The sequence below is a fragment of the Acidobacteriota bacterium genome (assembly GCA_040754075.1).
Classification (GTDB): Bacteria; Acidobacteriota; Blastocatellia; order UBA7656; family UBA7656; genus JBFMDH01.
The window spans coordinates 1-55,823 of sequence record JBFMDH010000043.1; the positions used below are offsets into that span (position 1 = coordinate 1).

Consider the following 55,823-nt stretch of genomic DNA (forward strand, 5'->3'; position numbering starts at 1 on the left):
AGTCCTTGAGGAGTTGGTCAATCAGGTCAATATTAATAGAAGAAGATTCTTTAGTCATAGTCCCTCCAATCGTAGAATAAAAACTCTACGGGTCTATGACCGTTTACACAAAATTTTTTACACCCTCGCGCGTTCACTTGCCTATGTCATTTATTCGGAGAACCGCCTTCTCAAAGGTTGGGACTCTTAATCAAAATTGCAATCAGCTGGATGGTAAGGAAAATTCCTGATTCTCTGCACATGGCTGCGGTTGAGTTGGTTATCGTGCTTACGAGAGTTAATGCTGGCGACTTTTTATTTTTTCATCAGGCTCATTATTGAGCTACCTTGGTTTCGTATTTCTCCTAATATCCTGAGTCCCCCTGCTTGGCGGCAAAGGACGATAAGGGAAAGCGCATCGTCAGCGAAGGCAGAGTAACCCGAGTGTTTGAGAATGGCACGGAATATGGTTTCTTATTAAATGTTCCGGCTGATGCAAAGGCGCTTGATTTGAATTTCGCCCTGCATAAAAGTCGTTGTGTGGAGTTTGTTGTAAAGCCTTTCAAACCATCGGTCAACTAACCCACTATGTAAAGTGACTTGATGTCTGTACAGTGGATTGACACACAACGCAATCGTTTATCCTCTCATCGCCTGCTTGCCGGTCTGATCCCGCATCATAAAAATGTCAATGCGCTTTATACCTCTCGCGTTACCCACGTCAAGATAAGGATAGATTTCTGAAACCGAACAGGGTAAAAAAAACTTTCCCGGATTTTATTGCGCTATGGCGAGTAACTTTGTCGGAAGCTTCATCGAATGGTTGAAGGTTTTGTTCAGAAAGCGCCGGACGGAATCAATTTTTATCGGAATTCGATTTTACAGTGACCGATTAAAATGCCTCTGAGAATTTACATAAGCGTTTTAATTGCAATTTATAGTCTTACGCCAACGCCAAGAGCCAATAGACAACTGTGAGGAGCAAAGTAAAAAATTTCCCCGATATTGCATCGCTCCAAACGCAGTTTCCGTCTATCCTAATGACATTCAAATTCAGTAGCGCAGTGAATCTCCATTCGCCGAACCCGATACTAAAATTACCTGATAAGGAGAAAATTACAGTGGAAAACCATTGCTTGCCCACCAACTTTGCAAACGGTAGCTCTGCTCAAAATAGTCACCCGCTCAGCAAAAAGCATCAAGCGATTGAACATTTATCCGCGCCGATGATTTATCCGCCAGGGGTTTTCTTGTTGCATCAAGGTTGGAAGCCTCAGATGGTTCATTTCATCGAAGACGGTTTGGTCAAACTGGTTTATACGAATGAAGAAGGTGCAGAGATGATTGTGGGGTTGCGCTCAACCGGTAGCGTGTTAGGGGTTGCTGCGGCTATCCAAAACCAGCCGGTTCCTCTTGCTGCCGTCACCTTGCAGCCTTCGCAAATCAGAAGCCTTCCCGCTCACACCTTAGTGAAGTTGTTACAGACTGACCTTGAGTTCGCTTTTCAGATTCAGCAATCGGAAAGCACGGAATATTACTCCTTGGTCAGTCGCTTTGCGCAGCAGAAATTTGGCGAAGCAAAACAGCAATTGGAAAACCTGCTGTGGCAGATTATTTCGATCATGGGATTGGACGCCTCGCAAAACGATCTGAAACTACAACTGCCATTAAAATATTATGAATTAGCGCGGTTGATTGATATTGAGCCTTCTTATGTCTGCAAATTAATAAAAGATTTGGAGCGAGAAGGAATTGTGAAACGGAAAAACGGTTGGCTGATTCTTACTAATCCGCAAAAGCTCCAGCGCTTAAATAATTTTTCAACGTTTTGGATTTAACGACAATCATACACCGCACAACAGAACTGCTTAGGTCAACTTTCCGCTTTGCGGTCGGTGGCGCGGCGCGTCTGTTTGCGGCGTTCGCCGGTGCGGGTCGAAAGCACCCCTTTTTCGGTGGCGCGTTCGGCGTCGCGGCGGTCTTTGCCTTTGCGACGCGGTTTGTCTTTGCGGCGGTCTTTGCCGTTGGTGGCGGCGAATTTATTTGTGCTCATGAGCGATGTGGGTTGAAGCAAGTGAGTCGGAATAGACAAACAGAGTGACGAACAATCATTTTTATACAGCAATCATCATTCATCACTCTGTAACATTCAGGTTAAGCTTGTGAGGCTGAGGATTCACCGTCGCCGCCAGCCGGTTCCGGTGCGGTGTCATTTGCAGGTGCCACTTCGGCGATGGATTCAGTGGTCGCGTTGATGGTTTCGGGAGTCGGTGCGCCGGGTAGCTGTTCTATATCGGTATCGCCATCGGTATCGCCGTCAGTGAAAAATTCCTTGAGTTCTTTGCCGGGTTTGAAATACGGAACCCGCTTTGCCGGAACATCAACCGGCGCGCCGGTTTTCGGATTGCGCCCGCGACGTGGTCCGCGTTCGCGTGTACGAAAACTGCCAAACCCCCGCAACTCAACTTTGTCGCCTCGGTGTAATGCGCTGATTATCGAAGAAAAAACGGTTTCGACAATCACTTCAGCATCGCGCTTGTTCAACTCCGAAGCGCGCGCTACTTCTTCAACTAATTCTGCTTTGGTCATTGTTTTCATATCGTTTTCACCCGCCCGTTGCAATCAAGTCACCCTTGGCGCTTGATTATTTTTCTGGTGTTTTGCTTGAGTTCTACTTTAGAAATCTTTTTGAACTGCTCAAGTATCTACAGCAAAAGGCTTAAAATCAAGTAGGAATCTACATTTCAGCGAATCGAAAACGGGGATAAGTTTGACACTCCTTCTTGGCGACCTCTACAATTTTTTTTCGCCAGGAAAAAAAAGATTTTCTGATTAGTGAATGAATTTATGACCCTATCAAAACCACAATTGCAATCCTTTTTAACTCGCGGCGTGCAAAAACACCGGCTCGCAAACGGGTTGACTGTCATCACCAAAGAGCAACACGATAAACCCATCGTCGCGTCAATCATCTGGTATCGCGTCGGTTCGCGTAACGAAGAACTCGGACAAACCGGCAAATCGCATTTCCTCGAACACATGCTTTTTAAAGGCACAGACCGATTCGGCAAAGGGCAGATTGATCTGCTGACGCTGCAAAACGGTGGCGCGAACAATGCCTTCACCTGGCTCGATTTTACCGCTTACTATTTCACCTTCGCCTCAGACCGCTGGGCAATCGCTCTGGAAATCGAAGCCAATCGCATGCGCAACACCACCTTTGCACAGGAAGAGTTTGCATCCGAAAAACAGGTCGTCGAAGAAGAATTGCGCATCGGGCTGGATGGTCCCTGGGAAGTTCTGGAAAACGAAGTCTGGGCGACCGCCTTTCGTCAACACCCTTATCACTGGCCCACCGTCGGCTGGCTCGATGACCTGGAAGCGGCTACCGCAGCCGATATGAAGGCTTACTATGATAAATGGTATCATCCGCATAATGCGACGCTGGTACTGGTCGGCGATTTCAACACCGATGAAATCATGCCGCGAGTTGAAGAGTTATTCGGCACCATCCCGGCAGGTACGGAAGTCAAACCCCTGCACATCGCCGAACCCGCGCAAAAAGGTGAAAAGCGCGTCCTGGTTAAAAAAGAGACGCCGGTTGAACGCTTGCTCATCGGCTTTCATGCGCCGGCGGTCGGCGATGACGACGCCTATGTGATGCACATCCTTGATACGCTGTTATCAACTGGAAAAACCTCGCGATTTTATAAACGACTGGTTGAACACGACCAGTCCGTGGCATCCATCAGCGCCAGCTTTCACGACCACATTGACCCCTCACTCTTCTATATTCAGGCGGAACTCAAACCGGGCTTTAAACTCGAAGATGTCGAGCGCGCCATCTATGAAGAGCTTGAGCGATTAAAAAACGAACCGCTCGATGATGCCGAGTTGGTAAAAGCCAAACGTCAGATTGAAGCCGATTTGGTACTCAGCAATGAACAGCCTTTGCAACAGGCGATTTTGCTCGGGCAATATGAAACCATCGCATTTTCCGAACGCATTCCCGAAAGTTCACGCGGATTCAACTATCTCGATTCGATGATTGAAAAGACCGCCGCCGTGACCCTTGCAGATGTGGCGCGGGTCGCCAAGAAATATTTTACCCGGGATAATCGCACTGTCGGTTATTTGATTAACGAAGATGCAGGAGGCGCAACCAATGACTAATCGAACAGTTGAACCGCAAATTGAAGTCGAGCGCGTTGAACTGGCGAACGGTTTAACCCTGTTGCTTTCGGAAAATCATTCGACACCCTCGGTCGCTTTTTACGCAGTGGTTTTAACCGGCGCGCGTTTTGAACCGGATGAACAGGCGGGACTTGCCTCGCTTGTCGGCGAACTCATTGACGAAGGCACGACCACACGCAGTTCACAACAAATCGCTGAAGCGATGGAATCCGTAGGGGCGCGTTTTAGAAGCTATGGCAATTATCAAACCAGTGGCGTACAGGCGGCTTTGCTTGCCAAAGATTTGCCGCTGGTACTGGAAATCGCCGCCGACGTGTTGATGAATGCGAGCTTTCCCGAAGACCAGTTTCAATTGCATGTTTCGCGCCGGCTGGCGCAAATCAAAAGCCGTTTGGATGTGCCGCGCACACAGGCTTCCGATGTGTTCAACGAAATCGTTTTCGCAGGTCACCCGCAACATAAACCGGCAATCGGTTATGAAGCGACCATCAAAAATATCAAGCGCGAAGATTTAATCGCTTTTTATCGCCGCCATTTTGTGCCCAATAACACGACGCTTGCCATCGTCGGCGATTTTGATAAAGCCCAGGTGCGTGAACAAATCGAACGCTTGTTTGGCAAGTGGGAACGCGATGCCAATTTCGCGCGACCCGTGGTGCCGACGCTTACGAGACAACCTGAGCCGAAAGATAAATTTGTTCAGGCGCCAAAAGAGCAGGTCAATATTTTCATTGGTCATCTCGGCGTTGACCGCAAAAACCCCGATTTTTACGCGCTTCTGGTGATGGATACGATTCTCGGTTCAAGCCCCGGCTTTACCTCGCGCATTCCGCGCATTTTGCGCGATGAACAGGGGCTTGCCTACACCACGTTTGCCAACATGACCTCGAGCGCGGGGCTTGATGCGGGGCGTTTCATCGCTTACATCGGCACCTCGCCCGCTAATCTCAAACAGGCGTTGCAGGGGCTTCGCACAGAGGTGCGACGCATGACGACCGAACCGGTGACCGAAAGTGAAATCGAATCGGCGAAGGCCTATTTGACCGGCAATTTTGTTTTTGATTTTCAAACCAACGCCCAGGTCGCGGAGTTTTTAATTGAAGCCGGGTTGTATGACCTGGGTTTCGATTATTTGAAAACCTACCCTGAAAAGATTCGCGCCGTGACCATTGATGAAGTCAGCCGCGTTGCGAAAAAATATCTTGCGCCTGACGCTTTGACGACCGTGGTTGTCGGCCCGGTTGATGAGTTGGGCAATTTATTGGTGTGAAGCGTACCGGGAAAAATTGTTCCCGATAGCGAGCGAAATGCGATTTTCCGCTATTTATATTTTCTGTTTCGTCTTTGCAGTTTTTGGCGCAATAGCCGGAGCGGGTTCAGTCTCCGGCGCGTCTCATCTCGAAGAGCCTGTTTCCGTTGAACCCTGGCAGGAAGCCGACGCCCTGTTTAAAACAGATTCGCGCTGGCTCGGCGGTGATGATGCCTATTCTGTCGATTTAGGCAAAGGGCGCGTGCTCTGGCTGTTTGCCGATAGTTTCATTGCCAGGGATAATTCCGGTTTGCGGCGCAACGCCAGGCTCATCCGCAACAGCGTAGCCATTCAGCAAGGATATAACCCAGCCTCTGCCTCCATAAAATTTTACTGGAATAAAGAGAATCAAAACCCGCAGTCATTTTTTGCGGACTCCGCGACTTCATGGTATTGGCCCGGACAGGGCATCAAACTGGGCAATCGTTTATTGATTTTTTTAATGAAGGTTCGTCAAACCGGCAGCGGTCTGGGATTCGCGCTGGTTGGTTGGGATGCGCTGATGGTTGATAACCCCGATGCGTCACCTGACAGATGGAAAATGCGACGGCTTGAGGTTGCCGAAAACCCCTTCAAGGTCATCATTGGCTCGGCAGGGGTCTTACAAAATGGAGCGTATCTTTATACCTTGAGCGCGCGTGAGGCTCCCGACCACAAGGTTTATTTGATTCGCTGGTCACTTGCTCAGGCAAAGCGGGGACAACTCTCTGACCCGCAATGGTGGACAGGCGGGCTCACCGGTTGGGTGCGGCAATCAAGGCTCAAGCAAGAACCGGAAGCGGTCTTTTCGGATGGGCAAACCGAGTTCACCGTACACTTTGAACCGCGATTGAAAAAATTTCTGCAAATTCAGACCATCGGTTTTGGGGCAAGCGAGTTAGCCTTGCGTTTAGCGGATAAATTAACCGGGCAATGGTCGGCTTTAAATAAATTCTACAGACCCGAAGAAACGCGGCGCGCCGATGCCTTGATTTATGCGGGCAAAGCCCATCCCGAATTATCCGGAGCCGATTTGGTTTTAACTTATGTGGTCAACAGCAAAGATTTTGGCACGCTGGTGAATGATCAAAATTTATATTATCCGAAATTTTTGAAGTGTCGAATAAATGGCCCAGCAAACCGAATGTAAATGATGAGGAGTTTCAGTGAGACAATATTTTTCTTTTCATAAATGGTTGGCGATTGTCGCTATCCTTTCAATTACCGCGACCGCGCAAAGCGTAAAAATGCCGTTGCCGCCAACCGAGGCGACCAACAGCATCACCGCCATCGAACTCAAAAAACATTTGAGTTTTATCGCGTCGGACGAACTCGGCGGGCGTTACACGTTCAGTCAAGGCAATCGCCTTGCGGCGCGTTACCTTGCCGCGCATCTGGCTTCGTATGGCTATCAAGGCGCAGGAAAGAACGGGTCTTTTCTGCAACCTGTGCCACTCGGTTATCGCAAAGTCGAAGAAGACAAAACCGCGATGACCTTTGAAGCCGCAGGCGCAAAAAAGGTTTTGAAATACGGCGATGATTTTCTTTCCGATAATCCTGAAAATGCCGACATCAAAGGCGAACTGGTGTTTGTCGGCTACGGTATTTCATCGCCTGACCATAAACATGATGATTACGCGGGAATCGATGCCAAAGGCAAAATCATCGTCGCGGTGACCGGCGCGCCGAAATCAATTAATCCATCGTTGCTCAACGAAGATGAAGTCGGCGAACGATCTGCCATCAAACACGGCGCAATCGGCGCGATTTTAATGCCGCCGTCCGAACAACTTGCGATGTGGGGTTATTTGAAAAGTATTGCGGCAAGCGAACAACTGGGCATTGTAGAGAAATCGAAAAAGCCGTTTCCGAAAGTCTATGCGGGAATCAATCTGGTGAAAACCATTGCGGCGATGCTTGGCGTTGAGCATTCCCTTTTGCTTGACCCAAAGAGCCGCGATGTTAAGCCCGCCAAACTGCAAGCCGCTGTTGAACTCAAAATGAACGTGACCATTAAAGACGCGCCGCCCGCGCAAAACGTGGTTGCAACGCTTGAAGGCACGGACGCCAAACTCAAAGATGAGTATGTTGTCATCAGCGCGCACCTCGACCATCTGGAAACCGTAGAAGAGGGCAAAGTGTTTAACGGCGCGGATGATGACGGGTCAGGAATCGTGTCGGTTCTTGAAATCGCCCAGGCGCTTGCCGAGGCGCGACCTAAACGGTCGATTCTCGTGGTCTTTCACACCGGCGAAGAGTTGGGGCTTTTCGGTTCCGAATACCTTGCCGATTATGAACCGGTGATTCCGCTGAGTAAACTGGTCACGAATTTGAATATCGATATGGTCGGTCGCAGCCGTCGCGCAGGTGACACGGATGCGCGCAATAAAGAACTCACCGATAAAAATTCCATCTACATCATTGGCGCGGATAAACTTTCGACCGAGCTGCATAAATTGAATGAGCAGACCAACGCCGATACGGTACGCCTGCGTTTTGATTATCTGTACAACGATGAAAATCATCCGCAACGGTTTTACTACCGCTCAGACCACTACAACTACGCCAAGCACGGCATTCCGATTATCTTTTTCTTCACAGGCGTACACGAGGATTACCATCAACTCACGGATGATGTCGAAAAGATTGATTTCGAGAAGATGGAACGCATCGGTCGCATGATTTTCGCGCTCGCCTGGCGGGTTGCCAATCTCGACCACCGTCTGGTTGTTGATAAACGCGGCGCGACTGGCGTATCGGCACAGTAAGTTAAAACAATCGCGGTACAAGATAACTCTATAATCAGTATCGTCCGGGTGAGCGGGCGGTACTGACTTTCATCAAACCTTCTGCAACACAAATCCGACAGTTGATTAAATTTTGCTGCATTCCATCTTCACTATTTCTTCGCTAAATCCTTGCAATTGTGAATCGCGCTGACTGGCATCACGGTTGCTCTTAGGATAGATAAAGATTTCATCCTAAGGGGGAGCCAAATGAAAATACAACTGATTTCTTCATTGATGGTTTTTCTGCTGTTCTTCGTCAACGTGCAAAGCCTGCTTGCGGCAAATCGTCAGGCAGAAGACGAAGTAAAAGCGCGGGCTTCACAGGCGCTCGCGAAAGATCGCGAAGTGAGTGTGAAACTGAAATCCTCAGTTCAATACAAAGGCAAAGTGGTTGAAGTTTTGCAGGATACCTTCACCTTGCAAACTTCGGGGGCGGGACTTACGCACACCATCAATTACGCAGATGTCGCGTCAATCAAAGTGCAAAGCGGGTTTGCCAGCGGCTTGGGAAAATTCGGCAAAGGATTAGCCTTTCTGTTCGGGACAAAAACCGGATTGGTTTTAATTAGCGCATCTTTAACGGTGGCGCGAATTATCTATGTGAACAACCAGTACAAACGGCACAAAAACATCGGTCTGACGCGGGTAGAGTGACAGGAGGAGTTATGAAAAAGCTAATTTTTATGGTGATGTTTTTTACTCTGGCGTCAACCGCAGGTTTGGCGCAAACCAAAGAGCGACAGGCTTGGGGATATTTGTTTGCAGGCGCGGGCGGCAGTTCAGATGGAGTTGCGCTCTGGCAGGTGGGCGGCGGCGGCGACGGTTTGATGCACAAAGGGCTTGGTATCGGCGGCGAACTTTCTGTGATCGCGGCAGGTGATGGCGGCAGCGGTGGCGTCGGCGTTGCCTCAGTGAATTTGTCTGGACATTTCAATCGCGCTAACAAAGCTCAGCCTTTCATCACCGGCGGCGCGACGGTGGCTTTTTCTATCGGCGCGGCGGGCGGCGGCAATGTGGGCGGCGGCGTGCAGTATTGGTTCAAAGACCGCGTCGGACTGAGAATCGAAGCCCGCGATTATATCTTTTCCAGTGACCGCTATAATCTGTTTTTAGTGCGCGTCGGCATTAGTTTTCGATAAATGTCGTCAAGCAAACTTCGCGGGCAATGAATGATTACAGCGCGAAGTTTGCCTGATAGGTAGCATTATTCCTTGCGTAGTTTTTCTGAAACCTCGGCAATGCGCTCGACGGCTTTTTGAATATTTTCCAGTGAATTCGCATACGAGAGTCGCAAATAACCTTCGCTGCCAAACGGCGCGCCTTCGGTGACCACGACATAGGCATCGGTGAGCAGCAAGTCTGCAAGCTCAGCCGAAGTTTTCACCCTGCCGCCAAGCAATCCTTTCACCTTCGGGAACGCATAAAACGCGCCTTCGGGCATCAGGCACTCGATGCCTTCGATTTTATTCAAGGCGGGAATCAAATAGTCGCGGCGGCGTTGATATTCGGCAAGCATCGCGCGCATGGATTCCTGTTGTCCGAGCGCCGCTTCAATCGCGGCTTTCTGAGCCATCGATGCGGCATTCGAGGTTGAATGACTTTGAATTTTCAACATCGCGTGAATCCACGCCTCGTTGCCGAAGTTATAACCGACGCGCCAGCCGGTCATGGCATAGGATTTCGAGAATGAACCGCTAATCAATACGCGGTCGCGTAACTCTTTCGGCAAGGTTCCGGCGGTGAACGGCGCGGCGGGCGGATAAGCGAAATAGAGATAGCATTCGTCGCTGATGACCCAGAGGTCATGTTCGGCTGCGACTTCGATGATTTTGCGAAACTCGGCAGGTGGAATGACGCGCCCGCTCGGATTGCTCGGCGAATTGATGATGAGCAGTTTTGATTTCGGGGTAATCGCTTCGCGCACCATATCAGCGGTCAACACGAAATCATTCATTTCGGTTTCAATGGCGACGGGATTGGCGCGCAAAAATTTGACGATTTCCGGGTAAGTGACCCAGTAAGGCACGGGAATCAACACCTCATCCCCGGCATTGACGACCGCCGCCATCGCATTAAAGATGCCCTGTTTGCCGCCGATGGTGATGATGGTTTCCGAAGGTTTGTACGTGACATCGAAATCGCGCTGCATCATTTCGATGACTGCGGTTTTCAGCGGCGCGATGCCGCCGGTCGAGGTATAGCGGGTGAAATTTTCTTCGATGGCGCGAATCGCAGCGGCTTTGACATTTTCAGGCGTCGGAAAATCGGGTTCGCCCGCGCCGAGGTCAACAATATCGACGCCTTCGGCGCGCAATCGCTCGGCTGTAGCTAAAACTTTGGCGGTCGAAGAGACTTCGACATTTGAGACATAATGGGACTCTTGAAACGTGGCTTTACTCATAATGCAGGATTCAGGATTCAGGATTCAGGATTCAGGATTTATGTTAAACACCGATGTACTAAATCCTGAATCCTGAATCCTGAATCCTATTTACCCCCTCCTAACTTTTCTTTCATTTTGTGTTCGATTAATTCAGGGACCAATCCGGTGACGGAGCCGCCGAGTATAAAGACCTCTTTGATGAGTCTGGAACTGATGTAGGAATATTCTTCGCTCGCCATGAGGAAAACGGTTTCGATGGTTGGCTCAAGGCGACGGTTCATCAAAGCCATCTGCAATTCATATTCGTAATCGGAGATGGCGCGAATACCACGCACAATCGCCTGCGCGTTTTTCTTCACGCCATAATGCACCAATAACCCTTCAAACGTATCCACGCGAACATTCGGATACGCGGCAATTGCGGCTGCAATCATCTCGATGCGTTCATCAACCGAAAACAACGGTTGCTTTTGCATATTCAAAAGAATGGCGACAATGACTTCGTCAAAAAGTTTTGCCGAACGTTCAATAATGTCCAGATGCCCGTTCGTCAGCGGGTCAAATGAACCGGGATAGATTGCGACACGCGCCACGAGTTACTCTCCTGAAAAACCATCGCATGGAAAATTTGGGAAAAGCGATACTAGCATATGGGCGGGAGGGTTGTCAGTCGGCGGCGAAAATAGAAATAAAAAATGAGCCGTCAGCACAGGCTTCCCGATTCCGACGGCTCGTTGAGTAGAATGAAAAATGAATTAACCTGCCCAGGCTTTGGTTTGTAACGCGGGATTTTTCATGCGCTCGATACATAACTCTAAACTCTCGCGCATCACATTGGCGCTTTCCGCCTGAAAGCGCCGACCGTGACCGGGCAACACCCACTCGAATTCATAACCGCGCAATTTTTCCATCGAGTTGACCTGCTCATCCCAGTTGTACCAGCAAACTCTCGGCGAGGCATACAGCGAATGATAATTTGGCGACCACCAGACATGGTCTCCGGCAAACAGATAGCGGTTGCCATAGAGCAAAACCATATGACCGCGCGTATGACCTGGCGTGGGAATCATCAACAAATCATCATCGAGCGACAGGGCATCTCTTCCGGTGACGATGCGTTCGACATTTTCCGTTGACCGTCCGATGTCGTTGGCGTGCATGACGCGCTCGGCTTGAAAATGCGCCGTCCATTTATCGTGGTCGGCAACATCATCGCGATGCGTCAAAAACATAAAGCGCACGCCGCCCATCGCTTCAATGCGTTTTACCAGCGGGCGGGCAAAACGCGGCGAGTCAATCAAGATATTGCCGCTCTCGCGTTTGATGAAATAGCTCGACGCGCCGTAAGAATATTCCGAAGCGAAGCCGCAGAAATAAACATCGGCTTCGACCAGTTCGGGAAAAGCGGCGACCGCGGCTTTGGCATTGTGACGGGCGGTGTCACCAATCGAAGAGGTCGGGCAGGTGATTAAAGCTTTCAGAGCGGCAAACTGATTTTCTGCGTTTGTGGGTTGGGCGTAGACTGCCGATTGTTCGCCGATGCGTTTAAAGGTGTCGGGGGCGATTTGTCGGCAAAGGTCGCAATCGATGCAGCTTTTATCGACAAAAAAATCGCCGCCGGTGTTTTCCGGTCTGCGTAAATTGGTGAGTGCCATGTGAAAACCTCTGGTTAAGTTTATAGCGAACAATTGCCCGCCAGGCAACGTATCGGTTTTGGTCATCGTTTAAATCAGACTTTTTAATGAACCGCTTATTGACCGCATCTTGGTAAGCAGTTATAAACAATTTGAATGGCTGCCACATCTTTGCCAAAAACCGCGACCCCAGCAAATTACGCCAAAGTAAAAGTGCGTGGTACAGCGGGCTTTTTTGAATACCTGAGCATTGCCATCGATTCGCTCAGAGGCAATAAATTACGTTCCTTCCTTACCTTGCTCGGCATCATCATCGGCATCACTTTCATCATTACGGTGATTACGATTATCGAAGGGCTTGACCGTTACTGGAAAGACAAAGTTTCCAATCTTGGACCCAATACCTTTGTCATCAGTCAATTTGCGATTACCACGAACCCTGATGAGTATTTCAAAATGCTCAAGCGCAATCCTGAAATTCGCAGTCTGGAAGCCGATGGACTCAGAAAGTTATGCACGGCATGCGAAGCCGTCGGCGTTGAAACTCACAAACAGGTGATGATTAAAGCGGGCGGGCAGACCCTTGAAAATGTTGACCTCGGCGGCATCACGCCAAACATCATGGACATCGAGGGTCATCAAACCGGAGAAGGGCGTAACCTGCTGGATTGGGAAGACGACCATGCGCGGTTTGCAACCTACATCGGTTGGGAGATTGCCGACAGGTTGTTTCCAACCGTTGACCCGATTGGCAAAGAGATTCAAATCGAAGACCACTGGTATACGGTTGTCGGGGTTGGCGAAAAAAAGGGCACAGTGTTTGGCGTATCGCGTGACAACTATGTGAAGATTCCGCTTTCGACCTTTCAAAAAATTTACGGCTCACGACGCAGCGTCAATATTTCTGTGAAAGCCAGAGAAGGTCAGTTACATGAAGCCCAAGACCAGGCGCGGCAGATTATGCGCAATCAGCATCGCTTGAATTACAAAGAGGAAGATGATTTCGGAGTGATCACCTCCGAAGGCATGAACCAACTGTTTGATAATCTGACGCGGGTGATTTTTTCGGTGATGCTGTTTGTCGTCGGGATTTCTTTAGTGGTCGGCGGCATTGTGGTGATGAACATCATGCTGGTTTCGGTGGTCGAACGCACCAAAGAGATTGGTATACGCAAAGCCATCGGCGCGCGTCAGCAGGACGTGGTCAATCAATTTATGATTGAGTCTATCGTGTTGTGCAGTGTGGGCGGCGCAATCGGGGTTGCCATCGCCTATTTGTTTTCCTGGCTGATTGGCAATTTTACGCCCTTGCCCGCAGTCTTTCCGATGTGGGCACCATTTTTGGCAATCGGTCTTTCGACGGTGATTGGCATCTTTTTCGGCATCTATCCGGCACGTCGCGCTGGAAGCCTCGACCCGATTGAAGCGCTGCGCGCCGAGTGAAGGCAAAAGGCAAAGTGCAAAAAGCAAAACCAGCTGAATGTTTTTGAAAAAGGTTAAAGCCGATGCCACAAATTAGAGATTTAGATGAATGATTACTCGAATACGCCGCGCGGATTGTAAAACTTGTCGAGGCTTTGCCAAACACCATTGCGGGAAAAAGAATTGGTGATCAGTTGCTTCGCAGCGGGACTTCTGCCGGAGCAAATTATGAAGAGGCGCAGGGCGCAGAATCAAAAAATGATTTTGTACACAAACTTCAGATTGCACTTAAAGAATTGCGTGAATCAAATTATTGGTTACGGTTGCTTACGAGAACGGAGATTATGCCACGCGAGCGACTGACCAGTATTGTTGAAGAATCAACCGAATTGAAAGCAATACTTTCAAAATCTGTTGCAACAGCGAAAGGGAAAGCCCAATTAAAGGAATAATTTTAAATGGTTATGACAAACGTAACTAAAATTTTTGCCTTTTGATTTTTGCCTTTTGCCTTTTGCTTTTCTTGCTATGAATCTTACAGGCATCAAAGAAAATACCAGGTTGGCGATGGACACGCTCGCAGCGCATAAGTTTCGCGCCGCGCTCACCATCCTGGGAGTGTTCATCGGCGTGCTGGTCATCGTTGAAATGGCAGCGGTGTTGAACGGATTTCGTCAGACCATCGTTGACCAGATGGAAGGCTTTGGCACGCGCAATGTTTATTTGTGGCGTTATCCGTTCATTCAAGCCGGCGAGTTGCCTGTCGAAATTAAAAATCGTAAACCGCTGACCTATGAAGACTGCAAGGTGCTCGGCGACTTGCCTGCGGTTGAATATGTCGCGCCGGGTTTGATGTATCCCATCATGATTCCCGGACAACCGCCGCCGCTGCCGCCGGAAATTAAGTATCGTGATAAATCCATGATTCGTCCGCAATTTATCGGCGGCTTTCCGATTGGCGAAATCCTGATGAATATCAAACTGGCGCAGGGGCGTTATTTTACCGATGTGGAAAATGAGCATCGCGCCTATGTGTGTGTCATCGGCTTTAATGTGACAGAAGCCCTTTTCCCGAATGAAGACCCGATAGGGAAAACCGTACTCTGCATGGGACAACAATTCACGGTGGTCGGGGCGATGGCGAAATTCAAAGCCGGGCCGTTTGGCAGTGAAAATCAGGATGATAACGATTTCATCATTCCCTATTGGACAATGCGGAAAATGATTCCCACGCAAGATGACCACTTTATCATTGCGCGCATGCGCGAAGGACAAATGGAAGAAGGGTTGCGCCAAATCGAAGAGGCGTTGCGCATCAAACGCGGCGTGCCGCTTACCGCAAATAACGATTTTGAAATGATGACCTCGGATAGTTTTATTAAAACCTTCGATCAAATCATCGGCGGGGTCTTCCTGGTAACCATGGTGATTTCCGGCATTGCGTTTCTGGTCGGCGGCATCGGGGTGATGAATATCATGCTGGTTGCGGTCACCGAGCGCACCCGCGAGATTGGCATACGCAAAGCGGTGGGCGCGAAAAAAGGCGATATTATTTTGCAATTTCTCACCGAAGCCATCACCCTGACGCTTGCGGGAGGACTCGCGGGCTTAGGTATCGGCTGGTTGATTGCCACAGGGATTACCGCGATGGCACCGGATTTGGCGATGGTTATTCCGTGGTGGGCAGCGGTGATTGGTTTTTGCGGTTCGATATTCGTCGGCGTGGTCTTCGGCATTTTGCCTGCGATGAAAGCCGCCAACCTCGACCCCATCGCGGCGCTGCGTTACGAATAAAATCGTTTTAACTCGCGGTTAGAGATTTCTGTTGCTGTTGGTTTTTACGAAGTTCTGCGACCAGGTTTGAAGCATGCAATAAACTCTCAAAGGTTCCGGCGTCTGTCCACCAACCGTCAATCACATCCCAACTGATGTCGCCTGCTTCAATGTAAGCGTTGTTGACATCGGTGATTTCCAGTTCGCCGCGCCCGCTTGGCACCAAAGTTTTAATAATGTCGAAGACGCGATTGTCATACATATACACGCCGATGATGGCAAAAGGCGATTTCGGCTCCGAAGGTTTTTCTTCAATACGCACAATTTTATCGCCATCAAAAACCGGCACGCCGAAACGTTGCGGGTCGTGAACTTCGCTGAGCAGAATTTTTGCGCCGCTGCCTTGATGACGGAATTTTTTGACATACGAAGCGATGCTCTTTTCCAAGATGTTATCGCCAAGCACGACACAAATCGGTTGCCCGTCGGCGAACTCTTCGGCAAGCGACAGGGCATCGGCAATGCCGCCTTCGCCTTCCTGATAGGCATAGTTGAGATGGCGCAAACCAAACTCCGCGCCATTGCGAAGCAACTTCAAAAAATCCCCGGCGCTATTGCCGCCCGTCACAACTAGAATTTCATTGATGCCCGCATCAACCAAGGTTTGAATTGGATAATAAACCATCGGCTGATCATAAATCGGCAGAAGGTGTTTATTGGTGATACGGGTCAAGGGTAGTAATCTGCTGCCGAGTCCGCCAGCAAGAACAATGCCTTTCATTCATAAACCTCTCAATTTAAATTGAAAAAGTGAACAGGTGACAGGTTACAGGGAACAGGATTCAGATGACAAGGCATCACGAAGACTTAAAAATTTTTCAGGCAAGATGTGTTTGCCAGTAAGATTGTCTGTCCCTGTAACCTGTCACCTCTCCTGTGATAGACTCGGCGCATTCTAAATAACTTTCAGGGGGGAAAACGTGGAAGGCTTGTTACAGGGAAAGACTGCAATTATTACCGGAGCCGGTCGCGGCATCGGTCGGGCGACGGCAGAACTCTTTGTGCGGCACGGGGCGCGCGTGGTCATCAGTGATATTGATCAATCGCCGCTTGATGACACGGTTAATGATATTTTGAATGCGGGCGGTGAAGCCACAGGCGTACAGGGTGACGTAACCGACAAAGCCTTTGCCGGTAAAATTGTCGGTGCCGCGATTGAAAATTTCGGTGGCATTGACATTATCGTCAATAACGCGGGCTATACCTGGGACGGCGTGATTCACAAAATGAGCGATGAGCAATGGGATGCGATTATCGCAGTGCATTTGACTGCGCCATTTCGCATCATTCGCGCCGCTGCGGATTTTTTGCGCGAAACCGCTAAACGTGAAAAAGCTGAACGCGGCGCGGCGCAGGCGCGCAAAATCGTCAACATCAGTTCGACTTCGGGCACACGCGGCAACCCCGGACAGGCGAATTATGCTTCGGGCAAAGCCGGTGTCATCGGGCTTACGAAAACGCTTGCCAGAGAGTGGGGACAATTCAATATTCAAGTGAATGCCGTCGCTTTCGGACGCATTGATACGCGACTCACGCAAGCCAAAGAGAAAGAGGAAAAGATCGTTCGTGAAGGGGTGGAAATCGCTATCGGTATTCCCGAAGACCGCTTGAAAATGACGACGCCGATGATTCCGATGGGACGCGGCGGCACGCCGGAAGAAGCCGCAGGCGCAATCTTCTATTTCGCTTCACCGTTTTCAAATTATGTTTCCGGTCAGGTGTTGGAAGTCGCCGGCGGACTTTAGATTTCCGGTAAGGAGTGAACAGCGTTGTCACCGCTAAATTCTCAGATGCCAGTCAAAACTGCGAACGAACTCTGTTTTAAAGATGCGGTTGATTTGGCGCGGCTGATTCGGCAAAAAGAGATTTCCGCCGTTGAATTGATGACCGCGTTTATTGAGCAAATCAATCGCCTCAACCCGCAGGTTAATGCCATCTGCACCTTCATCGGCGAAGAAGCCGCGATGCGTCTGGCTAAAGACGCCGATGCGCGCCTGGCAAAAGGTGAAGACCTGGGCGCGCTGCATGGTTTACCCGTAGCCGTTAAAGATTTGGTGGCAACCGCAGGCATTCGCACGACGCAAGGCTCGCCGATTTACAAAGATTTTGTGCCAACTGAGGACGCTTTGATGGTCGAGCGGATGAAAGCGGCGGGCGCGCTGATTATCGGCAAAACCAACACGCCTGAATTCGGCGCAGGCTCGCACACCTTCAATCCGATTTTTGGCGCAACCCGCAATCCCTATGATTTGACTAAAAGTGCTGGTGGCAGCAGCGGTGGCGCAGCAGCGGCGCTGGTTTGCGGAATGTTGCCGCTTGCGGATGGTAGCGACCTCGGCGGTTCGCTCCGCAACCCTGCGGCATTCTGTAATGTCGTGGGCTTTCGCGTGTCCCCTGGACGTGTGCCTGTTTATCCGTCAGAAAATATCTGGAACAGTCTATCGGTGCTCGGGCCAATGGCGCGAACGGTAGCGGATGTCGCCTTGTTGCTTTCGGTTCAAGCCGGACCCGATGTGCGCGTGCCGATTTCGCTCAGTGAGCCGGGATGGATTTTCAGGCGACCGCTCGAACGCGATTTCAAAGATGTTCACATTGCCTGGAGCCGCAATCTTGGGCAGTATCCGGTGCAACCGGCAATCAACGAAGTCTGCGACCAGGCGCGTCCGGTGTTTACTGCGCTTGGTTGTCAACTCGAAGATAGCGAACCGGATTTTCGTGACGCCGACGAAATTTTTCAGACCTTGCGCGCCTGGTCAATGGCTCAGGCGCGCGGCGAAGATTTAAAACATCACCGCGAGTTGATGAAAGACACCGTCATCTGGAACACCGAAAAAGGTTTGCGGTTGACCGGGTTGGAGGTTTCGCGCGCCGAGATGAAGCGCACCGAGCTTTATCATCGCCTTTGCGCGTTTCTGGAATGCTTTGAATTTCTGATCTTGCCGGTGACCCAGGTCGCGCCATTTCCTGTGGAATGGGATTGGGTCAGGGAAATCAACGGTGTGAAGATGGAGACTTACATTGATTGGATGGCGAGTTGTTATGCCATCACCTTGACCGGTTTACCGGCGATTTCCGTGCCCTGCGGGTTCACTAAAGAAGGACTGCCGGTCGGGTTGCAAATCGTCGGGCGTCTGCGACAGGATTTCGCCGTGTTGCAGTTAGCACATGCTTTTGAACAAATGACCCAATATGGAAAAATTCGTCCGGCAGTTGCGATATAAAATAATGAAGGCTGCAAACAAGCAGCCTTCAGGTAGTTTCATAGTAGTGAAGCACGGCTTCATCAGAGAGCGCCTGACCAGCCTCTGCGCCTGGTTGATTTACACTCTCATTCCGGCTGAAATGTTAATCACCTCACCGGTGATATTGCGACCGGCGGCTGAAGCTAAAAACAATGCCATCTCGGCAATATCTTCGTTTTCAACCATGCGTTTAAGCGCCGTTTGCCCCGTGTATTCGCGTTCGACCTCTTCAAAAGATTTGCCAATCGCTTCGGCGCGTTTTTGAATGACCGCGTCGATACGCGGGCCGCGAACCGGACCCGGCGCGATGGCATTTGCCGTGATGCCATAGGGGCCGGCTTCAAGCGCAATGGTTTTCGATAGACCGATCATCGCCCATTTGGAAGCGCAATAGGGACTGCGATAGGCATACCCGCCAAGCCCGCCAACCGAAGTGATGTTAATCACTGTGCCGCTTCGGCGTTCAATCATATTCGGTAAAGCGTATTTGGCGCAGAGCATCGCGCCGGTCAAATTAATCGCTAAAGTCCTATCCCACTCGTCGCGTGAAACATCAACCACCGCCGCCGTCGGCCCGGCAATGCCGGAATTATTGACGAGAATATCGAGCTTGCCGAATTCCTTGACGGTCGTTTCCACCATCTGTTTAACCAAGGCTTCGTCTGCGATGTCAGCCGGGTAAGCAATAGCTTGACCGCCGCTTTCATTGATTTCTTTGGCGACACTTTCGATGGCAGTTTGGTCGGTGCCATTGACGACAACTTTCGCGCCCTCGCTGGCAAAAAGCCGCGCGATGGCGCGACCGATGCCTTTGCCGCCGCCGGTTATCAGTGCTACCTGAGCTTGCAATTTCATGCGATTCTCCTCGATGTGATTGATCTGCGGCGGACATCATAGCTGATTCAAGCACAGCAAAACAAAAGAACCATGTATCAAACAGTGCAGTTCGTGGCTCAAATTGTTAGGTGAGGGTCAATCGGCGACTTGCAAAATTCCGCCGGGAAACTTTTCGGGAATAGATATTGCCTTCTTGGGGATTTGAAAAGTAGTGAGCTTGGAGTTCTTTGAAACGGTGATGATAAATAAACGCTAAAACCTGCCCCGTTGAGGTGACAGATTCTGCAAGCTGATTCCTTGAACGGGTGACAAATAATGTAAAAAAAGAACCTTTTGGCAAAAGAAAATCGTAGGAGAAAACAGCAGAAAAAATTAAATTTGCGAGGTTGTTTGACAATTTAAAATTCCCGTAAAGGTGACTAAAAGGTTGTTGTCAGTAAGTTTGTCACAAGCATTTATAAGTTATGAAGTTGTCAAAAGGTTGTAAGGAAAACGTGGAATACAAAGGCGGCATCAAATTTGCGTCGCTCTTTGAGCAGAGCAAACGGGCAAGTAGAGGCTAGAAGCGTTTGCTGAGGGATATTGCAAGACCTTCTTGCGTTAATGAATGAGAAGGAGACAATTGCAAGCGTGACGTTTTGAAAGGCGACAACTAAAGAGCGCCAAAGGATGGTACGATATGAACAACGAACGAAAGAAAAAAATGATTGTCCTTGACCCCAATGCCAGAAGTCCTCGCGCGTTGGAATTTGAAGCCGGGTTGCGTCATCGCGTCATTGGTCAAGACCGGGCGGTGCGCAGCATGACCGCGCTCTATCAAGTCTTTCAAGCGGGTATGACCAATCAAACCAAACCCATCGGCACCATGTTATTTTTAGGGCCGACCGGTTCGGGCAAAACCCATGTGGTCGAAGCCGCAGCCGAAATGATGTTCACTGACCCGAATGCGGTAATCAAAATTGATTGTGCCGAATTTCAACATTCGCATGAAATTGCCAAACTGATTGGTTCTCCTCCGGGCTATCTCGGACATCGCGAAACTTCACCATTGCTCAGTCAGGAAAATCTCGACAAGTTCAGAACCGAAGAGAATCCTTTTACATTGGTTTTGTTTGATGAAATCGAAAAAGCCTCTGACGCCTTGTGGCAACTGTTGCTTGGCGTTTTAGACAAAGGAAGACTCACACTCGGTGATAACCGCACCGTCGATTTTTCACAGACGATTATTATTATGACCTCGAATCTCGGTGCCAAAGAGATGAGCGAACTCATCACCGGTTCCATCGGCTTTGCGCCATCGAAAAAGAGTGAACTCCAGGAATCCGAACTCGACCAGAAAATTTATCGCACGGCGATGGATGCCGCGCGCCGCAAATTTTCACCTGAGTTTATGAATCGTATTGATAAAACAGTAGTATTCCGTAGCCTCAAGGAAGAGCAGTTGCGCATGATTCTCGACCTTGAACTCAAAAAAATCCAACGTCGCATCAACGACGGCATGTGCGACCGTTTCACTTTCAAAGTGACGGATGAAGCCAAAGACTTTTTATTAAGTGAAGGCACCGAACTTCGCTATGGTGCGCGCCATTTGAAACGCGCTGTGGAAAGATTTGTAGTCACCCCGCTTGCCAACCTTGCTGCGACCAGACAAGCGCGAGTTGGCGATGTGATTGTGGTTGATATGAACGCGGAAACCGGTAAACTGGCATTTTTCCGCGATGAAGCCGAAGAGACACGCGCAGCCGCAGCTCTCGAAGCCGCTTTTGCGTTCGGGAAAGCTGATGAATCGCGTATCGCTGCATAACACTCAAGCAAAAATTGAGTGCATAAAAAGAAGGCTGGCAAGTTTGAACTTGCCAGCCTTTAAATTTTGGCACCATCACAAGAGCCGTAAAATTTTATTTCGCCCTAAAATCTCCGCCATAAATTTCCCGGTAAACTCTGATCGCTTCATCTTCCGAAGGCAGGCGCAGTCCGTCGGTAAAGCGATTCATATAAGCGAAGTTGCAGGTTTGCAGTAAAATTTCCAGAGCCCCCTGTTCCTTAAATTCGCGTTTCAACTTTTCATAATCATCATCAGTAATCCCTGCTGGCATAGCGGTTGATTTGCGCGCAAAAGTGACCGCCGTGAGTTCGCGTGGCGTCAGCCTGGAATCGTCTTTTTTCATCGCCATCAATTTCGCCGGGTCAACATTTAAACGCCTGAGTCCGAGCACCTGATGCAGCGTACAATAACGACAACCATTCGCCATTGAAACCGCAAACGAAACGTGAAGTTTGATTTCACGACTGACCTCTGCGTATTCGCGCGCCGCTGTGCCGTAAGCGCGCCAGGCTGCGTACATATCCGGCACTTGAATCATCGCGCGTTGTGAATTGGCGATGCCAAGTCCCAGACCCGATGCCGGTGAGGTGTTGCTCCTGGAAGCCGCAAACACATCACTGATGGCATTCATCTCTTCATCGGAAATCAACGCAATGCGCGCCGCCGGTGGTTCATATTTTTTCGTCGATTTAGTCGCAGGCGTATCAAGCGCCCACGCTTCAACCGGCAAATTCAAGCCTTCGCAAAATCGCGTGAAGTAGTTAAAGAAACAGACGGTCATGGTCAGTTCGACGATTTGCGAATCATTGAAATAAGCGCGGGTTTTTTGAAAATCTTCATCGCTGACGCCGTGAACATCTGCGGTTAAAAGTTCGGCATATTTCACAGCCATTTGCTCAGCTACAGGCATCGCGGCAAAATCATTTGACCTGAGACAAACGAGCATTTTCTGACCGCGTTCGCTGGCTTTCAAAAATCTTTGCAGATGCGCTGCAACATAAGGACTCGCGTGAAGCTGCGCGATTTTTAGTCCCATACTCATTTTGAGTTCGGGCGCAAGCGTCCCGCCATAGAGAAAGGTTTTAACCAAACGTGCCATCGGTTTTACAGCATTCGGCAAATTCGCAATGGCGCGAAGGTAATTGGGGATGCGCCCGCTTTCGGCAGGTTCCAATCCATCGATGCCTTTAAGCAGTTCGGAAGATTCTGCAACTAGTGCCACACGCGACCCGGCACCCACTCGTTTTTTCGCGAGCGCGTCAAGTTTCGTAAAATCCATGACCGCATCACTCGCTTTTTTATCTGCGGCTAAAGTCCGCGAGGCAAAATTTGCAAACGCCAACAACACAATCAAACAGACGGTAATCAATCTAAAAAAACGCATAAGCAAGCTCCTGTAATCTTCAATAGCGGCGTTTTCTAAAGGCGGCTATTTTTCAAAGTGAACAATTCATCAACTCAGCATTTCATAACTGAAAAAGAAGCGACCGACCTGCATCATCCCTTTGCCCTTTTCCGGCGGGAGGATGGCAAACGAGCGCACGGCAACCCGCCGCGTTTCTTTAATCGCTTTTACTGCGCCGACCAATTTGCCGGTTGCCGCTTCATAAAATTTGACCTCAAGCGAATCATCATCAATGCGCCGGGTGCCGAACACATATTCACCGGCAGGCAATTTCACGTCGCCGGTTTTGATGGCAACCTGATTGAAAAAGAAGTGTGAGTATTTGCCATCTGCCGCATAGCCTGCGGTGATGATGACCACCGCGGCAATGAATTTTCCCTGCCCGTCGGTAATGCCTGTGGCAGTGCGGAATTCGGTTTCGATGCGCTCTTTTTCAACCGGCGCGCGGTCAGGAATCACCTTTGCCAATTCTTTTTCCGTTGCCTGACGCCAGGCGGAACCCTGGGCAAAACCGGGCAACGAAAAAGTCAAAATCATAAACAATGCAAGGATGTTTTTCATAAGCTTAACCTTGAGACGACGCTTTCAATCAACTGCTCAGCGACCGATTGGTTATATCGAAAGCGCCGTCGGTTTTTGATTAACTAAAAGACGAATCGCAAACTGGCTTGCAGGGTGCGCGCTTCAAAGGCTTGTGTGGATTTACCGAACGGCGAAGTTTTAGAAAATGTCCCATCGGCTTGCAAAGCCAAAGACAAATCGGTGTTCGGCAAATAGAGATTCACATTGTTGAAGGCGTTGAATGCTTCGATGCGAAATTGCAATTGTCTTTCGCCACCGATAATAAAATTTCTTGCCAGTGCGAAATCCACGGTCGTGTAGCGCGGGCCGCGAAAGGTATTTCTGCCGAGTGTGCCATTGCGTCCCGCTGGAGGTTTCGGAAAAATCGTCGGGTCAAAGAGTCCATTTAAAAAATCGCTCTTGCCGAACGAACCTTTTATTGCACCCGCCGCCGGGGCATCCGGTCGGTCATAAAATCCGCCGCCAACCGCACCGCCGCCGCCATCGGCGTTGTAATCGCCGCCGGCGCGAAACGAAGCGCCATTCCACACCGAAAACGGGCGACCGGATTGTGCCGTCACAATGGTTGAAATCTGCCAGTTGCGTCCCAATTGATCGAGGAAACCATCGCTTTTGAAAAATACCGGCACCCAAATAAACGACGCAGAAAAGCGATGCGGAATATCGAAGAGGGAACGCCCGCGCTCGCATTTTAAACAACTGACATCCTGCGCGCCTTTGCCCGGTTCGGAATTATCCGCAAATTGTCCGGTCGAAGTATCCGATGAAGTATCGAGCCATTTCGACCAGCGATAATTCGCCTGCAAGGAAAACCCTCTGGCGAAGTTGTGGCGAACCTCTGCGGTCATGGCATTGTAATTTGAAGTTACGCCGTTAGTGACAAACAGCAGCGGCCCGAAATTCGGATTGATGCGGTCCTCCCGACCATCGAGCAAATCGCCCGCAAAACGATTCACGTCATCAATGCGTTCGAGGTTGATGCCATTGGTGCCGACATAGCCGATTTCAACGATCCAGTTTTTGATGATTTCGCGTTGCACATTCAAAAACCAGCTTTCGCTGTACTGGGTTTTAATATCGGGATTGACCACAAACCCTGTGATGCGAATCGGCGGTTCGCCCGGACGACTGATAACCCCGCCTTTATCATTCAACCCGCGAGCAAATTCCGCATTGAACGGCACAGGAATGTTGTAAAGAATCTGCGTGCCGATGCGGCTTGATGGTTGAATCACCCCTTGAATGGCATCGGGCGGCAAGGCGCGCGCGCCGGAAATCGATTGTCCGTGATGCGGTTGGTAAGCCACGCTGAAACCGGCTCTCAGAGCCGTTTTCCCGTCACCTGTGGGATCAAATGATAATCCGATGCGCGGCGAGAAATTTTTCTTCTCAGGGTTGTAGAGCCGGTCAACTCGTTTGATAGCGGCATTCGCCAGCCGTTCACGGAAATTCGCGCCTTCACCAAACACAATGGATGAAAGCCGGTCTTCGCGTTCCGACACGGTTCCGAAATAGTCATGCCGTAAACCTAAACTGAGATTCAATCGGGAACTGATTCGCCAATCGTGTTGCCAGAAAATGCCGCTTTCGTATTGCGCGAAGTAACGCGGAAAGGCAACAGGCTCGCCGGTTGTCGGGTCTACGGTGAGCGTCTGGCGAAACGGTTTATCGGCAGCAAAATCGGCAAGATTATTGAATGCGAATGCGCCCGCGCTTGGCGGGCCAATCGATAGTCCTTTGGTGACTTTGCGAAACTCAAATCCAAAACGCATTGAATGGCGACCTCTGTCTAACGTCGCGGTGTCGCGCACTTCATAAGTTTTGAGCAGCGATTGACCGACGAAAATATCACCGAATGGCGCGGTCATTCCGGTGATGGTGATATCCGGCACAACGGCGTTTTCGTTGCCGCGTGTCGCATCAATCGATTGATAAGCGAATCGCGCATCATTGACGAAGCGGTCAAAGATGTGAAGGTGTCCAATATTGAGATTGCCGAACGTGCCATCGAAGGGGCCACGAGAGCCGCGAATCGCTTTGCCCCGGGTGGCGCGCGATGAACTCGTGCCGCCTTCGTCGCGTTGATATTCGGCAATCCATCTGCCGGTCAATTTGTCCTTGCTTTGATTAAACGAGTGGTCGAGGCGAACCAGATATTGGTCGAAACGCACGTAATCTTTGAGCGTGACGGCAGCGCGACCGAGCGCCGGGATGACGCCTTGCGGGGTTGTCAGGTTGGTCTGGTCTGCGTATCGGTTATTGCCTGAGCCGGGCAAGGGAGTGGGCGCAGGAAATTCTTTCAACAATCGTGCGGCGACGCTGTTAGGCGCAGTACGAAAAACATAATCCCGAAATTCAGGCGTCTCGACCTGAAAAGTCAACGCCTGCCCTGTAGCGTTGCGCGTGCCTTCGTATGAAGCGAAGAAAAAAGTTTTATCTTTGACAACGGGTCCGCCGAAATTTGCCCCGAATTGATTGAATGTGAGCGGCGCGCGTCGGGTTGAAAAAAAGTTGCGCGCATTCAATGCCGCATTGCGATGGTATTCCCAGAGTTTTCCATGAAATCCGTTGGTTCCCGATTTGGTTCTGAGATTAATGACCGCGCCGTTGCCGCGTCCGAACTCGCCGGAAAAGTTGCCGGTCTGCACCTGAACTTCTTCGAGCGATTCGAGACTTGGCACAATCGCCGGTTCGCCGCTGTTGTTCGGATTGGAATTCATGGCGCCATCCAAAACATAGTTATTGCCGCGATAGCGATTGCCGTTGACGGTGATGACCGGCGAGTTAGTGAGTTTGGTTGAAGAAGCCGCGCCCGGAATTGCCGTTGCCCCGGCGCTCAATTTCGGAAGCAGAAAAACATCGCGTTGCGCGAGCGGCAGGTTATTGATTTCACTTTGTACGAAGGTATCTGAAAGGCGGCCTTCGGTGGCGACGGGAATTTTTATGTCGCTGCCACTGACCTCGACCTTTTCGGTGACTTCACCGATTTCGAGTTTGATGTTGAGTTCGGTGACTTGCCCGACATTGAGTTTGAGTCCCGCCTGTTCAAAGGTTTTGAATCCCGGCACGCGCACATAAATCGTGTATGCGCCGGAAGGCAGCGCGGCGATAAAAAATGCGCCGTTATCATCGGTCGCAGTTGAACGCACCTGCCCGGTGCTTTCGTTTTTAACGACGACCGGCGAAGCGGCAACGACGCTGCCGGTGGTATCGGCGACCACACCTTTGAGGGTAGATTCGGTTAATTGTGCAAGAGCGGAAAAGGGAAACAGAAAAAGCAGGAGCGCAACGATACCCGCGCTGCAACCTCGTAAATATTTGATTGTCATGTGCCTACTCCAAATTTGTTTGGAGCGAACACCTTATTAAAAGCCGATTATTTTTATTGTTATTTTTTTACGGTATTGCCGGAACCCGTGTTGAGGGCATACAGCTTACTCAATGAGTGAAAGTTCGTCAAATGTTTGACAAAGAAAAACAGGTCGCAAACTTATTCAAAGCGAAACTCAATAACCCAACGCATCGCGTTGGGTTTAGATTCGATGCTTGAAAAGTGTGTGCCTCACGTTTTGGGGCGATGCTCCAAGCTATTGAATGGCGCTCCTTCGGAGCTTTGTCGCGGATTTAATTTCAGGATTGTTTTGCAACCTTGCTGTGCGACACCCCGGCAAGCGCGAGAACTTCTACTTCGCCGACGCCGACCGAGGAAGCGATTTTACCTTCCGCATCAATCAACACCGCAGAAGGCGTTCCCGATGCGCCAAAGGCTTCGCCGGTTTTGAATTTGTCATCCAGCAGAATCGGCGATTGCAAACCTTGTTCGGAAAGTTGTTCGGCGCTGCCACTGGAAACGATAACCAAACGGGTGCCGTTTGCCGGTCGCGCTTCAAGCGATTTCACTTCATCCAACATCGCATTGCAAAAACCGCAGTTCGGACTCCAGAAAAGCAGTAAAGTTTTCTTGTTGAAAAAATCCGAGAGCGTAACCGGGTTGCCCGCTAAATCCGGCAATTCAACGTGTGGCGCTTTATCGCCGATGGTCGGCTTGATGCTTTCCAAATCGCCCTGTGCAGACGACGGCTTGGAAAACCAGGGCTTGGTTTCATTCAGGCTGGTGACGTGGTCGAAAAGTTTTTTGATCTGTTCGGTTCCATAGGCGACCTGGCTGCCGATAACCCCGTCGGCTTTGACGAGTATCGCGCCCGGCGTCCACTGTGCCAGATAAGCGTCAGCGATTTCCGATTCGTTTTGCAGGAGCACATAGTCAATGCCGTAATCGGCAAACTTCGTCTGATTTTCTGCAAGCGCACCTTTGCTGATGAGCGCGAAAGTGAAACGGTCAGCCAATTCTTTTTGCCAGCGTTCTAAATCCGGCAGCAGCGTCGCGCAGGGCGAGCACGTAGGCGAAACAAAAAACAGCATCAGCGGGTTGCCTTTCGCGAGCAGCGACTGTAAAGCGATTTCGCCGCCATCAAGGCTTGCTAAAGCGAACTCCGGCGCAGGCGCGCCCACCGGCAAGTGTTGCGTGGGCGGCGTGACATCTTCACGGGTGATCGTTTCTGGTTTATCTTCGCCGAGCAAATCGTTTTTCAAGCCTTCGAGATTTTTGACAATCGACAGTTGTTGGTTGAGCAGTTGTTTGAGGGTGATGGCGATGAAAGCTAACACTGCAAGGATGGCGATATTGATGAAAAGCTCAAGTTTTCCGGTCACTGTAAAATCCTCTCCCGATTTAAAAATATCCATTCCTGCATTATTTTTGCCCTGAATGATAACCAACAGAGCGAGCGCGGAAAAAATTAAATTGCGCATAACCAATGTCCAACTGATGGGTTCGGAATGCACCTGCCCGAAACAGTTGCAATCGGGTTGGCGTCCGCGCACAAGGTTCACACTGATGCCAATAATAAATAGTCCTAAAAGCGATAATGCCGCAATCGCCGCAACCCAGGCGGACTCGATAAATAATAAACCGACAGCGGTGATGATTTCCGCAACCGGCAACATCCAACCAACAGAATTTGCCAGACGCTCGGGAACCCCAAACCCGGCGACCGCTTTTCGCGATGCCGTTAAATCCGCAAGCTTGGAAACCCCTGCAACTCCGAACACAACAGCAAGCGCGAGCCTGATTAGCAAAAGAATAATGTCCATATCTTTGAAATTGAATGAGCGTAAACGCCCTAAGAATAACCACTGCTTTTTATCTGAGCAATTCTTAACCGACGGCGGCGAGTCCGAATTTGGCTTGGGCTTTGACGTGTTCAACCAGCTTTGCCGTATCGCGTGAATTGCGCCGTTCGTTGAGCAGGTAATCCGCCGCGCGTTTTGCCGTTTCAACCAGTTCGCGGTCGCGCACGATATTGCCGATGCGAAAGGTCGGGATGCCCGATTGCCGTGTGCCCATCACTTCGCCGGGTCCGCGAATTTCCAAATCTTTTTCCGACACCTTAAACCCATCATTCGTCAGTTCCATAATCGAAAGCCGCTCACGCGCTTCGCTGGTGCGTTTATCGCCCGCCAGCAAAATGCAGTAAGCCTGTGCATCGCCGCGCCCGACGCGCCCGCGCAATTGATGGAGTTGCGATAATCCGAAGCGTTCGGCGTGTTCAATCAAAATTACATTGGCATTGGGCACATCGACGCCGACTTCAATCACCGTGGTTGCAACCAGTATATGTGAAGCGCCGCGCCGGAAATCATCCATCACCGCATCCTTTTCTTCCTGCTTCATCTTGCCGTGAATCAGTCCGACTTTGAAAGTTGGAAAGACGGCGGTTTGCAAATGTTCAGCCATCTGTGTGGCGTTCAATAAATCAAGTTTTTCCGATTCTTCGACCAGTGGATAAACGATGTAAACCTGTTGCCCCTGGCGAATAATGTCATCGAGGAAATGATAAATTTTGGTGCGCGCATCTTCGCCGCGAACTTTGGTGATAATCGGCTTTCTGCCCGGCGGCATCTCGTCAATCACAGACACATCAAGGTCGCCGTAAATCGTCATCGTAAGACTTCGCGGAATCGGCGTTGCCGTCATCACCAAAGTATCGGGATTATAACCGCGATTCATTAACTCTGCGCGTTGCATCACGCCGAAGCGATGCTGTTCGTCAATCACCACAAATCCGAGTTTGGAAAATTTCACGCCCTCCTGAATCAAAGCGTGAGTGCCGATGACGAAATCGACTTCGCCCGCTTCAATTGCCGCGTGAATGTCGCGTTTGCGCGCGGCGGTAAACGAGCCGGTCAAAAGCTCTACACGATAAGGCGATTTCGCCAGAATGCCTTTGGTGGTTTTGGCATGCTGTTCAGCGAGAATTTCCGTTGGCACCATGAGCGCCGATTGATAGCCGTTTTCAATTGCCACTATGGCGGCTTGCACGGCGATGATGGTTTTTCCCGATCCGACATCGCCCTGTAACAAGCGATTCATCGGCTTCAAGCTGGTCATATCATCGACAATCTCTTTCAACACGCGCTTCTGGGCATTCGTCGGTTTAAACGGCAAAATGCTGCGCACGGCGTCGCGCACGCGGTCATTGATTTCGATGAGCGTTCCCTTAGTCGAGGCTTCACGCCCTTGACGGCGAAGCCCCATCGCAAACGCCAGCCAGAAAAATTCTTCAAATATCAAACGACGATGCGCGGGCGATTGATACTCGTTATAAAGCGCAAGCGGCGCGTCTTCCGATGGGAAATGAATTTGTCGAAAAGCATCGGCGCGGGAAATCAAATCGGCGCGATGAAGAATATCTATTGGCAGTTGTTCTTCAAATTCCGACCAGTCGAGTTTTTGCAAAACGTGATACATCACCGAGCGCAACTGTTTCGAGCGAATTTCACCGAGTTTGCGATAGACCGGCACGCGCCGACCTGTGTGAATGGGTTCGGCATCTTCGTCGTCATTGACGAATTCGTAATCGGGATTTTCGACTTCAAAGAAACCGCGCCGCCCGCGTTTCCATTGCCCGTAAAGTAAAACTTTGCGCCCGCGAGGAAATGAATTTTGCAGGTACGCCTGATTCCACCAGTAAGCGCGAATCTGCCCCGATTCATCGACGCCGGAAAATTCAAAGATGCGCAGTTTGCCGCCCTTCACGGCATAAGTTCCGGCAATGCGGACTTCGACTTCGATGGTGGCAAATTCGTTATGCTGCAACTGGCGTATGCGCGTGAGATTCGAGCGGTCTTCGTAACGCATCGGCAGATAGTTGAGCAAATCATCAACTGTGACTTTCAAGGCATTGGGTTCACCAACGGTGGCGGCAACCCCGGCGGCAAGTTTCTGCGCGGTCTTGGTTGCAACACGCGGAATCTCGTGCAGGTGAAGTTGATAAAGTGGCGTTGATAGTTTGAGCATAAAGACATTTATAGAAAAGAAGGGGAGAAGGGGAGAAAGAGAGAGGGGGATGATAACCTTCGGTAACTTGCAATTGTGAGTCGTATTAAAAATGCTCCCCTACTCCCTTTCTCCCTTTCTCCCCCTCTCCCTTTCTCCCCCTCTCCCTTTCTCCTTCTTTGTCTCTGTGGTTTTCATAATTCTGATGACGCGAAAATTCTAGGGTGAGTAAACTGGCAGGTCAAACGCATTGGGCGAATTCAAAACGGATTGTTAAAATCTCGGCTATGAAACAGCTCGCTTACTTCACAGTCCTTTTAATCGTCTTAATTTTCGGTTCAACGCAGGCGCGCGCGGCTGGGCAAACCCTGCGGCTCGATTATTTTCATACCGGCAATGCAGCGCAGGAATTGTTCAGCCTTGACCGCGTGGTTATGGAACCGCTCGCCTGGGCTGGGCATATGAACCGCGCGGTTGATGATACCAATCTGGGCAAATATTATTTTGAAGTCATTGACCGCGCGACCAACCGCGTCATCTATTCGCGCGGCTTTGCTTCGATTTATGGTGAATGGGAAACTACCGATGAAGCCAAAAAACTCAATCGCACCTTTCATGAATCCTTCAGGTTTCCTGCGCCTGCGGCAGCGGTGCAAATCGTTTTGAAAAAACGCGACGCCAACAATGCTTTTCAACAAATCTGGTCACTCATCGTTGACCCTAAAGATATATTCATTGATCGAGCGAAAATGGTTGCGCCCGCGCCGGTCATTGAAATTCAAAAGGCAGGCGACCCGGCAACCAAAGTCGATTTTTTAATTATGGGCGATGGCTACACCGCAGCCGAATCGAAGAAATTTGAAAGTGATGTGCGAAGGCTGGTTGAAATCCTCTTTGCGACTTCGCCATTCAAAGAGCGCCGTCAGGATTTCAATATCTGGGCAATCTGTCCGCCCGCAATCGAATCGGGCATCTCGCGACCTTCGACCGGCATTCATCGCCGCTCACCACTTGGCGCAACCTATGATGCGTTCGGTTCCGAGCGCTATGTTTTGACGTTTGATAACCGCGCGTGGCGCGAGGTCGCGCAGTTTGCGCCGTATGAGTTTGTCGAAATCATCACCAACACGCGCACCTATGGCGGCGGCGGAATATTCGCTCTCTACAGCACGGTTGCCGCAGACAGCGAACAAGCGCCGTATGTTTTCGTTCACGAATTCGGGCATCATTTCGCGGGACTTGCCGATGAATACTACACCTCGCCTGTCGCATATGCGCCGGTCGGTGAACGCGCGGAACCCTGGGAACCAAATGTCACGGCATTGCTTGACCCGAAAAATTTGAAGTGGAAAGACCTGATGGAACCGACGACGCCGATTCCGACGCCCTGGCAAAAAGAGGAATTCGATAAACGTTCGCTTGAATATCAAAGGCGTCGCGCCCAGATTCGCGCCGAAAATCGCCCGGAAGAGGTGATGGAAGCCTTGTTTCGCGAGAGCCGCGAATTTGAAGTGCAACTTTTTGCCAAAGAAAAATATTTCGGCAAAGTCGGCGCATTTGAAGGCGCGATGTACGAAGCCAAAGGTTATTATCGCCCCGAAGTCGATTGCATTATGTTCACGCGCAGCAAGGCGTTTTGCAAAGTTTGCAGTCGCGCTATCGAACGGGTGATTGATTTGTACGCGAAATAAGTTTGCCGTTCGCTTTGCCAGGGTTGGCAGAGAATACGGAACCAACGGAAATAACCGAACAGACGGAAAATCTCAAAAGTGGCTACAGAAAACCGGAAACCACTATAATTTCTACTTCTGCGCCAACGGAAACCAAACGTTATTCCTACGGTTGATTTCAGCCGTTTAATTTTCCGTTTGTTCCGTTTCATTCCGTCTGTTCCGTAGTTTCTAAAAAAGTTTGAAAGCTGTGGGTGATGAAATTCACAGGAGCGCAACTATGTTTTTAAACGATGTCGAAAATAAAGCGGGCAATACCGATTACCACGAACGCATCGCCCATATGCGAGCGCATGATTTGCCGGTGCCGCAAATCTGGCACTTGTTTGCTTTCAAACCGCAGATGACCGAACATCTGGCGCGTTTTACTGAAGAAGTGATGCGCGGCGCGTCGCCGCTTTCGGCAGGCATGCGGGAACTCATTGCCGCTTTCACGTCGCGGCGCAATGATTGCCCTTTCTGAATCGGCGCACACGCGGCGGGCGCTGCGGAAACTTTAGGTGACGCGAAACTGGTCGAGGAAGTCCTGAGCGATTACCGTTCATCGCGTCTCACCGATGCAGAAAAAGCTTTGTTTGCCTTCATTGAAAAAGTAAACTCGGCATCGAATCAAATCCGCCAAGCGGACATTGACGAATTGAAAACCTTTGGCTGGACGGACGAAGCGATTTACGATGCCATCACGGTTTGTGCGTTGTTCAATTTTTACAATCGCTGGAACGATGCCGCCGGAACCGAAGATATGCCGGCGTTCGCTTATGAAATGTCGGGCAAACGCATCGCTTCGCACGGATATTTTCAAGAGGAGAAGAAGTAGGCAGTAGGCAGTAGGCGGTAGGCAGTTGCCGACATCACCAAAATTGTGATGAATGCAGGTGGAGAACCTTCATTACGATTGATGACAGAGACTGCCTGCTGCCTACCGCCTACTGCCTACTAAGTCATGCCGTTCACATCGGGCACATACATCGGGTATTACAAAATCACCCACTCGCTGGGTTCGGGCGGGATGGGTGAAATTTATCTTGCCGAAGACACTCGCCTGGATCGCAAAGTGGCGCTCAAAATTTTGCCGAATGATTTGATTCAGGATAAAAAACGGTTGTCGCGTTTTGAACAGGAAGCCCGCGCCGTTTCTGCGCTCAATCATCCCAATATCATCACCCTTCATGAAATTGGCAAAACCGAACAGGCGCATTTTCTGGTAACTGAATTCATCGAAGGCGAAACCCTGCGCCAGCGACTGAGCCATTCACGCATGGAATTGCTTGAGGTGGTCGATGTGGCGATGCAAACCGCCAATGCCCTGGTTGCCGCACATCAGGCGCGAATCATTCATCGCGACATCAAACCCGATAACATCATGTTGCGTCCCGATGGTTACGTGAAAGTTTTGGATTTCGGCATCGCCAAACTGACACAGGAATTTGCCAGTCCCAGTTCGCTTGACCTTGATTCGGAAGAGACGTTGATGCAAACCGCCGTAAAGACCGAGCCGGGCATGATTATCGGCAGCCCGAATTACATGTCGCCCGAACAGGCGCGCGGTCTGGCGGTTGATGAGCGCACGGATATTTTCAGTCTTGGCGTTTGCCTTTATGAAATGCTTGCCCGCCGTCGCCCGTTTCAAGGCGAAACCGTCAGCGATTTGATTGTTGCCATTTTGACGAAAGAGCCTGCGCCGCTTGCTCAGTACGTGCCGGAAATTCCTCTGCGATTGGAACAGGCAATCAAAAAGGCTCTGGCAAAAGAGGTGAGCGAACGTTATCAAACGGTTGCGGAAATGCTCGCGGATTTAAAGCGCGTCAAATATCGTCTGGAATATCAGGCAGGAATGGAACCCTCACTGCCGCCTGAACCGAGCAGCCCACCAACCGGCGAACGCCGGCAAATCAACACCAGTGAAGATTTGAAAGCGACGGTTGAAATGTCCGAAACCGAATTGCTGCATAGCGGCGAAACCGAAAAAGTGGTTTCGCAAACCATTCAGCAACCGGCGAGTAAAAAATATTACTGGATAGGTGGCGCGCTGATGTTGCTGGTTGCGGCGATTGCGGTGATTTTTTTCATAAGCAATAAAGCGCAGGGAAAAATCAATTCGCTTGCGGTGTTGCCGTTTACCAATATAAGCGGCGATGCGGCAAAAGATTATTTGTCGGATGGCATTGCCGAAAGCCTCATCAATCATCTGTCGCGTTCTTCGCATTTGAAAGTGATGTCGCGCAATTCGACATTTCAATATCGCGGGCAACCGGATGCGCGGGAAATCCAACGCGCCCTTGGCGTCGATGCGGTGTTGATGGGCAGAGTCAATGAACAAGCCGATGAAGTGATTATCAATGCCGAACTCATCGATGCGCGCGACAATTCGCAAATCTGGGGCGAACGCTACACGCGAAAACGCGCCGATTTGCTTACTCTGCAAGAAGAGATTGCCCGGCAAGTTGCTGGCCATCTCAATCTCACATTGACCAGCGAAGAGCAAAAGCAACTGGTAAAATCACAGCCCGCAAATTCCGAAGCCTTCGATTTCTATTTGCGCGGGCGTTATCAATGGAATAAACGCACGCCTGCGGCAATGGAAAGCGGTATCGAATATTTCAAACAGGCGATTGCCGAGGACCCGGCTTATGCGCTCGCCTTTGCAGGGATGGCGGATTGTTATTCGCTGCTTGGCGAATATGGCAAGATGCCAACGACCGAGTCTTCGCCGCTGGCAAAAGCTGCCGCCATCAAAGCCCTGGAACTTGATGACTCGCTTGCCGAGGCGCATACCTCGCTTGCGGCGGTCTATGAATATGAATGGAACTGGGCAGAAGCCGAAAAGGAATACCGGTTGGCGATTGCCAAAAATATAAATTATGCGACGGCGCATCACTGGTACGGCATCTTTTTAAGCAGCATGGGGCGTCACGATGAAGCCTATGTGACGTTGAAAAAGGCTGTTGAACTTGACCCGCTGTCAATGATTATCAACACCGGCTTGGGTAGAGCTTTGTGCAGCGCCCGGCGTTATGATGAAGCGGCTTTACAATTGCAGAAAACCCTGGCGATTGAACCGAATTTTGCCGAAGGTCATTTTCAACTGGCGCTGGTGTATGAAGGTCAGGGCAAATATACGGAGGCGGCAGCGGCATTTACGCGGGCGCTTGAACTTTTTCAAGACCCGACTATGAAAGGATGGGTGGCGCGTGAATATGCCATTGCGGGGAAGAGAACCGAGGCAACAAAAATTCTCAACGAGTTGCAAACCCTTGGCAAACAACAATACGTTTCGCCCTATATGATTGCCATTGTCTATGCGGCGATGAATGAGCGTGACCGCGCCTTTGAGTGGCTCGATAAAGTGTGTGAGGAAAAATCGTATTATGTCGTCTGGCTCAAAGTTGACCCGGTGTTTGATGGCTTTCGCAGCGACCCGCGGTTTCAAAGCATTCTGCAACGCATCGGCTTGCCGCAATAAAATTTCTTAACCAATCACCAAAAACAACCGTTGAAAACAGGGTCTCTGACCGTGAGGGAAAAGGTGATTCTCAATCAGAGAAGGCGCAAGACGGAGAACGAAACGAGGAAGTTTCTAAGCGCTCACCGTGTCCCACACTTTCTTCACAAACGCTTCGCTCTCACTCTTGCGCCTTCTCAAAAATCGATCACTTTAGACACACCTCACCTTAAAAGATGAAGTGAATGGGTGAGGAAATTATATCGATTTATAAAATTGCCATTGGTAATTGGGAGAGTGACCAATGCCTATATTCATTCAGATTTTTAAATAACCATTACTCCACAATTTTTATTTCTATCGTTAGCGTACCGGCAATTAGCTTTGCACACCCTGTGCCAGCCGCCCAATGCTTTGCAAAACCTTTGCTAAATCACTAATAAATGCCGCTTTACCGGACAGATGAGAAAACCGTGGAGAGTGATTGGTAAAAATTTCGGGGCGTTTGTGGGAAGTGATTTTCAATTCATTTGGAAAGAAAGTATCTAGTGTGGGAAATCGTTATACAATTTTTGTCGGAATAAATTTCAAGCGGGCAAATCATCATTCGCCGGTAAGTGAACCCGTTTCACCGATGTAAGCCCGGCAAAGTTTAATAAACGATTTGACCACCGGTGGGGTGTAAGCGCTTTTTAAATAAGCGGTGCCGAGTTCCCATTTCAAATGCAAATCGCGAATGCGCAGCATTGCCAGCCGCCCACGCCTGACCTCACCCTGCACGGCAGATTGCGGCAAGATGGTTACGCCGAAATCGCGTTCAACCATTTTTAATATCGCTTCGGTGCGTTGAAGTTCCATTACCACTGCCGGTGAAATGCCGCTCTTTTCAAAAAAGAGATCAATCAGACGGCGGGTATTGCCGCCTTTTTCGCCCAGAATCAGCGGTTCGTTGGTCAACTGGTCAGCCGAAATCAAGCGGGCTTTGGCAAGCCGGTGTTGCGGATTGAGGACGACGACCAATCGGTCGCTTCTCAGGGTTTCGGTAAGCACATCGGAACTTTCAACCGGCAAGGAAACCAAGCCGGCATCCATTTTATTTTCGGTGATCTGTTGGATAATCCATTCACTGGTGCCGCCAATCACCGATAAATCAAGCGGCGTGTGATGGCTTTTGATTTCGCTCAAAATTTCCGGAAGCGGGCGCACGGTGATTGCGGTTGATGCCACCCCGATGTGCAAACGCGCTTTGGCAACCTGGGTCATCACCGCCAGTTCATTTTTTGCGGCGTCATAAGCGCGCAGGATTTTTTCGGCGTGGGTGAGCAAAACTTTTCCGGCATCGGTCAAAATCAACCGCTTGTTGACGCGCAGGAAAAGCGGCGTGCCAATCTCTTCTTCGAGTTGTTTGATGTGAACACTGACGGCGGCTTGCGTGAGGTGCACGCGCGCCGCTGCACTGGTGAAAGAGCCTGCGTCGGCAACCGCTTTGAAGGTCTTGAGAAGTCTCTGCTCCATCGGAATAAAGAAGTATCGCCGCAATCTTAAAAGAAATAGGCATTGAAGACAACACAGATAACCGCGTAGCGACAAGGATAACGGGCGTTCAATCAAGGATATTCAGTTTTACTGGTAAAGTCAGTTGCTTTAAATTTATGAAAAGCCTTGCAAGACCCGCGCCGGCGCTTGTTCATCATCAAGAGAAGTGAGAACATTTTTAATCAATGGCAGCCGTAATCAAAACCAAATTACCGACGCCGATTTCTGAGGCACAGGCTTCAATCAATGCCTCTGAGATTATGGTTTCGCGAAGCATTCAAGAAAACCACATGCGGTTAAGGTTGCTCTCTGACCCGCCCGGTTTAATCGAAGTTCCGGGATTGACAAACACCATCGTTTCCATGCATATCGGGCAACCGGTTCAGCTTGCCTGTCGCCGAGGGGGCTACAATCATCGCGGCTTAGCCGTGCATGGTGATATAGACATCATCCCTGCAAACACGCCGAGCCTCTGGGAGATTAAAGAAAAAGATACGGCGTTTATTATGAGTTTGTCGCCGGAATTGATACAGACAGTAGCCGAAGAGTTTGCTATTGACCCGGCTCGCCTGGAGATTCAAAACCGTTTTCAACTGCGCGACCAGCAACTGGAAAATATCGGACTGGTTTTGAAAGCCGAAATGGAAAGCGGCTATCCGTGCGGGCAATTGTACTTCGATAGCCTGGCGGTTTCCGTCGCCACCAGGCTTCTGCGTTATTATAGCTCGATGACGCTTCCCCAGCAGAAATACAATGGTCGTTTGCCGGAGCGCAAGTTGCGACAGGTGCTTGCCTATATCGAAGACCATCTCAGTGCGGATTTATCGCTTCGCGAGTTGGCAGAGATTGCCGGTCTCAGCGTTTCGCATTTCAAAAACCTGTTTCGCGAATCGGTCGGTTTAACCGCCCATCAATATCTGATCAGACGACGGGTCGAGCGCGCCAAAACCTTGCTTACGGATGGCAAGCTGTCGATCAGCCAGATTGCTTTTGAAACCGGGTTTGCTCATCAAAGCCATCTGGCGCGTCATATGCGGCGGCTGCTCGGCGTATCCCCAAAAGCCCTTCGCCGATAATTGCTTCCACCAATCTTTTCACCCCGGTCAATCAACCGGTCACAGCTAAACCGAGATGCCGGAGATGGATTGACTCGATGTTGAAAAAATGCCGATAAACCGGGCTTTTTCTCAATGTGTCGTGTACCAACCTTCTGCATTCCGGTTTAGTTGTCCAAATCTGCTCTTTTGCGGCTTTCTGTGAGCGACGTTTGAACTGATGCATTTCTATAATCGTTACTTCAACCGAAACCCAGACGCACAGAAGTTTCTCAAGTAATTCGACCGCAACACCCAACGACGCAAAAAGGAGAGAGCGAATGAGCGTAGAATCTGCGACCCTTGCACCGGAAAAACTGATAACCTTTCAACCGATTCTCTGGGGCGGACTGTTAGCCGGAATCCTGGATATTACTGCTGCCTGCATCAACAGTGGTTTGCGAAGTGGACGCAGCCCGCAATGGGTATTGCAATCGGTCGCCAGCGGATTGCTTGGCGTAGACGCTTACAAAGGCGGCTGGACGACGGCTTTGCTTGGGCTTTTCCTGCATTTCCTGATTGCCTTTGTTGCCGCCACCATCTATTACTTCGCGAGTCGCAAATTATCTTTTTTGGTATCGTCGCCCATCCTCAGCGGATTTTCATATGGCATCGCGGTTTATCTGTTTATGTATTTCGTTGTTTTGCGGCTGGCGTTTTCCAACATGACCTATACGATGGTCGGCGTCGCTACCGGAATGTTGATTCATATGTTTTGTGTAGGCTTGCCGATTGCTCTGGCGGTGCGCCGATTTGCAGCGATGCCGTTGATGATGTTATTGCTCGCGACCTTATTGTGGAATGCGCCTGACGCGAGCGCCGTAATTCGCAGGCAAAAACCAACGGCGCAACCTGCTGTGCTGGTCGAACTGTTTACTTCGGAAGGCTGCTCTACGTGTCCATCGGCGGATATCTTATTGACCGAGTTTGAACAGACCCAACCGGTGGGCGGCGCACAGATTTTGATTCTCAGCGAACACGTCGATTACTGGAACCGTCTGGGTTGGAAAGACCGGTTTTCGGCAGCCGGATTCACCGAGCGGCAGCTTGATTATGCGCGGGTGCTTAAACTCAAAGATATCTATACGCCGCAACTGGTGATTGATGGTCGCGTGGAAGTCATCGGCAACCGCCGCGAAACCGCTCTCGAAGAAATTGCCAGGGCTTCGCGTTTACCGAAAGCGGCTATCGGTTTAGAGGTCATGGACGCCGCCGCGAAATCGCTCAGGCTCCGGGTTCAGGTGGACGAGGTCCCATTGATTGCCAGCGGCGATAGCGCCGAGGTGATATTGGCGATTAGCGAAAGCGATTTACAAAGCAATGTCTCGCGCGGTGAAAACGCCGGTCGCGAACTCCGGCATTCGGCAGTTGCCCGCAGGCTCAAAAAAATTGGTGACATCGAAGACGGCAAGTTTAATGGCGAAACGAAAGTGGATTTGAATAAAGACTGGAACCTGCAAAACCTCAAGGCGCTGGTTTTTGTGCAGGAGCGTAAAAGTCGTCATGTGTTGGGTGCTGCAACCATCAAACTGAGTGGCGCGATGTGAGCCGCGCCTCCCACCTTTCGATATAAGACGAACCTCCCACCTTTCGATGTGAACTGAGCCTCCCACCTTATCTCATGCCATCTTGCGATATGAGTGAGTTGCGCGTAGCGACCGGCGAGGTCTTTGACGGTTTGTGAAGGGAAATCTCGCTTTGGGTTTGGATGGATAGAGCGGCGAAGTCAAAGACCGTTGCGGCTCAAGATGCAGCTATCGGTTTGCCGATGAAAGCGGTTTAACGGCAAATCGCCTGGCATTGCGTTCGCGGGCTTTGTCAATTTCCTGTTCACGATTTCTTGGAGGCGCGTTGGTGGCAAGCGTGTCCAATAACTTTCGAGATACGGCAGCGATTTCGTCAACCGCAGCTAAGAACGCCGCTTCGTTGGTTTTCGATGGTTTATTGAAACCGCTGATTTTTCTCACGTATTGCAATGCGGCGGCGCGAATCTCTTCATCCGTCACCAGCGGCTCAAAGTTAAATAACGGTTTGATGTTTCTGCACATAGAAATAAACTCCATCCGAAATCGCGGTTCCTCAGCCAAATGGTAAACGGCAATTTGCTTGAACCCGGTTTGCTGGTGACCGCGTGCCACTCGACAATCACAATATAAACTCGCCCGAAACCAATTTACTTTCAGGACAATTTTGCTGCTTCATTAACTCCAAGCCTTCAGAGCTTATCAAGTCCCCCAAACGAATAAAAGTAAGCGTTGAATTCCAAACCGACTTCGGGTCAAACGGATGTTGGAAGAGCGGTTTAAGCAGGCTGATTATCGCTTGATGGCGCTTGAGCGGCGCATTCATTTTTTTGCACGCCATTTTTAACCCACACCCGGCAAACCTACCTGCGCTGATTACCCGGATTGCGTTAAAAATGTTATACACCAACCTTCTCAAAAAATATTCAAGCAAATTTTGCATCGTTTTTTTGCCGGTTTACGTCATTGGTTGCATCAGGCACTGACAGTTCATCATTTGGGGAGAAATCAATTGCGGGTCAGATTAAAACTGAAAGCTTTAGGTGTGGGCGCTCGTTTGCCCTTAAACAGCAATCATCAGGCAGCTTCCTTGATTTATAAAATCGTCGGGCAATCGTCGAGCGCCTTTGCGACCGAGCTGCACGAAGCCGGGTTTATGGCGGAAAACGGCAGAAAATTCAAGCTTTTCGCCTTTTCCAGATTGAACCCCTTGCATCGTCGCCGCGTCGGTGACGAATTGCATTTGCAGTCGCCCGAAGTTGAATGGACGGTGAGTTCGCCGGTCGCCGCGTTCATTGAGCATTTCGTATCGGGACTTTTTCAAAGCGCGAGGTTCAAAATCGCCCGGACGGAATTCGTGTTGGCAGAAGCCGAGTCGTTGCCGGAACCGCGATTTACCGAGCGCCTGAAAATGCGCGCTCTGTCGCCGATAACCGAATCGCTCAGAGACGCAGAAGGCCGCGTGCGATTTTTAACGATTGAAGAGAATTGGTCTGAGGTGATGCAACGCAACCTGCTGCGCAAATATGAGGCGCTGCACGGACGCGCGCCTGAGGATAGGCGCTTTCGCTGGACGTGGGACGGCGAGTATGTCAAAGAGCAGATGCGGCGCGGCAAACGGGTGTCGTCCTTAGTTGAGATAAACGGTGAAGGGCGCGAAGCCATTAAGGTGCGCGGCTGGCTTGCGCCGTTTAGCGTCGAAGGCAGCCTTGAACTCATCAAACTCGGCTACGAAGCGGGCTTCGGCAGCCGCAATTCGATGGGCTTCGGACTGGCTGAAGTTTGTCCCTGAGATAGTCCGGCAAGGTTGCCGAACGCTATAAGTGATGAATCATTTTGTAAGATGTCGCTTGGCGAAATTCAATCATTTGTGCGGTTGGCATGAGTCTCAATGATTGGAATGGGAATCGGTTGTGAACGATTATAAGGAGAATTTCAAAAATGCTTGATACGCTTTTGCAAATTGGGAAAACGTTGCGAGAATCCAGGCGTTTGCGTCATCACCGCTACATCAAGCCTGCGCCGAAAAAAGATAAGAAAACCGATGTGGTTTATCTTGTTTTGCCTGTGCGCGAAGATTTTACATTTGATTTCGCCAATCTGGATACAGACTTTCATAACGAAAATGTTATTCGGCATTTCTATTATCTCGCTTATAAATCTTCTGACGCTGATAGTTTAATGAAATATATCTGGGGTGATATTTCTTACGGCATTGATAAAAAAGGCAAAGAGCAGGGTTATTATCGAATGGAAAATCCTGAAGTTAAAAACGCTTTCGGGTTGAGTTCGTTCGTGCGGGGCATTGAAGACGCAAAAACTTTTAATGGCACAGAGATTGAGAAATTCCGTAAATCCTTTGCAGCAAATCGAGAACCTATTGAGAACCTTTTGAAAGAATATGGGCTGGAAAGATTCTGTTATCTCCATTTCGATTTTCGTGGCGAAAAAAAACATTGGTATGAATTTGAAGATGAATTGAAAGCCATCAATAAAAAATTTTTACAGGAATTTATTGGCGAAAAACAAAGCGGTGCCATAGTGTTGCGGAAAAGCTTGTATAAGACGCTTGCTTCACCTGAAAAAAATTTACCATTTCCGAATTTTTCGGCTTCAAATATCTACAAAACGCGAACATTTCAATCGGAAGACGAAGTTTTGGATTTGATTTACGCCATCAATTATTCAACGAAAGCGGTCATTTCCGAACGCGATATTAAGATCATTATCTTGCCAAAAGGTAAAAATATTGAAGCAACTCATATTGAAGAATTTTTTGAACGTCGAAAATTTAAAGATGAATTGGGTGCAGAAGAAAAACTGGTTGAACAAAACAAACCAGAAAACGAGGATGGGTTAGATGCTTTATTTACGCCTGTGATTGATGAAAGTGTATCGGATGAAATTGTCGAATTTGATTTTGTATTCAGCAAAGCGGGCGGAATGACTTCGCCTGATGTAGATATGATTGAACTGGCTGGAATACAACGCAGTTTATTGGCGGAACTTGCAAATCAAGCGAAGGACATTCGCTTTAAGGTGGAACAGGAGCGCGAAAAGTTGCTCGGCAAAAATGACAAAATCAAACCCTTGAGTATCAAAATGTCTTTCCTGAATATCCTCGGTGATGTGACAAAGGACAAGAAAAAATATCAAAGTCATTTGCTCAAAGTATTACCGCAAATTTATTCAGGAAATTACTACAAAGACGCGGTTCTGCTTCCGGCGTTTATAGAGAAAACCGAGTACAACATCAGGCAGGAGAAAGGCGATTTTAACCTGCTGAAATTTAATTATGAATTTCTGGTCAGATTACGAAATAACCATGGAGAAAAGGATATGGAAGATATGAGAACTTCAAAGAGTTATGCGGCAGGAAAACTGCTTGGACAACTCGCGCAACCGGTTTCCTGGGAAATCAAATCATTTGAAAAAAACTATGTCGGACTGCTTTCCAGGCGAATATCCGATAAGCAAGGCTTGGTCGCTTTTGCGAATTTTATCAATCAAAAACTGGCAATTCACGAAAGAACTTATCCGAGTTTGAAGGAAAAATACATCGAACTTGCAAAAATTTTGAGCGACATGGAGAACAAAGAGTACCACCGCGAATATTGCGCCTTCGGCTTTTTTGAAGGCTATTTCGCGAAATTTGAAAGGCCTGACACATCCGTAGTTGAAGGAGAAAATCGATGATCAACAAATCTGAAATATTGTTTCTTTACGAAAGCACCTATTCAATGCCAAACGGCGATCCGTTCACAGGCGAGCAACGCTATGATGACGAAACCAAGAAGGTTTTAATCAGTGATGTTCGCATCAAACGCTTTATCCGCGATTATTTTGTGGAAAATGGTAAAGACGTTTATGTCATCAATGACAAATCACAGCTGGGTGAAGGCGTTAAAGGTTCAGGCGCGGCTCTGAGAATGTTGAGTTTAAAGAGCAAATTCAAGGATGACCCCTCAGTTTTGCGCGAAGGTAAGAAAGGCAAAACCGAATTCGATGCGCTCAAAATTTTGCAGAAATGTATTGATGTGCGTTTATTCGGCGGAATTTCGACCGAAGAAGGTGATGCCGTGAATCTCACGGGAGCCGTTCAATTTGCTTTGCTGAATCCTTCACTGAATGCAAGCGATTTGCGAATTCACCAGAACACTTCGGTCTTTTCATCCAGCGAAGATAAATCTCGCGGAGCAATCGGCACAACGACGGTGGTTCCTTATTCACTGAACCAAATTCATGGTTGGATCAATCCCTATTCCGCGAAACATACCGGCTTGACGGAAGAAGATATTTCCGCAATGTTCAAAGCTTTGTGGGAAAGCGTCAACAACGCGAATACGCGCACCAAGTCGAATCAAAATTCGCTGTTGCTGATTCAAATCGTTTATTCCGGGCCGAATAAAAAACTTTACGGCGTAGACCGATTGATCAAACTGGTTTCGGAAAAACGCGATGAGCAGATTCGCAATTCTGACGACTACACGCTTGATTTTTCTGCGTTACATGAAGTTTCCGAGAGCGAAAAGGTATCGACGGTAAAGTTCTATACCGAAAAAGCGGAAATCGAAAATCGTCTCAAGGAGATGCCAAAGTTTGTTAAGATGAGCCTGTGAGGTGACAACGATGCAAACCACGCTTGAACAAATTATCGAAGCCGCAAGCCGTTTATCGCCCGAAGAGATTCATAAACTGGGCGAATGGGTTCGTGAAAAAGAATCGCAAAATAGCGAAAGCAACGGCAAACCCCCAGAAGTTGAAGAAGAGGTCAGGAAATTCAACCTGGCAATGAAATGGATACGGGAAAATCGTGATGAATATCTCGGAAAGTGGGTTTGTCTGGATGGCGACAGGCTTATCAGTTCCGGCGAAGATGCCGTCAAAGTTTACCATGAAGCCATCGCAAAAGGGATTGAAATTCCTTTTGTCAATGAGGTTAGAGAAGAGGCGGAGGCTTATTTGGGAGGTTGGGAAGGGTGTCAGTAATCATCGAATTCCTGAAGGTTTATGAATTTGACACACGTCAAACCGGTATAACCGTTCCGGTCAAACTTTTCTCCGACGATAAAAAAGTTTCGCTTTTTGCCAAAATTGATACGGGTTCAACGCATTGTTTTTTTGAGCGCAAATATGCCGACCAACTTGGCATTGTGATTGAAAGCGGTCAACCGCTGTCGGTAAGTACGGCAACCGGAACTTTCCTTGCTTTTGGACACGAATTAACTTTATCGGTTCTGGATATCGAGCAGTGTGTTTGGCTTTATTTTATTGCTGAAGAAAGTATCAAGCGTAATGTGTTAGGCAGGCAGGGCTTTTTGAGTCAGGTTCAGTTCGGCTTGATCGATTACGAGGGCAAACTCTTGCTCAGTCAATATGAGGAAATCGTGCGATGAAAGGCGTCATATTTAATTTAAAAGGAAACTGGGGGCATTTTCGCAAACCCGAAACCAACAACAATCCGTTGACTCACGATTTTATTACCAAGACGGCATTGATCGGTTTAATAGGCGCGGTGTTGGGGAAGGAACGCGATGAAATGAAAACTCTCTTTCCGCAACTTTCCGAAGATTTGCTTTATGGCGTTTGTGTGAAAAATGTTGTCAAGAAAGAGTCCTGGGCGTTCACGTTGCGCTACGTTGTGGATTTGATGCAGAAAGCTCCCAAGCAAATGGAGTTTTTGAAAAACCCCGAAAACACCATCGCATTGGCTTTGAAGGGGGAAAATTCAGCAACCATTTTTGACGATTTCGTTTCCGCAATCCGGCAAAATGAAGCGCACTATACGCCCGTTCTGGGTTTGCATAATTGTCCCGCAGAAATTGAGACTATTTCCCTTGGTGAGTTTCACGTTAAAAACGGCAGCTTTTCCACGAAAGGATTTATCAAAGAGCAGCAGATTGATGTTGTAAAAATGCTCCGTGCGAATACCTTTCGGGTTGGGGTAGAGAAGATTCCAACCTTTCAGAATGATGATTTCTGGAATTTGCCAGACCGATACGAAAAGGTTCTTTACCCGTCGGAAAACCGCGAAGTTTTTGCAAACGGGGAATTTTATGAATTCACAGACGGTTCACAATGGACATTGATTTAACCACTGCTTTCGATTCACATCCCGGAAAACCTTTGCAAAAACACTTGAGCGGTGTTGTGGCAAAGGTGAAATATCGAACCGCCAATCTGCCGACCTCGCTCAATTTGAAACTCGCTGAAATTGCCGCGCTCTTTCACGATTTGGGAAAAACCAATCCGTATTTTCAAGCTAAATTGAGGGGCGAGTCGGTCAATGGATATTCATCACATGCATATCTTTCGGCTTATGTATTTTGGAATTTCTGCCAGAATAATCGCGAAAAGGTTTTATCCTGGGTAAATCGAAACGAACAATGTTTCAGTCTTCTGACAATGATTGCGCGACATCACGGCAATTTACCTGATTTTGAAGATGGATTATTCAACCCGGACGAAACCAGACGGTTAGCGGATTTTTTGAGCAGACATTCGGATTTGCCGGTTTCGGATTTTTTACAGTTGCTCGAACCTCATGAAAAATTTGAGTTGAGTATTTCAGAAAGCTTTCAAAGAGAATTATTCAAAGCCAGGGTTATTGAAGACCGCAACAAACAACCGCTCAACTTTTTCCTCGAAACGCAATTTTGCTTTGCGTGTTTGCTCGAAGCCGATAAACGCGATGCAGGCGATAATGAAAATTACAATCGCCAGAATTTACGCGAAAGTTATTTTGAAGCAAATTTCGCAACTAAAATCACTGAAAAGTTAAATTCCTTCGGCGAGAAAAACCCGCTCAACAATTTGCGAACCGCAATGCGTCTGGAGTCTGTAGAGCGCCTGCGTGAAAAATTGCCGGAAAATAAACGGGTGTTCACGCTTTCTGCACCAACCGGCGCAGGGAAAACTATGATGCTTCTGGCATTGGCAAAAGAGATTTTAGCAATCGATAAAAATCTGAGCGTGATTTACAGCTTGCCCTTTCTTTCGATCACCGAGCAGGTTGAAGGCATATGTCGGGAAATATTTGATGGCAATGTTTTGCGAATTGATTCACGGGCTGAAAATCAGGCGATTCAGGAATTACAGAAAAAACTTGATGATGAACAAACCGATGAGAATGTAAAGAAACTTTTACAGGAAAGTTTTACCGAAACCACTTTTGATCATCCATTTATCATTACGACCTTTGTGCAGGTTTTTGAAGCCCTTCTGAGCAATCGAAACGCCATCCTCTTACGACTGCCCAGTTTCTCGAAAACCGTGTTTTTGATTGATGAAATTCAAGCTTTGCCCTATCGCCTTTATTCATTTTTCACTGCACTATTAGACGAATTTTGCCGGCAATTCGATTCTTACGCGATAATTTCAACGGCGACCATGCCGCATCTCGATTTTCCTTCCGCCGAAATCGAAGGCAAAAAGCTGTTTTTAAATTATCAAAAACCGGATGAATTATTGAACGCGCCAAAGTATTTCCGTGAGCAGATTTTCAATCGCTATCGCGTGATACGCCTTTTACAGACGGATTTCAAAATTTCTGATTTAGCGCGACATATCGAAAATCGCCACGACTCTTCTCTGGTGATTCTCAATACGATTGATGACACTAAAGATTTATATGCGCTGCTTTCGGAAGGTTATGGTACAGATGAATACGTTTTGCTAAACACCCATTTTACGCTTGAAGACCGCCGTAAAAAGATTGAGCATTGCCAGAAGCGACTTCAGCGCAAAGAAAAAGTTATTTTGATTTCCACGCAACTGATCGAAGCCGGCGTTGATATTGATTTTCCCACGGTTTATAGGGATTTCTGTCCGCTTCCAAGTTTAATTCAATCTGCCGGGCGCTGTAATCGCAACGGGCGGCTGAACTTTGGTGACGTCTTCTTTTTTGCCCTACAGAAAGCCAACGGGAAATTTTCATCGGAATTGATTTATCGTGATGAGGCAAAGGCGTTTTTAAAATTTTGTCGCAAGGAATTGGCTGATCTGATCACTGAATCAGAACTTTTCGAGATACAAAAACGCTTTTTTCAAACGGAAATCGGCGAATACCTGGAGTTCGGAATTCATAAACAATCAAACTGCAAAGACGGAGACAGAGAAGGCGTTTTGAATCTCGTTAAAGCGATCAATAAAGCCGCGTTTGAACAGCTCGGTAAGTTCAAACTGATTGACGAACAATATTTCGGGCAGGAGTTTCGCTACTATATCCCTGAAGACCCGCATGACCAAATGTTTGAAGAATTGCAGAACCTGTCCGAAGTTCAATTCACGCGAAACTTTGAAGAAGCAATACAAAAACGCATTCAGATAGAGACGCAACTGCGAAAGATGTCGGCGCGAATCGTTACGTTTCGCGTCAAAGATGAGACGTTTGCGCCTGCTTATGAGAGTAAAGAGGTTTTTAAAATTCGCAAACTTCAAAGTCTGCACGACTATTCGTTTGAAAAAGGCATTAAATTGAAACCCAATGCCGGCTGCATCATTTAGAGATAGTTGTTGAATAATGTTCGGGATGAATGAAATTCATAGACCATTGGCAATGAAGTTTTATTGATCCACAGAAAGCATAAATTGATTTCACGGATTGGCTGCTGCAAAAGTGATTGGAAACTGCGCAGCGGTTTTCGCCGGAACCATTAAATGCGTAGGCGACAGTTCATCGGTTGAAAATAGAGCCGAAACTATGAGCGAAAGGATATGACCGCATTACCCGTCTTTACCGGCACGGAACTCGGTTACTACTTCATCTGCCATAAAAAACTCTGGTGGTTTACGCATGGCGTGCAGATGGAGCAGGGCAACGAGCGCGTCAAAATCGGCAAGCTGGTTCACGAAACCGCTTATGCCCGTAAAAAGAAAGAACTCGAGATTGACAATAAAATCGTCATTGACTGGCAGGAAGACGGCATCATTCACGAAACCAAACTCACGGATAAGATGGAAACCGCGCATGAGATGCAATTGCTCTACTATCTCTATTACCTCAAACTCAAAGGCGTGGAAAATCTGCGCGGCGAAATCGATTATCCCAAACTGCGCCGCAAACACCCGGTCGAACTGACGCCCGAAAATGAAGCCAGGGTCAAAGCGGCGCTCGACGACATGCAACGCATCACGGACGGCAAACGCCCGCCCGAAGTGAAGTGGATGAAGATTTGCCGCTCGTGCAGCTATGCGGAACTGTGTTGGGGATGAGCGGCGACGGCGTACCCATTTCATCGCCCCTTCGCGTTAGCTATGCGGAACTCTGTTGGGATGAGCCTGGCAATCGGCAGGTTGGAGAATACTCAAGCGTCTGAGTTTCTCTACAGCCAACATCTGCCGGTCAACTTTCACGATGCCGATTGCGCAACGAGCAAGCGGTAAGCGAGGTCGCGCGCGGGTTCAAGGTCAACTTTCACGATGCCGATTGCCAAACGCCAAACCTTACGGTTTCGGCGCGCGGCGTCCTGAATCCTTCTGAAAGGAGATGTCTGTTATGCCGCGAAACTATTTTTTGACACGTTCGGGCAGTCTGCGCCGCAAAGACAATACCCTGGTTTTTGAGCCGTCGCCTGAAAAAGATGCCCCTTGCGAACCCCTCGCCGGTGTCGAAGAAGTTTTCTATTCCGATGATGAACCGTCTGCGCCCACAGCCGACGCCTCCGGGTCGTTCGCCCCGCCGTCACCCCTTGAAGCCCCGGACGCGGCGCTTACGCAAGCCGCAGGTGCTCCATCGCTTTCGGCTGACGACCTGGGCGAACTGGCGTTGGAGCCGCCGGCTATGGATGAGGCAACCCTGCTTGACACACGGTCTGAAGCGTCCGTAAAAGTGAACGACCGGCGGGTCATTCCCGTTGAAGATGTCGAGTCCATCTGGGTCTTTCGCGAACTCGATTTGAATGCCAGAGTGCTGGTCTTTTTATCGCAGCATCATGTGCCGGTGCATTTCTTTAACTATTACGGCTTTTATGCGGGCAGTTTTTACCCGCGCGATTATCTGCAAGCCGGGTATATGATCGTTCGCCAGGTGCGCCACTACTCCAACCGGCGTCTGCGGCTGGCTATCGCCCGCGAATTCATCGCCGCCGCGCTGCATAACATCACCCGCAATCTGCGTTATTACGGGGCGCGCGGCATTGATTTGCAGGCGGAAACCGAAGGCGTGCAGCTTGAATCGCTGCGGCTTCCCGAAGTGAAATCGATTGGCGAATTGATGGCTTGCGAAGGGCGCGCGCGGCACGCTTACTATCAGGGGTTCGCGAAAATTTTGCGCGACCGCGTCGAATTCACCAAACGCGCCCGGCGTCCGCCCGACAATCCCGTCAATGCCTTGATTTCATTTACCAATGGCTTGGTCTATACGGCGGTGCTGTCGCAAATCTACCGCACCCAACTCGACCCGACCATCAGCTTTTTGCACGAACCGGGGGCGCGGCGATTTTCGCTCGCCTTAGACCTTGCCGAAGTTTTCAAACCGCTGCTTGCCGACCGGTTGATTTTTAAATTGATCAATCAACGACAATTGCACGAACGCGATTTCGCGCAGGATTTGAATTGCTGTTATTTGAAAGATTCGGGTCGCAAGCTGATTTTGCAGGAATGGGATAACCGCTTGCAAAAAACCATCGAACATCGCCGCTTGAAACGTCACGTCAGCTACGAACGCCTGATTCGCCTGGAATGTTACAAACTGGTCAAGCACTTAACCAACGACGAGCCTTACAAAGGCTTTTGCGCGTGGTGGTGACACCTGGCGTCATCGAGGCTTTGGTCAGGCGGCGATTTTATGGTTGTAGGGTTTGCGAGAGGGGAGGGCATCAATAATGAAGCGGCGATTTTCATTCCCGGATTTTATGGCTCTAAGGGTTCGGGGATGCTAATGAATCGCCAAGCGCCAGCGGCGATTGCCGCGCAGTTTATTGCCGTAAGGTTTGCGAGGATTAAGCCATGTACCTGCTGATTGTTTATGATATAGAGGTTAAGCGCGTCAATCGCGTCCATAAATTTTTGAAACGCTATCTGCACTGGGTGCAGAATTCGGTATTTGAAGGGGAACTCACCGATTCGCAAATCGAAGCGGTAAAGCTCGGATTACAGCGCATCATCGATGACGGCGATTCGGTGTTGATTTACACGGCGCGTGAGCAACGCTGGTTAAATAAAGAGGTGTTAGGAAGCGAACGCGCCGAAACCGGTAATGTCTTGTGAAGTAAGGACAAGGTTACTTCTATGGTCGTCGCCCGACGATTAATTGCCGTTTTGCAAGCGGCAAATCCGGCAACCTGCGCCCGCCGGTTGAAATAACTCAATGAATGCAAAACACGTTTTGCCGGTCGTCGAGGTCCGGCATTTTTCGCATCATCGTAGCCCGACGATAAAAATTCACTAAAACCCCATCAAAAGCCGCCGTAACTGTTGACATAATTAATCCGGGTAGATAAAAATATCGGGCATCAATCGAACCATCGTGGAATTGAAACCAGTGATCCAGCTTTCAGTTAATTTTTTCAGGTCTGCGCATCAATCGAACCATCGTGGAATTGAAACATAACTCATTGGCTTCGGTCAAGGTCATCGCTTCATAGCATCAATCGAACCATCGTGGAATTGAAACGTAAAAGAAGTCTACCTCTATAAGGTGTTTTCCGAGCATCAATCGAACCATCGTGGAATTGAAACGAAAGAAATAATTGTCCTATAGAAAGGTCTGCATTAGCATCAATCGAACCATCGTGGAATTGAAACAAACCAATAATGATAGAATTAAAACGAAAAGCGGGGCATCAATCGAACCATCGTGGAATTGAAACCTTGTCTCGACTTTCAAAACCACGTAGTCGAACCGGGCATCAATCGAACCATCGTGGAATTGAAACTTTTTTTTCATCTGGCTGCTGCTTTTTGTGCAAACCGCATCAATCGAACCATCGTGGAATTGAAACTGTAAAATATTCGGACGGCACACTGAGAACAGGTGAGCATCAATCGAACCATCGTGGAATTGAAACGGATCAGGGCGGGTACTTTTATTCGGAAACGCTCAGCATCAATCGAACCATCGTGGAATTGAAACATGAAGAACAAGCCGCTGGGCGTGATAACCCCATTGGTGCATCAATCGAACCATCGTGGAATTGAAACAAATAATCACCAGCGCGATGAGGATCAGCCCGATGTTGCATCAATCGAACCATCGTGGAATTGAAACACTGTTTTGCAGTCGGGTTTTTCTTTCGAGAATTTTGCATCAATCGAACCATCGTGGAATTGAAACGTAACATTCGCAGAAAAGTTAGAATGCCCGGTGTTGCATCAATCGAACCATCGTGGAATTGAAACCGCCATTCGGTTTTGTCAGATGTTGGAAGAGTTCCCGGCATCAATCGAACCATCGTGGAATTGAAACATTCGGTAAGTTTCGCAACATTCGCGCTTTTATTCACGCATCAATCGAACCATCGTGGAATTGAAACAAAGATCGGCAAAGGTTCACAAATCGAATTTTGCGGGCATCAATCGAACCATCGTGGAATTGAAACGCGCGGTTGGTGATCGGGCGCGGTAACACTTCATCGAGCATCAATCGAACCATCGTGGAATTGAAACTTTGCAGTTGTATGCCAGCTATCGACATAGCCTTTTTGCATCAATCGAACCATCGTGGAATTGAAACAATATTTCAGGCTGAAATTCCAGTAAAATATCTGGAGCATCAATCGAACCATCGTGGAATTGAAACATAGTAAGTGAACCCACTCGGCATTTTGCGAATTTTGCATCAATCGAACCATCGTGGAATTGAAACAAGGCACAACAAAAGGAGTTCGCAAAGGCGGAAACCGCATCAATCGAACCATCGTGGAATTGAAACGTTTTTTCAATCAAGGATTTTGGGAAAATGTGGTCAGCATCAATCGAACCATCGTGGAATTGAAACGCGTCATCTTAATTTCATCAGGAGCAACTTGATTGAGCATCAATCGAACCATCGTGGAATTGAAACTATAACCGACCACGACGCCCAAAAAGAAAAAGATAAGCATCAATCGAACCATCGTGGAATTGAAACAAGAAAGCATACAAGCCTGTGATTCACGGACTCTTAGCATCAATCGAACCATCGTGGAATTGAAACAGAGTCTGTTTGATACCAAAACCAAAAACGAAAGAAGCATCAATCGAACCATCGTGGAATTGAAACATGCTTACCTGCTGTATGGGGAAGTTTTGGCATAGGAGCATCAATCGAACCATCGTGGAATTGAAACAAACCCGGTTCGACTACGTGGTTTTGAAAGTCGAGGCGCATCAATCGAACCATCGTGGAATTGAAACTTATAATCACCTCATAGGTTTAAAGTAGAATACCTAGCATCAATCGAACCATCGTGGAATTGAAACATATGTATAGCAATGCGTGTGCCATATGTGTATGCAAGCATCAATCGAACCATCGTGGAATTGAAACCATTGGTAATCGTTGTCGCTCCTGCTGCGCCGTAAGGCATCAATCGAACCATCGTGGAATTGAAACACATTCAAGCGGTCAAGTTCGCGCATCACCGCATCGCGCATCAATCGAACCATCGTGGAATTGAAACGTGCCCATCGAGGCTTCGCGTTCCTGGTCGCGGATCGTGCATCAATCGAACCATCGTGGAATTGAAACTCAAGCTGGCAATCACTGAGCAACTGATTGACCGCCGGCATCAATCGAACCATCGTGGAATTGAAACGTGTTTGAAAACGTCGGCAGGTAGCCATAGCGCACCGCATCAATCGAACCATCGTGGAATTGAAACTGCGGATAGCGGTTATAGGAACTTTCATAGACGATGAGCATCAATCGAACCATCGTGGAATTGAAACTTTTTTCGTTTGCATAATCGCCATTTCACGTTCGCCTGCATCAATCGAACCATCGTGGAATTGAAACGCATTTAACCCTCTTACAATTTCGAGTTTGGACGTGCATCAATCGAACCATCGTGGAATTGAAACCTGATTGTAAGATTCTTACGAATCCTCAGTATTCCTGCATCAATCGAACCATCGTGGAATTGAAACGCACTCTATTTATCATTTAATTCCAGATTCTGTGTTAGCATCAATCGAACCATCGTGGAATTGAAACACAGTTAATCCTCTATCCAGTATTGTGATTGCGCTAGCATCAATCGAACCATCGTGGAATTGAAACAAGTGTGGCACGCAAATTAATTTTTGCGGGTGATTTCGAGCATCAATCGAACCATCGTGGAATTGAAACATAAAACTACGCGGAAAAGTTTTTTCTTTTCTTTTAGCATCAATCGAACCATCGTGGAATTGAAACCAATGATTCTTTTTTTAACTTGGTTTCCCCATATAGTGCATCAATCGAACCATCGTGGAATTGAAACCCTTCACGAATGTTCAAGGAAGCCTTTGCAACAGCAGCATCAATCGAACCATCGTGGAATTGAAACTAATTTTAAGCCTCCATATAGTTTGTAAATTATGAAGCATCAATCGAACCATCGTGGAATTGAAACGAGGGAGGAAGTAACCCTGATAGTGCAAGGTATGCGGCATCAATCGAACCATCGTGGAATTGAAACTTGAACCAAGAAAGCTGTGTTAGATTCACACATGTAGCATCAATCGAACCATCGTGGAATTGAAACTGCGGATGGCGCGAAATTGGAATCACCCTCATCAAGGCATCAATCGAACCATCGTGGAATTGAAACGTTTTTTGAAAATATTGAAGCTTAGGATGAAAATCAGCATCAATCGAACCATCGTGGAATTGAAACAGTCTTGCCGCCGATTGCATTTTCGATTTCCGTTACGCATCAATCGAACCATCGTGGAATTGAAACTAATTTTTGGGTAAAAACTTTCAATTCTAACACGCGAGCATCAATCGAACCATCGTGGAATTGAAACTAGATTCTGAAAGGTTACAATTTCCGCAAATGATTTGCATCAATCGAACCATCGTGGAATTGAAACGATAATGCCTTAATGTTTTCAACGTGTTCAAGTTCTTGCATCAATCGAACCATCGTGGAATTGAAACATGTTTCAAGATAGCCGATTAGCAAATCGCTAACAAAGCATCAATCGAACCATCGTGGAATTGAAACAGGAACGATTATTTATCAAGATTGACGATCCGGGATTGCATCAATCGAACCATCGTGGAATTGAAACCTTCTACAGATCAATACAAAGACCGCGTCGAATCACGCATCAATCGAACCATCGTGGAATTGAAACTTGGTATTTATTTCAGCAGCTCTTATATCGTTTGGAGCATCAATCGAACCATCGTGGAATTGAAACAAATTGCCGCCCTTTTTAGACTTGTTACTTTTTGTGAGCATCAATCGAACCATCGTGGAATTGAAACGGGCTTAATTTAGAAAATCGGCTATCCCCACACCACGCATCAATCGAACCATCGTGGAATTGAAACAGATGAGGAACAATCAAAACCTAGCTAGAAAGTGTTGCATCAATCGAACCATCGTGGAATTGAAACATCGACTCCCTGCAAACCCTAAATACAATTAAAGCAGGCATCAATCGAACCATCGTGGAATTGAAACTAAATGCAGGCGGCGAAAACAATATGTTAGCTGTCATGAATGGTTGATTCACAACCAACGATGAAAAATGGATCGAGTCGGAGTATGCTCTTTGAAGTCTCAGCGTCAATCAGGTCGGACTCCCTTGGTGCCTCGAGCCCGTATGTTAGC

Annotated in this window: 45 protein-coding genes, 1 pseudogene and 1 CRISPR repeat array; of the genes and pseudogenes, 30 read left to right on the plus strand and 16 right to left on the minus strand. The window is 48.7% G+C overall.

Features of this window, described 5'->3' with window-relative positions:
• Positions 1-366 precede the first annotated feature (366 nt).
• Both AB1757_28550 and AB1757_28555 read left to right on the plus strand, forming a co-directional pair.
• On the plus strand, positions 367-561 hold the full coding sequence (locus tag AB1757_28550) for a hypothetical protein (protein ID MEW6131015.1): 195 nt from the start codon (positions 367-369) through the stop codon (positions 559-561).
• Between the two features lie 458 nt (positions 562-1,019).
• Positions 1,020-1,817 (plus strand): Crp/Fnr family transcriptional regulator, encoded by a 798-nt coding sequence (locus AB1757_28555; protein MEW6131016.1) that lies wholly within the window; start codon positions 1,020-1,022, stop codon positions 1,815-1,817.
• Between the two features lie 35 nt (positions 1,818-1,852).
• Here AB1757_28555 and AB1757_28560 read toward each other — a convergent pair whose 3' ends face one another.
• On the minus strand, positions 1,853-2,032 hold the full coding sequence (locus AB1757_28560; GenBank protein ID MEW6131017.1) for a hypothetical protein: 180 nt from the start codon (positions 2,030-2,032) through the stop codon (positions 1,853-1,855).
• Positions 2,033-2,133: 101 nt separating this feature from the next.
• Entirely contained in the window at positions 2,134-2,577 is a 444-nt protein-coding gene (locus tag AB1757_28565) for an HU family DNA-binding protein (GenBank protein ID MEW6131018.1), read from the minus strand.
• Positions 2,578-2,826: 249 nt separating this feature from the next.
• Here AB1757_28565 and AB1757_28570 point away from each other — a divergent pair, with 249 nt between their 5' ends.
• From AB1757_28570 to AB1757_28595, 6 genes are all read left to right on the plus strand, one after another.
• Positions 2,827-4,152, plus strand: coding sequence for a pitrilysin family protein (locus AB1757_28570; protein ID MEW6131019.1), 1,326 nt, complete (start codon positions 2,827-2,829; stop codon positions 4,150-4,152).
• A complete protein-coding gene (locus AB1757_28575) occupies positions 4,145-5,443 on the plus strand; it encodes a pitrilysin family protein (GenBank protein ID MEW6131020.1) in 1,299 nt (432 codons plus the stop codon). The genes AB1757_28570 and AB1757_28575 overlap by 8 nt, the downstream gene beginning before the upstream one ends.
• Before the next feature lie 37 nt (positions 5,444-5,480).
• Positions 5,481-6,611 (plus strand): DUF4185 domain-containing protein, encoded by a 1,131-nt coding sequence (locus AB1757_28580; GenBank protein ID MEW6131021.1) that lies wholly within the window; start codon positions 5,481-5,483, stop codon positions 6,609-6,611.
• A gap of 16 nt (positions 6,612-6,627) precedes the next feature.
• Positions 6,628-8,229, plus strand: coding sequence for a M28 family peptidase (locus tag AB1757_28585; protein MEW6131022.1), 1,602 nt, complete (start codon positions 6,628-6,630; stop codon positions 8,227-8,229).
• 228 nt (positions 8,230-8,457) lie between these two features.
• Positions 8,458-8,904, plus strand: coding sequence for a hypothetical protein (locus tag AB1757_28590; GenBank protein MEW6131023.1), 447 nt, complete (start codon positions 8,458-8,460; stop codon positions 8,902-8,904).
• 11 nt (positions 8,905-8,915) lie between these two features.
• A complete protein-coding gene (locus AB1757_28595) occupies positions 8,916-9,389 on the plus strand; it encodes a hypothetical protein (GenBank protein ID MEW6131024.1) in 474 nt (157 codons plus the stop codon).
• A 65-nt stretch (positions 9,390-9,454) separates the two neighbouring features.
• Here AB1757_28595 and AB1757_28600 read toward each other — a convergent pair whose 3' ends face one another.
• The 3 genes from AB1757_28600 to AB1757_28610 form a co-directional block, all read right to left on the minus strand.
• Complete coding sequence (locus AB1757_28600) at positions 9,455-10,651, minus strand: pyridoxal phosphate-dependent aminotransferase (protein ID MEW6131025.1); 1,197 nt, start codon at positions 10,649-10,651, stop codon at positions 9,455-9,457.
• A gap of 86 nt (positions 10,652-10,737) precedes the next feature.
• Positions 10,738-11,226, minus strand: coding sequence for a pantetheine-phosphate adenylyltransferase (gene coaD / locus AB1757_28605; protein MEW6131026.1), 489 nt, complete (start codon positions 11,224-11,226; stop codon positions 10,738-10,740).
• A 162-nt stretch (positions 11,227-11,388) separates the two neighbouring features.
• Complete coding sequence (locus AB1757_28610; GenBank protein ID MEW6131027.1) at positions 11,389-12,288, minus strand: MBL fold metallo-hydrolase; 900 nt, start codon at positions 12,286-12,288, stop codon at positions 11,389-11,391.
• A gap of 135 nt (positions 12,289-12,423) precedes the next feature.
• On the opposite strand from AB1757_28610, the gene AB1757_28615 reads away from it, so the two are divergent.
• The 3 genes and pseudogenes from AB1757_28615 (at position 12,424) to AB1757_28625 (ending at position 15,483) form a co-directional block, all read left to right on the plus strand.
• Complete coding sequence (locus tag AB1757_28615) at positions 12,424-13,710, plus strand: ABC transporter permease (protein ID MEW6131028.1); 1,287 nt, start codon at positions 12,424-12,426, stop codon at positions 13,708-13,710.
• Between the two features lie 110 nt (positions 13,711-13,820).
• A pseudogene (locus AB1757_28620) lies at positions 13,821-14,141 on the plus strand (four helix bundle protein).
• A 76-nt stretch (positions 14,142-14,217) separates the two neighbouring features.
• Positions 14,218-15,483 (plus strand): ABC transporter permease, encoded by a 1,266-nt coding sequence (locus AB1757_28625; GenBank protein ID MEW6131029.1) that lies wholly within the window; start codon positions 14,218-14,220, stop codon positions 15,481-15,483.
• A 7-nt stretch (positions 15,484-15,490) separates the two neighbouring features.
• Here AB1757_28625 and AB1757_28630 read toward each other — a convergent pair whose 3' ends face one another.
• Positions 15,491-16,243, minus strand: coding sequence for a sugar phosphate nucleotidyltransferase (locus tag AB1757_28630; GenBank protein MEW6131030.1), 753 nt, complete (start codon positions 16,241-16,243; stop codon positions 15,491-15,493).
• Positions 16,244-16,442: 199 nt separating this feature from the next.
• Here AB1757_28630 and AB1757_28635 point away from each other — a divergent pair, with 199 nt between their 5' ends.
• Together AB1757_28635 and AB1757_28640 are read left to right on the plus strand one after the other, a co-directional pair.
• Entirely contained in the window at positions 16,443-17,267 is an 825-nt protein-coding gene (locus AB1757_28635; GenBank protein ID MEW6131031.1) for an SDR family oxidoreductase, read from the plus strand.
• A 45-nt stretch (positions 17,268-17,312) separates the two neighbouring features.
• Positions 17,313-18,743, plus strand: a complete 1,431-nt coding sequence (locus AB1757_28640; protein MEW6131032.1) for an amidase — start codon at positions 17,313-17,315, stop codon at positions 18,741-18,743.
• Positions 18,744-18,842: 99 nt separating this feature from the next.
• On the opposite strand, the gene AB1757_28645 is transcribed toward AB1757_28640, so the two are convergent.
• Together AB1757_28645 and AB1757_28650 are read right to left on the minus strand one after the other, a co-directional pair.
• A complete protein-coding gene (locus tag AB1757_28645; GenBank protein MEW6131033.1) occupies positions 18,843-19,619 on the minus strand; it encodes an SDR family NAD(P)-dependent oxidoreductase in 777 nt (258 codons plus the stop codon).
• A gap of 106 nt (positions 19,620-19,725) precedes the next feature.
• Entirely contained in the window at positions 19,726-19,998 is a 273-nt protein-coding gene (locus AB1757_28650; protein ID MEW6131034.1) for a hypothetical protein, read from the minus strand.
• A 282-nt stretch (positions 19,999-20,280) separates the two neighbouring features.
• Here AB1757_28650 and AB1757_28655 point away from each other — a divergent pair, with 282 nt between their 5' ends.
• On the plus strand, positions 20,281-21,405 hold the full coding sequence (locus AB1757_28655; protein ID MEW6131035.1) for an AAA family ATPase: 1,125 nt from the start codon (positions 20,281-20,283) through the stop codon (positions 21,403-21,405).
• A gap of 94 nt (positions 21,406-21,499) precedes the next feature.
• Here the strand turns inward: AB1757_28655 and AB1757_28660 are convergent, their stop codons facing one another.
• From AB1757_28660 to recG, 5 genes are all read right to left on the minus strand, one after another.
• Complete coding sequence (locus AB1757_28660; protein MEW6131036.1) at positions 21,500-22,810, minus strand: carboxymuconolactone decarboxylase family protein; 1,311 nt, start codon at positions 22,808-22,810, stop codon at positions 21,500-21,502.
• A gap of 69 nt (positions 22,811-22,879) precedes the next feature.
• Positions 22,880-23,392 (minus strand): hypothetical protein, encoded by a 513-nt coding sequence (locus AB1757_28665; protein ID MEW6131037.1) that lies wholly within the window; start codon positions 23,390-23,392, stop codon positions 22,880-22,882.
• An 83-nt stretch (positions 23,393-23,475) separates the two neighbouring features.
• The gene (locus tag AB1757_28670; protein MEW6131038.1) at positions 23,476-26,742 is read right to left on the minus strand and encodes a carboxypeptidase regulatory-like domain-containing protein; all 3,267 of its coding nucleotides are present in this window, start codon (positions 26,740-26,742) and stop codon (positions 23,476-23,478) included.
• Positions 26,743-27,043: 301 nt separating this feature from the next.
• Positions 27,044-28,567 carry a redoxin domain-containing protein gene (locus AB1757_28675; GenBank protein MEW6131039.1) on the minus strand — a complete coding sequence of 508 codons (1,524 nt, stop codon included), beginning with the start codon at positions 28,565-28,567 and terminating at the stop codon, positions 27,044-27,046.
• 64 nt (positions 28,568-28,631) lie between these two features.
• Positions 28,632-30,773, minus strand: coding sequence for an ATP-dependent DNA helicase RecG (gene recG, locus AB1757_28680; protein MEW6131040.1), 2,142 nt, complete (start codon positions 30,771-30,773; stop codon positions 28,632-28,634).
• 266 nt (positions 30,774-31,039) lie between these two features.
• Between recG and AB1757_28685 the strand changes: the two genes are divergently transcribed.
• From AB1757_28685 to AB1757_28700, 4 genes are all read left to right on the plus strand, one after another.
• Positions 31,040-32,443, plus strand: coding sequence for an IgA Peptidase M64 (locus AB1757_28685; protein MEW6131041.1), 1,404 nt, complete (start codon positions 31,040-31,042; stop codon positions 32,441-32,443).
• A gap of 259 nt (positions 32,444-32,702) precedes the next feature.
• Positions 32,703-32,945: a peroxidase gene (locus AB1757_28690; protein MEW6131042.1), complete on the plus strand. Its 243-nt coding sequence runs from the start codon at positions 32,703-32,705 to the stop codon at positions 32,943-32,945.
• 108 nt (positions 32,946-33,053) lie between these two features.
• Entirely contained in the window at positions 33,054-33,299 is a 246-nt protein-coding gene (locus AB1757_28695) for a peroxidase (GenBank protein MEW6131043.1), read from the plus strand.
• A gap of 126 nt (positions 33,300-33,425) precedes the next feature.
• On the plus strand, positions 33,426-35,945 hold the full coding sequence (locus AB1757_28700) for a protein kinase (protein ID MEW6131044.1): 2,520 nt from the start codon (positions 33,426-33,428) through the stop codon (positions 35,943-35,945).
• A 582-nt stretch (positions 35,946-36,527) separates the two neighbouring features.
• Here AB1757_28700 and AB1757_28705 read toward each other — a convergent pair.
• The gene (locus AB1757_28705; protein ID MEW6131045.1) at positions 36,528-37,439 is read right to left on the minus strand and encodes a LysR family transcriptional regulator; all 912 of its coding nucleotides are present in this window, start codon (positions 37,437-37,439) and stop codon (positions 36,528-36,530) included.
• A 206-nt stretch (positions 37,440-37,645) separates the two neighbouring features.
• Here AB1757_28705 and AB1757_28710 point away from each other — a divergent pair, with 206 nt between their 5' ends.
• Both AB1757_28710 and AB1757_28715 read left to right on the plus strand, forming a co-directional pair.
• A complete protein-coding gene (locus tag AB1757_28710) occupies positions 37,646-38,536 on the plus strand; it encodes an AraC family transcriptional regulator (GenBank protein ID MEW6131046.1) in 891 nt (296 codons plus the stop codon).
• A 299-nt stretch (positions 38,537-38,835) separates the two neighbouring features.
• Entirely contained in the window at positions 38,836-40,101 is a 1,266-nt protein-coding gene (locus AB1757_28715; GenBank protein MEW6131047.1) for a DUF1223 domain-containing protein, read from the plus strand.
• A 207-nt stretch (positions 40,102-40,308) separates the two neighbouring features.
• Here AB1757_28715 and AB1757_28720 read toward each other — a convergent pair whose 3' ends face one another.
• A complete protein-coding gene (locus AB1757_28720) occupies positions 40,309-40,602 on the minus strand; it encodes a DUF2277 domain-containing protein (GenBank protein MEW6131048.1) in 294 nt (97 codons plus the stop codon).
• 97 nt (positions 40,603-40,699) lie between these two features.
• On the minus strand, positions 40,700-41,020 hold the full coding sequence (locus AB1757_28725; protein ID MEW6131049.1) for a hypothetical protein: 321 nt from the start codon (positions 41,018-41,020) through the stop codon (positions 40,700-40,702).
• Positions 41,021-41,089: 69 nt separating this feature from the next.
• On the opposite strand from AB1757_28725, the gene cas6 reads away from it, so the two are divergent.
• From cas6 to cas2, 10 genes are all read left to right on the plus strand, one after another.
• Complete coding sequence (cas6, locus tag AB1757_28730) at positions 41,090-41,869, plus strand: CRISPR-associated endoribonuclease Cas6 (GenBank protein MEW6131050.1); 780 nt, start codon at positions 41,090-41,092, stop codon at positions 41,867-41,869.
• A gap of 149 nt (positions 41,870-42,018) precedes the next feature.
• On the plus strand, positions 42,019-43,773 hold the full coding sequence (locus AB1757_28735; protein MEW6131051.1) for a hypothetical protein: 1,755 nt from the start codon (positions 42,019-42,021) through the stop codon (positions 43,771-43,773).
• Positions 43,770-44,696, plus strand: coding sequence for a type I-B CRISPR-associated protein Cas7/Csh2 (gene cas7b / locus AB1757_28740; GenBank protein ID MEW6131052.1), 927 nt, complete (start codon positions 43,770-43,772; stop codon positions 44,694-44,696). Before AB1757_28735 ends, cas7b begins: the two co-directional genes overlap by 4 nt.
• 10 nt (positions 44,697-44,706) lie before the next feature.
• Positions 44,707-45,066: a hypothetical protein gene (locus AB1757_28745; GenBank protein MEW6131053.1), complete on the plus strand. Its 360-nt coding sequence runs from the start codon at positions 44,707-44,709 to the stop codon at positions 45,064-45,066.
• The gene (locus tag AB1757_28750; GenBank protein MEW6131054.1) at positions 45,057-45,473 is read left to right on the plus strand and encodes a retropepsin-like aspartic protease; all 417 of its coding nucleotides are present in this window, start codon (positions 45,057-45,059) and stop codon (positions 45,471-45,473) included. Before AB1757_28745 ends, AB1757_28750 begins: the two co-directional genes overlap by 10 nt.
• On the plus strand, positions 45,470-46,171 hold the full coding sequence (gene cas5 / locus AB1757_28755) for a CRISPR-associated protein Cas5 (protein MEW6131055.1): 702 nt from the start codon (positions 45,470-45,472) through the stop codon (positions 46,169-46,171). The genes AB1757_28750 and cas5 overlap by 4 nt, the downstream gene beginning before the upstream one ends.
• Complete coding sequence (cas3, locus tag AB1757_28760; GenBank protein ID MEW6131056.1) at positions 46,156-48,582, plus strand: CRISPR-associated helicase Cas3'; 2,427 nt, start codon at positions 46,156-46,158, stop codon at positions 48,580-48,582. Before cas5 ends, cas3 begins: the two co-directional genes overlap by 16 nt.
• A 210-nt stretch (positions 48,583-48,792) precedes the next feature.
• Positions 48,793-49,290 (plus strand): CRISPR-associated protein Cas4, encoded by a 498-nt coding sequence (gene cas4 / locus AB1757_28765; protein ID MEW6131057.1) that lies wholly within the window; start codon positions 48,793-48,795, stop codon positions 49,288-49,290.
• Positions 49,291-49,573: 283 nt separating this feature from the next.
• Positions 49,574-50,824: a type I-B CRISPR-associated endonuclease Cas1b gene (cas1b, locus tag AB1757_28770; GenBank protein MEW6131058.1), complete on the plus strand. Its 1,251-nt coding sequence runs from the start codon at positions 49,574-49,576 to the stop codon at positions 50,822-50,824.
• 200 nt (positions 50,825-51,024) lie between these two features.
• Positions 51,025-51,285 (plus strand): CRISPR-associated endonuclease Cas2, encoded by a 261-nt coding sequence (gene cas2, locus AB1757_28775; GenBank protein MEW6131059.1) that lies wholly within the window; start codon positions 51,025-51,027, stop codon positions 51,283-51,285.
• A gap of 242 nt (positions 51,286-51,527) precedes the next feature.
• Positions 51,528-55,673: direct repeats of the CRISPR family, unit length 30 nt; unit sequence GCATCAATCGAACCATCGTGGAATTGAAAC.
• Positions 55,674-55,823: the final 150 nt, after the last annotated feature.

Coding starts and splice junctions, on each gene's coding strand:
- AB1757_28735 (MEW6131051.1), top strand. CDS start 42,019: ATGCTTGATACGCTTTTGCAAATTGGGAAAACGTTGCGAGAATCCAGG.
- AB1757_28595 (MEW6131024.1), top strand. CDS start 8,916: ATGAAAAAGCTAATTTTTATGGTGATGTTTTTTACTCTGGCGTCAACC.
- cas5 (MEW6131055.1), top strand. CDS start 45,470: ATGAAAGGCGTCATATTTAATTTAAAAGGAAACTGGGGGCATTTTCGC.
- AB1757_28690 (MEW6131042.1), top strand. CDS start 32,703: ATGTTTTTAAACGATGTCGAAAATAAAGCGGGCAATACCGATTACCAC.
- cas3 (MEW6131056.1), top strand. CDS start 46,156: ATGGACATTGATTTAACCACTGCTTTCGATTCACATCCCGGAAAACCT.
- AB1757_28665 (MEW6131037.1), bottom strand. CDS start 23,392: ATGAAAAACATCCTTGCATTGTTTATGATTTTGACTTTTTCGTTGCCC.
- AB1757_28660 (MEW6131036.1), bottom strand. CDS start 22,810: ATGCGTTTTTTTAGATTGATTACCGTCTGTTTGATTGTGTTGTTGGCG.
- AB1757_28685 (MEW6131041.1), top strand. CDS start 31,040: ATGAAACAGCTCGCTTACTTCACAGTCCTTTTAATCGTCTTAATTTTC.
- AB1757_28600 (MEW6131025.1), bottom strand. CDS start 10,651: ATGAGTAAAGCCACGTTTCAAGAGTCCCATTATGTCTCAAATGTCGAA.
- AB1757_28710 (MEW6131046.1), top strand. CDS start 37,646: ATGGCAGCCGTAATCAAAACCAAATTACCGACGCCGATTTCTGAGGCA.
- AB1757_28580 (MEW6131021.1), top strand. CDS start 5,481: ATGCGATTTTCCGCTATTTATATTTTCTGTTTCGTCTTTGCAGTTTTT.
- AB1757_28715 (MEW6131047.1), top strand. CDS start 38,836: ATGAGCGTAGAATCTGCGACCCTTGCACCGGAAAAACTGATAACCTTT.
- AB1757_28560 (MEW6131017.1), bottom strand. CDS start 2,032: ATGAGCACAAATAAATTCGCCGCCACCAACGGCAAAGACCGCCGCAAA.
- cas4 (MEW6131057.1), top strand. CDS start 48,793: ATGACCGCATTACCCGTCTTTACCGGCACGGAACTCGGTTACTACTTC.
- AB1757_28670 (MEW6131038.1), bottom strand. CDS start 26,742: ATGACAATCAAATATTTACGAGGTTGCAGCGCGGGTATCGTTGCGCTC.
- cas2 (MEW6131059.1), top strand. CDS start 51,025: ATGTACCTGCTGATTGTTTATGATATAGAGGTTAAGCGCGTCAATCGC.
- AB1757_28725 (MEW6131049.1), bottom strand. CDS start 41,020: ATGCAAAATTTGCTTGAATATTTTTTGAGAAGGTTGGTGTATAACATT.
- recG (MEW6131040.1), bottom strand. CDS start 30,773: ATGCTCAAACTATCAACGCCACTTTATCAACTTCACCTGCACGAGATT.
- cas7b (MEW6131052.1), top strand. CDS start 43,770: ATGATCAACAAATCTGAAATATTGTTTCTTTACGAAAGCACCTATTCA.
- AB1757_28570 (MEW6131019.1), top strand. CDS start 2,827: ATGACCCTATCAAAACCACAATTGCAATCCTTTTTAACTCGCGGCGTG.
- AB1757_28555 (MEW6131016.1), top strand. CDS start 1,020: ATGACATTCAAATTCAGTAGCGCAGTGAATCTCCATTCGCCGAACCCG.
- AB1757_28590 (MEW6131023.1), top strand. CDS start 8,458: ATGAAAATACAACTGATTTCTTCATTGATGGTTTTTCTGCTGTTCTTC.
- cas1b (MEW6131058.1), top strand. CDS start 49,574: ATGCCGCGAAACTATTTTTTGACACGTTCGGGCAGTCTGCGCCGCAAA.
- AB1757_28720 (MEW6131048.1), bottom strand. CDS start 40,602: ATGTGCAGAAACATCAAACCGTTATTTAACTTTGAGCCGCTGGTGACG.
- AB1757_28610 (MEW6131027.1), bottom strand. CDS start 12,288: ATGGCACTCACCAATTTACGCAGACCGGAAAACACCGGCGGCGATTTT.
- AB1757_28575 (MEW6131020.1), top strand. CDS start 4,145: ATGACTAATCGAACAGTTGAACCGCAAATTGAAGTCGAGCGCGTTGAA.
- AB1757_28640 (MEW6131032.1), top strand. CDS start 17,313: ATGCCAGTCAAAACTGCGAACGAACTCTGTTTTAAAGATGCGGTTGAT.
- AB1757_28705 (MEW6131045.1), bottom strand. CDS start 37,439: ATGGAGCAGAGACTTCTCAAGACCTTCAAAGCGGTTGCCGACGCAGGC.
- AB1757_28700 (MEW6131044.1), top strand. CDS start 33,426: ATGCCGTTCACATCGGGCACATACATCGGGTATTACAAAATCACCCAC.
- AB1757_28615 (MEW6131028.1), top strand. CDS start 12,424: ATGGCTGCCACATCTTTGCCAAAAACCGCGACCCCAGCAAATTACGCC.
- AB1757_28630 (MEW6131030.1), bottom strand. CDS start 16,243: ATGAAAGGCATTGTTCTTGCTGGCGGACTCGGCAGCAGATTACTACCC.
- AB1757_28675 (MEW6131039.1), bottom strand. CDS start 28,567: ATGGACATTATTCTTTTGCTAATCAGGCTCGCGCTTGCTGTTGTGTTC.
- AB1757_28655 (MEW6131035.1), top strand. CDS start 20,281: ATGAACAACGAACGAAAGAAAAAAATGATTGTCCTTGACCCCAATGCC.
- AB1757_28565 (MEW6131018.1), bottom strand. CDS start 2,577: ATGAAAACAATGACCAAAGCAGAATTAGTTGAAGAAGTAGCGCGCGCT.
- AB1757_28645 (MEW6131033.1), bottom strand. CDS start 19,619: ATGAAATTGCAAGCTCAGGTAGCACTGATAACCGGCGGCGGCAAAGGC.
- AB1757_28625 (MEW6131029.1), top strand. CDS start 14,218: ATGAATCTTACAGGCATCAAAGAAAATACCAGGTTGGCGATGGACACG.
- AB1757_28745 (MEW6131053.1), top strand. CDS start 44,707: ATGCAAACCACGCTTGAACAAATTATCGAAGCCGCAAGCCGTTTATCG.